This window comes from Streptomyces sp. NPDC051243, from assembly GCF_044455405.1.
Taxonomy (GTDB): Bacteria; Actinomycetota; Actinomycetes; order Streptomycetales; family Streptomycetaceae; genus Streptomyces.
In genome coordinates this window covers 114069-170849 of the sequence record NZ_JBITES010000001.1, presented here as the reverse complement: position 1 = coordinate 170849, position 56781 = coordinate 114069, and the positions used below count along the sequence as shown (strand labels likewise).

The 56781-nt window shown below is 71.3% G+C and carries 51 protein-coding genes and 2 pseudogenes; 30 read left to right on the top strand and 23 right to left on the bottom strand.

All coding sequences use genetic code 11. From position 1 onward, the window contains the following. Positions 1–22: 22 nt before the first annotated feature. The 4 genes from ACIBAG_RS00765 to ACIBAG_RS00750 all read left to right on the top strand — a co-directional run bounded on the left by ACIBAG_RS00765 (position 23) and on the right by ACIBAG_RS00750 (position 4731). On the top strand, positions 23–976 hold the full coding sequence (locus tag ACIBAG_RS00765; RefSeq protein WP_399099401.1) for a metal ABC transporter solute-binding protein, Zn/Mn family: 954 nt from the start codon (positions 23–25) through the stop codon (positions 974–976). Then, positions 973–1800 (top strand): metal ABC transporter ATP-binding protein, encoded by an 828-nt coding sequence (locus ACIBAG_RS00760; RefSeq protein WP_399099399.1) that lies wholly within the window; start codon positions 973–975, stop codon positions 1798–1800. Before ACIBAG_RS00765 ends, ACIBAG_RS00760 begins: the two co-directional genes overlap by 4 nt. Next, the gene (locus tag ACIBAG_RS00755; RefSeq protein WP_399099397.1) at positions 1797–2669 is read left to right on the top strand and encodes a metal ABC transporter permease; all 873 of its coding nucleotides are present in this window, start codon (positions 1797–1799) and stop codon (positions 2667–2669) included. Before ACIBAG_RS00760 ends, ACIBAG_RS00755 begins: the two co-directional genes overlap by 4 nt. Positions 2670–2745: 76 nt before the next feature. Beyond that, entirely contained in the window at positions 2746–4731 is a 1986-nt protein-coding gene (locus ACIBAG_RS00750; protein WP_399099395.1) for a heavy metal translocating P-type ATPase, read from the top strand. Between the two features lie 83 nt (positions 4732–4814). Here ACIBAG_RS00750 and ACIBAG_RS00745 read toward each other — a convergent pair whose 3' ends face one another. The 5 genes from ACIBAG_RS00745 to ACIBAG_RS00725 form a co-directional block, all read right to left on the bottom strand. Further along, positions 4815–5129, bottom strand: a complete 315-nt coding sequence (locus ACIBAG_RS00745) for a hypothetical protein (protein WP_399099393.1) — start codon at positions 5127–5129, stop codon at positions 4815–4817. Between the two features lie 133 nt (positions 5130–5262). Beyond that, positions 5263–5868, bottom strand: a complete 606-nt coding sequence (locus tag ACIBAG_RS00740) for a M4 family metallopeptidase (protein WP_399099391.1) — start codon at positions 5866–5868, stop codon at positions 5263–5265. A gap of 143 nt (positions 5869–6011) precedes the next feature. Then, positions 6012–7079, bottom strand: coding sequence for a LacI family DNA-binding transcriptional regulator (locus ACIBAG_RS00735; protein WP_399099389.1), 1068 nt, complete (start codon positions 7077–7079; stop codon positions 6012–6014). A 318-nt stretch (positions 7080–7397) separates the two neighbouring features. Continuing rightward, positions 7398–9164: a glycoside hydrolase family 35 protein gene (locus ACIBAG_RS00730; protein ID WP_399099387.1), complete on the bottom strand. Its 1767-nt coding sequence runs from the start codon at positions 9162–9164 to the stop codon at positions 7398–7400. 40 nt (positions 9165–9204) lie between these two features. Further along, positions 9205–10377, bottom strand: a complete 1173-nt coding sequence (locus ACIBAG_RS00725; RefSeq protein WP_399099385.1) for an MFS transporter — start codon at positions 10375–10377, stop codon at positions 9205–9207. 228 nt (positions 10378–10605) lie between these two features. Between ACIBAG_RS00725 and ACIBAG_RS00720 the strand changes: the two genes are divergently transcribed. From ACIBAG_RS00720 to ACIBAG_RS00710, 3 genes are all read left to right on the top strand, one after another. Then, the gene (locus ACIBAG_RS00720; RefSeq protein WP_399099383.1) at positions 10606–11367 is read left to right on the top strand and encodes a transcriptional regulator; all 762 of its coding nucleotides are present in this window, start codon (positions 10606–10608) and stop codon (positions 11365–11367) included. 50 nt (positions 11368–11417) lie between these two features. After that, complete coding sequence (locus ACIBAG_RS00715; protein ID WP_399099381.1) at positions 11418–12395, top strand: pyridoxal-phosphate dependent enzyme; 978 nt, start codon at positions 11418–11420, stop codon at positions 12393–12395. Positions 12396–12535: 140 nt separating this feature from the next. Next, positions 12536–12898, top strand: coding sequence for a cupin domain-containing protein (locus tag ACIBAG_RS00710; RefSeq protein ID WP_399099378.1), 363 nt, complete (start codon positions 12536–12538; stop codon positions 12896–12898). Between the two features lie 24 nt (positions 12899–12922). On the opposite strand, the gene ACIBAG_RS00705 is transcribed toward ACIBAG_RS00710, so the two are convergent. After that, a complete protein-coding gene (locus tag ACIBAG_RS00705; RefSeq protein WP_399099376.1) occupies positions 12923–13900 on the bottom strand; it encodes an NAD(P)-dependent alcohol dehydrogenase in 978 nt (325 codons plus the stop codon). Positions 13901–13969: 69 nt separating this feature from the next. Between ACIBAG_RS00705 and ACIBAG_RS00700 the strand changes: the two are divergent. Further along, positions 13970–14234: pseudogene (locus ACIBAG_RS00700) on the top strand (short-chain dehydrogenase); the annotation flags it as partial. Positions 14235–14286: 52 nt separating this feature from the next. Here the strand turns inward: ACIBAG_RS00700 and ACIBAG_RS00695 are convergent. Further along, complete coding sequence (locus ACIBAG_RS00695; protein WP_399099374.1) at positions 14287–15639, bottom strand: VWA domain-containing protein; 1353 nt, start codon at positions 15637–15639, stop codon at positions 14287–14289. 2 nt (positions 15640–15641) lie between these two features. Continuing rightward, positions 15642–16499 (bottom strand): MoxR family ATPase, encoded by an 858-nt coding sequence (locus ACIBAG_RS00690; protein WP_031485483.1) that lies wholly within the window; start codon positions 16497–16499, stop codon positions 15642–15644. A gap of 142 nt (positions 16500–16641) precedes the next feature. On the opposite strand from ACIBAG_RS00690, the gene ACIBAG_RS00685 reads away from it, so the two are divergent. Continuing rightward, the gene (locus ACIBAG_RS00685; RefSeq protein WP_399099372.1) at positions 16642–16848 is read left to right on the top strand and encodes a hypothetical protein; all 207 of its coding nucleotides are present in this window, start codon (positions 16642–16644) and stop codon (positions 16846–16848) included. Between the two features lie 75 nt (positions 16849–16923). Here the strand turns inward: ACIBAG_RS00685 and ACIBAG_RS00680 are convergent, their stop codons facing one another. Next, complete coding sequence (locus ACIBAG_RS00680; RefSeq protein WP_399099370.1) at positions 16924–18234, bottom strand: FtsX-like permease family protein; 1311 nt, start codon at positions 18232–18234, stop codon at positions 16924–16926. A gap of 3 nt (positions 18235–18237) precedes the next feature. Beyond that, positions 18238–19029: an ABC transporter ATP-binding protein gene (locus tag ACIBAG_RS00675; protein ID WP_399099368.1), complete on the bottom strand. Its 792-nt coding sequence runs from the start codon at positions 19027–19029 to the stop codon at positions 18238–18240. 170 nt (positions 19030–19199) lie between these two features. Between ACIBAG_RS00675 and ACIBAG_RS00670 the strand changes: the two genes are divergently transcribed. From ACIBAG_RS00670 to ACIBAG_RS00660, 3 genes are all read left to right on the top strand, one after another. Next, positions 19200–19790 carry a hypothetical protein gene (locus ACIBAG_RS00670; protein ID WP_399099365.1) on the top strand — a complete coding sequence of 197 codons (591 nt, stop codon included), beginning with the start codon at positions 19200–19202 and terminating at the stop codon, positions 19788–19790. A gap of 95 nt (positions 19791–19885) precedes the next feature. Continuing rightward, complete coding sequence (locus ACIBAG_RS00665) at positions 19886–20815, top strand: hypothetical protein (RefSeq protein WP_399099363.1); 930 nt, start codon at positions 19886–19888, stop codon at positions 20813–20815. 169 nt (positions 20816–20984) lie between these two features. Beyond that, positions 20985–24110 (top strand): family 78 glycoside hydrolase catalytic domain, encoded by a 3126-nt coding sequence (locus ACIBAG_RS00660; protein WP_399099361.1) that lies wholly within the window; start codon positions 20985–20987, stop codon positions 24108–24110. Here ACIBAG_RS00660 and ACIBAG_RS00655 read toward each other — a convergent pair. The 6 genes from ACIBAG_RS00655 to rhaI all read right to left on the bottom strand — a co-directional run bounded on the left by ACIBAG_RS00655 (position 24083) and on the right by rhaI (position 31892). Beyond that, the gene (locus ACIBAG_RS00655; RefSeq protein WP_399099359.1) at positions 24083–24760 is read right to left on the bottom strand and encodes a lactate utilization protein C; all 678 of its coding nucleotides are present in this window, start codon (positions 24758–24760) and stop codon (positions 24083–24085) included. The two genes, ACIBAG_RS00660 and ACIBAG_RS00655, sit on opposite strands and share 28 nt — an antisense overlap. After that, complete coding sequence (locus ACIBAG_RS00650) at positions 24757–26235, bottom strand: LutB/LldF family L-lactate oxidation iron-sulfur protein (protein WP_399099357.1); 1479 nt, start codon at positions 26233–26235, stop codon at positions 24757–24759. The genes ACIBAG_RS00655 and ACIBAG_RS00650 overlap by 4 nt, the downstream gene beginning before the upstream one ends. After that, positions 26232–26987, bottom strand: a complete 756-nt coding sequence (locus tag ACIBAG_RS00645; RefSeq protein ID WP_399099355.1) for a (Fe-S)-binding protein — start codon at positions 26985–26987, stop codon at positions 26232–26234. The genes ACIBAG_RS00650 and ACIBAG_RS00645 overlap by 4 nt, the downstream gene beginning before the upstream one ends. A gap of 128 nt (positions 26988–27115) precedes the next feature. Continuing rightward, positions 27116–28546, bottom strand: a complete 1431-nt coding sequence (locus ACIBAG_RS00640) for a rhamnulokinase family protein (protein WP_399100529.1) — start codon at positions 28544–28546, stop codon at positions 27116–27118. Positions 28547–28554: 8 nt separating this feature from the next. Continuing rightward, on the bottom strand, positions 28555–30594 hold the full coding sequence (locus ACIBAG_RS00635; protein ID WP_399099353.1) for a bifunctional aldolase/short-chain dehydrogenase: 2040 nt from the start codon (positions 30592–30594) through the stop codon (positions 28555–28557). A 137-nt stretch (positions 30595–30731) separates the two neighbouring features. Then, complete coding sequence (gene rhaI, locus ACIBAG_RS00630; RefSeq protein WP_399099351.1) at positions 30732–31892, bottom strand: L-rhamnose isomerase; 1161 nt, start codon at positions 31890–31892, stop codon at positions 30732–30734. A 293-nt stretch (positions 31893–32185) separates the two neighbouring features. Between rhaI and ACIBAG_RS00625 the strand changes: the two genes are divergently transcribed. The 10 genes from ACIBAG_RS00625 to sigJ all read left to right on the top strand — a co-directional run bounded on the left by ACIBAG_RS00625 (position 32186) and on the right by sigJ (position 43026). Further along, the gene (locus ACIBAG_RS00625; RefSeq protein ID WP_399099349.1) at positions 32186–33703 is read left to right on the top strand and encodes a sugar ABC transporter ATP-binding protein; all 1518 of its coding nucleotides are present in this window, start codon (positions 32186–32188) and stop codon (positions 33701–33703) included. After that, complete coding sequence (locus ACIBAG_RS00620; protein ID WP_399099347.1) at positions 33700–34740, top strand: ABC transporter permease; 1041 nt, start codon at positions 33700–33702, stop codon at positions 34738–34740. Before ACIBAG_RS00625 ends, ACIBAG_RS00620 begins: the two co-directional genes overlap by 4 nt. Then, positions 34733–35728: an ABC transporter permease gene (locus tag ACIBAG_RS00615; protein WP_399099345.1), complete on the top strand. Its 996-nt coding sequence runs from the start codon at positions 34733–34735 to the stop codon at positions 35726–35728. Before ACIBAG_RS00620 ends, ACIBAG_RS00615 begins: the two co-directional genes overlap by 8 nt. Positions 35729–35849: 121 nt before the next feature. Further along, positions 35850–36929, top strand: a complete 1080-nt coding sequence (gene rhaS, locus ACIBAG_RS00610; RefSeq protein ID WP_399099343.1) for a rhamnose ABC transporter substrate-binding protein — start codon at positions 35850–35852, stop codon at positions 36927–36929. A gap of 31 nt (positions 36930–36960) precedes the next feature. Then, the gene (locus ACIBAG_RS00605) at positions 36961–37281 is read left to right on the top strand and encodes an L-rhamnose mutarotase (RefSeq protein WP_399099341.1); all 321 of its coding nucleotides are present in this window, start codon (positions 36961–36963) and stop codon (positions 37279–37281) included. 53 nt (positions 37282–37334) lie between these two features. Further along, positions 37335–38765 (top strand): BNR repeat-containing protein, encoded by a 1431-nt coding sequence (locus ACIBAG_RS00600; RefSeq protein ID WP_399099339.1) that lies wholly within the window; start codon positions 37335–37337, stop codon positions 38763–38765. An 86-nt stretch (positions 38766–38851) separates the two neighbouring features. Beyond that, positions 38852–39880: a LacI family DNA-binding transcriptional regulator gene (locus ACIBAG_RS00595; protein ID WP_399099337.1), complete on the top strand. Its 1029-nt coding sequence runs from the start codon at positions 38852–38854 to the stop codon at positions 39878–39880. 133 nt (positions 39881–40013) lie between these two features. Next, on the top strand, positions 40014–41315 hold the full coding sequence (locus ACIBAG_RS00590; RefSeq protein ID WP_399099335.1) for an alpha/beta fold hydrolase: 1302 nt from the start codon (positions 40014–40016) through the stop codon (positions 41313–41315). 28 nt (positions 41316–41343) lie between these two features. Further along, positions 41344–42087 carry a PIG-L deacetylase family protein gene (locus ACIBAG_RS00585; RefSeq protein WP_399099333.1) on the top strand — a complete coding sequence of 248 codons (744 nt, stop codon included), beginning with the start codon at positions 41344–41346 and terminating at the stop codon, positions 42085–42087. Positions 42088–42132: 45 nt separating this feature from the next. Then, on the top strand, positions 42133–43026 hold the full coding sequence (sigJ, locus tag ACIBAG_RS00580) for an RNA polymerase sigma factor SigJ (protein WP_399099331.1): 894 nt from the start codon (positions 42133–42135) through the stop codon (positions 43024–43026). A gap of 7 nt (positions 43027–43033) precedes the next feature. On the opposite strand, the gene ACIBAG_RS00575 is transcribed toward sigJ, so the two are convergent. Beyond that, entirely contained in the window at positions 43034–43234 is a 201-nt protein-coding gene (locus ACIBAG_RS00575) for a DUF5999 family protein (RefSeq protein ID WP_399099329.1), read from the bottom strand. Between the two features lie 160 nt (positions 43235–43394). On the opposite strand from ACIBAG_RS00575, the gene ACIBAG_RS00570 reads away from it, so the two are divergent. Further along, complete coding sequence (locus tag ACIBAG_RS00570) at positions 43395–44225, top strand: pentapeptide repeat-containing protein (protein WP_399099326.1); 831 nt, start codon at positions 43395–43397, stop codon at positions 44223–44225. On the opposite strand, the gene ACIBAG_RS00565 is transcribed toward ACIBAG_RS00570, so the two are convergent. Beyond that, positions 44187–45707, bottom strand: coding sequence for a cytochrome P450 (locus ACIBAG_RS00565; RefSeq protein WP_399099324.1), 1521 nt, complete (start codon positions 45705–45707; stop codon positions 44187–44189). The two genes, ACIBAG_RS00570 and ACIBAG_RS00565, sit on opposite strands and share 39 nt — an antisense overlap. 107 nt (positions 45708–45814) lie before the next feature. On the opposite strand from ACIBAG_RS00565, the gene ACIBAG_RS00560 reads away from it, so the two are divergent. Both ACIBAG_RS00560 and ACIBAG_RS00555 read left to right on the top strand, forming a co-directional pair. Continuing rightward, positions 45815–46423: a TetR/AcrR family transcriptional regulator gene (locus ACIBAG_RS00560; protein ID WP_399099322.1), complete on the top strand. Its 609-nt coding sequence runs from the start codon at positions 45815–45817 to the stop codon at positions 46421–46423. A gap of 104 nt (positions 46424–46527) precedes the next feature. Further along, on the top strand, positions 46528–47253 hold the full coding sequence (locus tag ACIBAG_RS00555) for a DUF2470 domain-containing protein (RefSeq protein ID WP_399099320.1): 726 nt from the start codon (positions 46528–46530) through the stop codon (positions 47251–47253). Here the strand turns inward: ACIBAG_RS00555 and ACIBAG_RS00550 are convergent. From ACIBAG_RS00550 to ACIBAG_RS00540, 3 genes are all read right to left on the bottom strand, one after another. Then, the gene (locus tag ACIBAG_RS00550) at positions 47221–48444 is read right to left on the bottom strand and encodes a beta-propeller fold lactonase family protein (RefSeq protein ID WP_399099318.1); all 1224 of its coding nucleotides are present in this window, start codon (positions 48442–48444) and stop codon (positions 47221–47223) included. The two genes, ACIBAG_RS00555 and ACIBAG_RS00550, sit on opposite strands and share 33 nt — an antisense overlap. Positions 48445–48570: 126 nt before the next feature. Then, entirely contained in the window at positions 48571–49629 is a 1059-nt protein-coding gene (locus ACIBAG_RS00545; RefSeq protein ID WP_399099316.1) for a hypothetical protein, read from the bottom strand. A 45-nt stretch (positions 49630–49674) separates the two neighbouring features. Beyond that, entirely contained in the window at positions 49675–50928 is a 1254-nt protein-coding gene (locus tag ACIBAG_RS00540; RefSeq protein WP_399099314.1) for an aromatic acid exporter family protein, read from the bottom strand. 302 nt (positions 50929–51230) lie between these two features. On the opposite strand from ACIBAG_RS00540, the gene ACIBAG_RS00535 reads away from it, so the two are divergent. Further along, positions 51231–52568, top strand: a complete 1338-nt coding sequence (locus ACIBAG_RS00535) for an erythromycin esterase family protein (RefSeq protein ID WP_399099312.1) — start codon at positions 51231–51233, stop codon at positions 52566–52568. 46 nt (positions 52569–52614) lie between these two features. On the opposite strand, the gene ACIBAG_RS00530 is transcribed toward ACIBAG_RS00535, so the two are convergent. Beyond that, positions 52615–53109, bottom strand: a complete 495-nt coding sequence (locus ACIBAG_RS00530; RefSeq protein ID WP_399099310.1) for an FBP domain-containing protein — start codon at positions 53107–53109, stop codon at positions 52615–52617. Positions 53110–53201: 92 nt separating this feature from the next. On the opposite strand from ACIBAG_RS00530, the gene ACIBAG_RS00525 reads away from it, so the two are divergent. Beyond that, positions 53202–54134: a DUF3626 domain-containing protein gene (locus ACIBAG_RS00525; protein WP_399099308.1), complete on the top strand. Its 933-nt coding sequence runs from the start codon at positions 53202–53204 to the stop codon at positions 54132–54134. On the opposite strand, the pseudogene ACIBAG_RS00520 reads toward ACIBAG_RS00525, so the two are convergent. Beyond that, positions 54086–54196, bottom strand: a pseudogene (locus ACIBAG_RS00520) (diguanylate cyclase); the annotation flags it as partial. The gene ACIBAG_RS00525 and the pseudogene ACIBAG_RS00520 overlap by 49 nt on opposite strands. A gap of 46 nt (positions 54197–54242) precedes the next feature. On the opposite strand from ACIBAG_RS00520, the gene ACIBAG_RS00515 reads away from it, so the two are divergent. The 3 genes from ACIBAG_RS00515 to ACIBAG_RS00505 are packed head-to-tail and all read left to right on the top strand — an operon-like array spanning position 54243 to position 56720. Then, on the top strand, positions 54243–54371 hold the full coding sequence (locus ACIBAG_RS00515; protein ID WP_399100579.1) for a hypothetical protein: 129 nt from the start codon (positions 54243–54245) through the stop codon (positions 54369–54371). A 22-nt stretch (positions 54372–54393) separates the two neighbouring features. After that, a complete protein-coding gene (locus tag ACIBAG_RS00510; protein WP_399099306.1) occupies positions 54394–55374 on the top strand; it encodes a phosphotransferase family protein in 981 nt (326 codons plus the stop codon). Between the two features lie 56 nt (positions 55375–55430). Further along, positions 55431–56720 (top strand): ROK family protein, encoded by a 1290-nt coding sequence (locus ACIBAG_RS00505; RefSeq protein WP_399099304.1) that lies wholly within the window; start codon positions 55431–55433, stop codon positions 56718–56720. Positions 56721–56781 lie beyond the last annotated feature (61 nt).

Here is a 56781-nt window from a genome sequence, read left to right as displayed (position 1 = left end):
CTGCCCGGGAGCATCCATGCCCATGCCTGTCTCCATATCCATGTCCATGTCCCGGCGTCTCGCGCCCCGGCTGATGTCCGGCGCCTGCCTCATCTTCCTTGCCGGATGCGGTAGTTCGTCGGACACCGGAAACGGCAGCGCCGCCTCGCAGAGCCCCGCCGCGGCCTCCCGCATCCCGGTCGTGGCCTCGACCGACGTCTACGGGGACCTGGCGGAGCAGATCGGCGGCGGAAAGGTGACGGTCACCTCGATCATCAGCGACCCCGACCAGGACCCGCACTCCTACGAGGCCAACACGCAGAACCGACTGGCGCTGTCCAAGGCGAAGGTCGTCATCGAGAACGGCGGCGGTTACGACGACTTCATCGACCGCATGCTCAAGAGCGGCGGCTCGTCGCCCGAGGTGATCAACGCGGTCAAGGTCTCCGGCAGGACCGCACCGGCCGGCGGGGAGCTCAACGAGCACGTCTGGTACGACTTCCCGACGGTCGCCAAGCTCGCCGACCGTATCGCCGCCGCCCTGGCCGAGGCCGACCCGGACGACGCCGCCACCTTCACCGGGAAGGCCAAGGCATTCAAGGGCAAGCTGACGCCGCTGGAGCAGAAGGAAGCCGCCATCAAGGCCGATCACGGCGGCGAGGCGGTGGCCGTCACCGAACCCGTGCCGCTGTACATGCTCCAGGCCAGTGGGCTCAGGAACGCGACCCCCGAGGCGTTCAGCGAAGCCGTCGAGGAAGGCGACGACGTCTCCCCGAGGACCCTGCGCGACACGCTCGCGCTGTTCACCGGCAAGAAGGTCAAGGCGCTGGTCTACAACGAGCAGACCTCCGGCCCGCAGACCGAGAGGGCGGAGCAGGCGGCGAAGACCGCCGGCATCCCGGTGGTCCCGGTGACCGAAACCCTTCCCCGGGGCGAGGACTACATCGGCTGGATGACCGCCAACGTCGACGCGCTCGCGAGCGCGCTGGCCAAGTGAGGCCGGCCACCGGGGCCGTGATCAGCCTGCGTGGCGCCGCGCTGTGCTACGGCGAGCGCGTGCTGTGGCAGGACCTCGATCTCGATGTGCGGCCCGGCGAGTTCCTGGCCGTGCTCGGCCCCAACGGTTCGGGCAAGACCAGCTTCGTACGCGCCCTGCTCGGACAACGGCAGCTGTCCGCCGGCACGCTGACCGTGCTGGGCCGCCCGCCCGGACGCGGCGGCCAGGACATCGGCTACGTCCCCCAGCAGGGGACCCTGTCCGCGCACGCCATGCTGCGCGCCCGGGACCTGGTCCGCTTCGGCATCGACGGCCACCGCTTCGGACACCGGCCGAGCGCCGGTGCCGTACGCCGCCGCGTGGACGAAGTCCTCGAAGCCGTCGGGGCCGCCGCCTGCGCGGACGTACCCGTCGGCCTGCTCTCCGGCGGCGAACGGCAGCGGGTGCGCATCGGGCAGGCGCTCGCGACCGACCCGAGGATCCTGCTCTGCGACGAACCGCTGCTCTCCCTCGACCTGCGCCACCAGCGCGCCGTGACGGAACTGGTCGACGCCCGGCGCCGTTCCCACGGCACGGCCGTCGTGTTCGTGACCCACGAGATCAACCCCGTGCTGGGACTGGTGGACCGTGTGCTGTACCTCGCCCGCGGCGGCTTCCGGATCGGCACACCCGACGAGGTGCTGACCTCCGAGTCGCTCTCGCGGCTCTACGGCACGCGGGTCGACGTCATCCGCGTCCGGGACCGCATCACGGTGGTGGGCGTGCCCGACGAGGTGGCGCAGCCGCCGCACCGTCACCGACTGCCGCACGGAGTACGGCCATGACCCTCGCCGAGGGGGTCTGGCAGCAGATCTTCAACTTCGACAACTACGGCGAACTGCTCGCCCTGGTCCGCAACTCCCTCATCGCCGGGGCGGCGCTCGGCCTGGTCGGCGGCCTGGTCGGGGTCTTCGTCGTCATGCGGGACCTGCCGTTCGCGGTGCACGGGATCAGTGAGTTGTCGTTCGCCGGTGCCTCGGCCGCGCTGCTGCTGGGTGTGAACATCGTGGCCGGCTCGATCGTCGGCTCGCTCGTGGCGGCGGGGGCGATCGGGGTGCTCGGGGCGCGTGCCCGGGACCGCAACTCGGTGATCGGCGTGATCATGCCGTTCGGACTCGGGCTCGGCGTCCTGTTCCTCGCGCTGTACAAGGGGCGCGCGGCGAACAAGTTCGGCCTGCTGACCGGGCAGATCGTCGCCGTCGACACCCCGCAGACGTCCTGGCTGCTCGGCACGTCGGCCGTGGTGCTGGTCGCGCTCGCGGTCATGTGGCGACCACTCCTCTTCGCCAGCGCCGACCCGGAGGTGGCCGAGGCGCGGGGCGTGCCGGTACGCGGGCTGTCGTTCGCTTTCATGATCGTGCTGGGCCTCGCGGTCGCGCTGTCCGTGCAGATCGTCGGCGCGCTGCTGGTCCTCACCCTCGTCGTCACGCCGGCGGCCGCCGCTGCCCGGCTCACGGCCTCGCCGGTGCTGCTGCCCGCGCTGAGCGTGCTCTTCGCGGTGGCCTCCATCGAGGGCGGGATCCTGCTGGCGCTGGGCAGCAGCATCCCCATCAGTCCGTACGTCACCACCATCTCGTTCGCGATCTACGTTGCCTGCCGATTGGCGGACCGCTATCGGATCCGGCGGTGGGGAGGCGTGCGAGCCGGCACCTGACGTGAAGACCCGCGCGGCGAGGTCCACGGCATGAAGACATGAACGGGTATTCATCTGTTCCTGTATTGTGCCGTGCATGACTTCCACGCTCACCCAGCCGTCGGCCGACCGAGCCGCGTCCGCGCGGGCCGGCTCCGTGCCCCGGCGGCGCACCCGGCTCCTCGCGCTGCCGGAGGTCCGCTGGGCCGTCGCGGCCACCGCGCTGTTCCTGCTCGCGCTGCCACTGCAACTCGCCGGGGCACCCGTCTGGACCTGGGGCCCGCTGTACGCGCTGGCGTACGCCACCGGTGGCTGGGAGCCGGGCTGGGAGGGGCTCAAGGCGCTCAAGGACCGGACGCTCGACGTCGATCTGCTGATGGTGGTCGCCGCACTCGGCGCCGCCTCGATCGGGCAGGTGATGGACGGCGCCCTGCTGATCGTCATCTTCGCGACCTCGGGCGCCCTCGAAGCCCTCGCCACCGCCCGCACCGCCGACTCGGTGCGAGGCCTGCTCGACCTGGCCCCCGCCACCGCCACCCGCATCGCCCCCGACGGCACCGAACAGGCCGTCGCCGTCGAGGAGTTGACGGTCGGCGACACCGTCCTCGTGCGGCCCGGCGAGCGCGTCGGAGCCGACGGCCGGGTGCTGGCCGGAACCAGCGAGGTCGACCAGGCGAGCATCACCGGCGAACCGCTCCCCGCCCCGAAGGAGCCCGGCGACGAGGTCTTCGCGGGCACCCTCAACGGCACCGGCGCACTGCGCGTGCGCGTCGAACGCGACGCCTCCGACTCGGTGATCGCCCGGATCGTACGCATGGTGGAGGAGGCGTCCGAGACCAAGGCGCCCACGCAGCTCTTCATCGAGAAGGTCGAACAGCGCTACTCGCTGGGCATGGTGGCCGCGACGCTCGCCGTGTTCGGGGTCCCGCTCGCGTTCGGCGAGGCGTTCTCCGAGGCGCTGCTGCGCGCCATGACCTTCATGATCGTGGCCTCGCCGTGCGCGGTGGTCCTGGCCACCATGCCGCCCCTGCTGTCGGCCATCGCCAACGCCGGCCGGCACGGTGTGCTGGTGAAGTCGGCGGTGGTGATGGAACGCCTCGGCCAGGTCGACGCCGTCGCCCTGGACAAGACCGGCACCCTCACCGAGGGAACGCCGCGTGTCGTCGACGTACGGCCACTTCCCGCATCCGGCCTGGACGAGGACGAACTCCTGACGCTCGCCGCGGCCGCCGAGCACCCGAGTGAACACCCGCTGGCCCGGGCGGTGGTGGACGCCGGGCGGGAGCGCCGTCTCGAACTGCCCAGCGCGCACGACTTCACATCGGCGCCCGGGGTCGGCGTGAAGGCCGTCGTCAAAGGCCGCACCGTCGAGGTCGGCGCTCCGGCCCGACTGCTCGCCGACTCCGACCCCGACGGCACGGTCGGCGAACTGGCCGAGGAACTCGAGGAGTCCGGCCGTACCGCCGTCCTCGTGGTCGTCGACGGCACCCCCGCCGGAGTGCTCGGCATCGCGGACCGGCTGCGCCCCGACGCCGCCGGTACCGTCGCCTCCCTCACCAGGCTCACCGGCACCACCCCGGTCCTGCTCACGGGCGACAACCCTCGCGCCGCCGCCCGCCTGGCGGCGGAGGCCGGCATCGAGGACGTGCGAGCCGGGCTGCTGCCGCAGGACAAGACGGTCGCGGTGAAGGAACTGGAGGGCGCGGGCCGCAAGGTGATGGTCGTCGGCGACGGCGTCAACGACGCGCCCGCCCTGGCCGCCGCCCACATCGGCGTCGCCATGGGCCGGGCGGGCTCCGACCTGGCCCTGGAGACCGCCGACGCGGTGATCGTCCGCGACGAACTCGCCACCGTCCCCGCCACCGTCGCCCTCTCCCGCCGGGCTCGGAAACTGGTCGTGCAGAACCTCGTCATCGCCGGGGTGTTCATCGCGGGCCTGGTCACCTGGGACCTGCTCGGCACCCTGCCGCTGCCGCTCGGCGTAGCGGGCCACGAGGGCTCCACGGTCCTCGTCGGCCTCAACGGGCTGCGGCTGCTGCGGAACGCGGCCTGGCAGCGGGCGGCGGCCGACGGGACCGGCTGACGGATGCCGGCTCCGTGAGCAGGGTCGTTGACCGCCGATCACACACCCGGCGGCCAACGGCCCCTGTTCTTGCGCTCCTGAGGTCAGTCGCAGCGGCCCGCCGACCGAGCCCGGGTCACCACATCGGTGCTGCCGGTCGTCGAGTCCAGCCACACCACCTGGCCGCCCGCCACCACGGCCGCCGACGACTGCTCGCCCCGGTTGCAGGAGACCCGGCCCAGGCGGGTCGCCGGGTCGTCGGGCGCGCCGGCCGACACGAACCGGTGGAGCTTTGGCGCCGATTCATTGCTGATCGGGGCGTCGGCCGGATAGCTGCCGACCGTGACGCGGTCCTCGCAGACCGTCACGTCGTAAGCGTTCAGCGCGTACGGCCCGGTCTCCGGACTGAGGTCCGCCACACGTGAACCGTCGAGCGCGGCTCGGCCCGTTGGATCTGTCTGTTCTCGCCGGTCGCGACATCGATGACGCGAGTACTGACCGCGTACTCGGCGCGCACTCGCCTCCGCTCCTGGTAGGCGACCCTGCCCTGGCTCACCGACGGCGCCCAGGCCCGGTAGTAGGTGCCACCGAGCTGCCGGGGTTCCGGCCGTGCCAGAGCCTCTTCACGGGGCCGCCCGCGAGCGGTCGGGCCAGGACGTCGACGCCGTCGGCGCCGTAGGCCTGCCACACCACCGTCCTGCCGTCCGTTGCCGGATTGACGTGGTGGCGGCCGTCGTTGGGGCTCATCAGCTCGACCTGGCCCTCGCCGTCGGCGCGCCCGGCCCACACGGAGTACGGCTCCGAGCCGTCCTCGTCGGACTTGGCCGCCGCCCACCAGCCGCCGCCCCCGCCGAGGTGGCTCCGGGTGGTGTTGATCCGGTCGAGGAGGACGTCGGAGTCCACGCCGAGGGCGGACTCCCGGCCGGGAACTATGCCGTGGGCGCTGAACGCGCGCCGCAGTGCCTTCTGCCCGGCCGCAGGGACGTTGAGGTCCGCCGCGGCGGCGAGCACGGTGGCCCGCGCCTCGGTGAAGCCGTCGATCGGCGTGAGGTACTCGGTCAGCGCCTTGTAGACGACCTTGTCCATCACCTCGGCGCCCAGATCCTCACGGGCGTCCCACAGCGCACCGCCGACGATGGTCGAGTTGGGGTGACGCACGCTCTCCGAACCCCCCTCGGTCTCGGAGCCGGGGGCGGAGTGGCGCCCGGCCAGGGGGCATCGGAGCGGCGATGTGCGGTTCCAGCAACAGGGCGGGTGTGCCCACGGACGACTTCCGGCCGATGCCGGGCGGGAGAGGGCTGTCAGCGCGTCGGCGCCGGGCCGCTGCTGCCGCGGACCACGAGATCGACAGGAACCAGTGAGTCGACGGCGGGCGGTTCGGCGGTGCCGTCGAGCCGGTTCAGCAGCAGGCGCAGCGAACGCGTGCCGATCTCGGCGAAGTCCGTGCGCACGGTGGTCAGCGGAGGCAGGAAGTGCGCGGCCTCGGGGATGTCGTCGTACCCCACGACGCTGACGTCGCCGGGGACGGAGCGGCCGGCCTCGTGCAGGGCGTGCAGCAGTCCGAGGGCCATCTGGTCGTTGGACACGAACACGGCCGTGACGTCCGGGCGCCGGGCCAGCTGCCGCCCCAGCTCGTAGCCGGAGTCGGCGCTCCAGTCGCCGATCAGGGGGGCCGGGACCTCGACGCCGGCCGCCTCCAGGCAGGCCTGCCAGCTGCCCAGCCGGTGATCGGCCGAGCTCCAGCCGGTCGGGCCCGCGATGTGCCACACGGTGCGGTGGCCCAGGCCCAGCAGATACTCGACGGCCTTGCGGGCCCCGGTCCGGGAGTCGCCGGTGACCTGCTGGATGTCGGCGTCGACGCCGTCCTCCAGGACGACGAGCGGGGTGTCGAGGCGGGTGTCCGCCAGGGCCTTGCCCACCCACAGCTGCGGGGCGATGGCGATCACTCCGTCCGCGCCCTCGGCGGACAGCCGGTTCACCGCCTCGACCACTGTCTCGGGCTCGGCCGTGTCCAGTGCGATCGAGCTGAGCAGGTAACCGGCCTCCTGGGCCGCGGTGTTGATCGCGGTCAGGATGCTGGCGGGCCCGTAACGGGCGGCGTCGAACGAGATCACCCCGACCATCCGGGTCCGCCCGCTGGCCAGCGACCTGGCGCTGCGGCTCGGCCGGTAGCCCAGCGTCCGCATGGCGGTCAAGACCAGCTCGCGGGTCTCCGCCCGCACCGACGGATGGTCGTTGAGCACGCGCGAGACGGTCTGCTTGGAGACCCCGGCCAGCCGCGCCACGTCGTCCATCACGGGCCGCGCGCCCGCGAAGTTCCGTCTGCTGCGCCCTCTCGGAGCGGAGCCGTCGGCGGAGCTTCGGGTCATGATGGCTGCTTCCTCGACATCGGCACGGCGGTGGCATCCGCCCCGGCAGGTCCCCAGCATAGGCAGGCCGACGGGGCTGGATCCGGCACGGTCGACGCGTCACCCGGAGCGGACCGACCATGTCCGGCTGACGACCCGCTCGGCTGCGTCACGGCAGCCGCCACCCCGCCCACCACGGGCGCCCGCTCCGGCGCGGCCAACACGGTGAACGGGTGCGCACGGGCTCCGGAGACGCCGGATCGCCGGCGCCGGGGAGGGGCGGCGAAGGAGGGGTGACCCGTCAGGGGGTGGCGGGTGTGGGGACGCGCGGTACGTGCGTCACCAGGTGTTCTCCGGTCCGAGGTCGGGGGTGTCGGTCAGCAGGGCGCGTGCCGCGGCGGTGCCGTGCAGTTCCAGCAGGACCAGTTCGTTGGCGCCGGGACGCAGTGCGGGGGCCGGGACGTAGAGGGTGTGCTGCGGGCCGCGGTTCCAGTAGCGGCCCAGGTGGAAGCCGTTGACCCAGGCCTGGCCCTTGGTCCAGCCGGGCAGGGCGAGGAAGGTGTCGGCCGGGGTGTCCACGTCGAACGTGCCGTGGTGGAAGGCGGGTTCGGCGGCGAGGGGCGTGTCGGCGGGAGTGAACGGTACCGTGCTCAGGTCGTCGAGCGGCAGGGGGTGGCAGTCCCAGTCGAGCAGGGGAGTGGTGTCGAAGCTGACGGGGCCGAGCAGGCCTTTGGGGGCGCCGATGCGGGGGCCGTAGTTGACGCCGCCCATGTTCTCGACGAGGACCTCCAGCGTGGCGCCGGGGTGCGGGACGCGGACGGGCAGGGTCTCGTCGTGGCGTTCGCGTTCCAGTACGCCGACGGGGGCGCCGTCGACGAAGACCTGGGCGCGGTCACCGACACCGCCGGCGAAACGCAGCAGGCCGTCGCCCGCGGTGGCCACGGTCGTGCGGTAGAGCGCGTAACCGGTCTGCAGACCCAGGTCGTTCATCGTCGCCGGGTGCTCGGTGCGGACGGGTTCGGCGAGGGCCTTCGCGTGCCGCAGCAGCGACGCACGACGGGTCAACTCAACTGTCACAGGCGGGAGTTTGGGCGACGGAGCCGGGGCGGGCTCCTCGGGGACGGGTAGGTGGCGGGAGATGACCTCGCGGAAGGCGTGGTACTTGGGGCCGGGGTCGCCGCACTCGGTGAGGACCGCGTCGTAGTCGTACGACGTGACGGTCGGCGCGTAGGCGTGCTTGTGGTTCGCGCCGTTGGTGAAGCCGAAGTTGGTGCCGCCGTGGAACATGTAGATGTTGACCGAGGCACCCGCGGACAACAGCCGGTCCAGGTCGGCGGCTGTGTCCGCGGCGTCCCGCACGTGGTGAGGGCCGCCCCAGTGGTCGAACCAGCCGATCCAGAACTCCGCGCACATCAGCGGGCCTTCGGGCCGGTGCCTGCGCAGCTCGGCCAGGTTCTGGTCGACCCGGCTGCCGAAGGTGGCGGTCGCCAGGACGCCGGGGAGGGTTCCGGCGGCCAGGTGCTCGGGATTGGCCTGGTCGCAGGTGAAGAGCAGCTCCTCGACGCCCCGGGCCCGGAAGGCCTGTTCGAGGTGCTTCATATAGGCGGTGTCGTCGCCGTAGGCGCCGTACTCGTTCTCCACCTGGACCGCGATCACCGGGCCGCCCGCCGCGGCCAGGTACGGCAGCAGCGGGGGCAGCAGCAGGTCGAGGTAGCGGTCGAACGCTCCGGTGAACCGCGGGTCGCTCGAGCGCAGCCGGATGTCGGAATCCGCGATCAGCCAGGACGGCAGGCCGCCGTCGTCCCACTCGGCGCAGATGAACGGACCCGGGCGCAGCAGGACGTGCAGGCCCTCGTCGCGGGCGAGGCTGAGATAGCGGGGCAGGTCGAGGAAGCCGTCGAGGACGAGGGGCCCGTCGGGATCGGGTTGGTGAGCGTTCCACGGCACGTACGTCTCCACCGTGTTGAGGCCCATCAGCCGTGCCTTGCGCAGCCGGTCGGCCCACTGGTCGGGGTGGATCCGGAAGTAGTGCATGGCGCCGGAGACGATCCGGAACGGCTCGCCGTGCAGCAGGAAACCGTCGGACGACGCAGTCAGAGCGGACACGCGGAGACTTCCCTTCGATTCGGACGGGTGGCGAGGTGGGTCAGCGGGGGCGGGTGGTGCGGATCAGCCACAGGGTCGCCGCCAGGCACAGCGCCGAGACGGCCCCGAGGATGAGCGGGACGCTGCGGACGCCGGACCACTCGATGGCCTTGCCGAGCGCCGGGCCCGCCACCACACCGCCGACCATGGAGGCGGCGATGACGAGGGCGCCGGCCCGCCGGGCCCGAGGGGCGGCCCGGTGGAGCCAGGGCAGTCCGGTCGGGAAGATCGGCGCGATGAACAGACCGACACCGGCGTAGGCGTACGGGGCCAGCCCCGGAACCGCCGCGAGCAGCAGGCATACCGTCATGCCCGCGCAGGAGACGGTGATGATGGCCTGCGCCGAGAAGCGCAGCGCGATCGGGGCGACCAGGAAGCGGCCCACGGTCATCATCAGCCAGTACACGGACGTCGCGGTGGCGGCGAATCCGGCGCCGTAGCCGACGGTCTCCAGATGGGTCGGCTCCCAGCCGCCCACACCGGCCTCGACGCCGACGTGCAGCACATACAGGGCGACGAACACGGCGAGTACGGAGCCGAGACTGCGCGCGAGGACCTGGCCGCCGGACGTCTCGGAGTGCGCCTCGGACGGCTGCGGGGTCCGGTCGCGCACGCCGCGCAGGCACAGCAGCAGGGGCAGGTTGGCCAGCGCGAAGCCGAGGAACACGGCGGGGTAGTGCGCGGAGCCGACCGCGCCGATCAGGGCCGGGCTGAGGATCGCGCCGATGCCGAAATGGGCGTGGAGGATGTTCAGCATGGCGGTCGAGCGGTGGCCGAAGCCCACGGCGAACAGCTGGTTGAGGCCGTAGTCGATACCGCCGAAGCCGAGCCCCGCGAGCAGCGCCATGGCCAGGGCCAGCGGCCAGTTCGGGGCGAGGGCGAAGCCGGCCGCGCCGACGGCCATCAGCAGATACGAGGCGCCGAGGATCCACCGGTTGCCGATCCGGCCGTAGAGCCCGTCGAAGAGCAGCACGCCGGCCACACCGCCGACGAAGTGCGCGCTCAGCCCGAGGCCGGCGGCCGACGGGGACAGGTCGAACTCCTCGCGGAAGGCGGGGATCACCGGGCCGTACAGGGCCTGCAGGACACCGATGAGCACGAAGCCGACGCAGGAGGCGACCACGGCGGCGGGGCTGAAGACGCGGGTGTGCGGGGATGCCGACGTCAAGGACATGAGTGTCGATGTTACCGGTAACATCAATGCTCGCGTCAAGGCTGCCGGGGTCCCGGGGCCAGGGTGGAAACGCCCGGCCCGCGCTCGCGGGTCCTGAAGGAAGCACTCGGAGGGACCGGGTCGTCGATCACGGCGATCTGGACTGTCCGTACAGCATCTGGACGTATAGTCTAGAGGAGCTGGCTCGGGTGAGACGTTGCCGAGTCCTGTGCGGACAAGGAGTGTGCGATGGCGGCGGAGCAGGACCTGGAACGGGACCTGGAATCGGAGCGGGACGCGATCGTCGCCGCGCTGACGCCGGTCGTCGACGGGCTCGTGGCGACGTTCGGGCCGATGTGCGAAGCGGTCCTGCACGACTACCGGCGGCCGGGGGAGTCCGTGGTCGCCGTGGCCGGTTCGGTGACCGGGCGGGCCGTGGGCGGAGCGATGAGCGAGATCGGGATGCGGATCCTCGCGCGCGGGGACGAGGCGGGCGACGAGCTGAACTACGTCACCCGGACCCGGAACGGCAAGCTGATCAAGGCGTCCACCATGGTGCTGCGGGATTCCACGGGAACCGTGTTCGGCGCCCTGTGCGTCAACCTGGACGTCACCGCCGTGGGCGACGCGCATGCCTTGCTCGGCGCCCTCGCAGGTCTCGGCGGCGCCACGGCCGAAGCTCCGGTGACCGCGTTCGGCAACGACATCGACTCCGTCGTCGACGCCATCCTCGACGCTCACCGGCTCCGGCGGAACGGCAGCTGGGCCGCCCTCGACCGCGCCCAGCGCCTGGAGCTGTTCCGTGGCCTGGACGAGCGGGGCGTCTTCGCCGTGCGGCGCGCGATCGAGCAGGTCGCGGCACGGCTCGGCATCTCCCGTGCCTCCGCCTACAGCTATCTGTCACAGGCGCGCGCCGAGGCGCGGGCGGCGACGGATCGAGCACCGGATCGGTTGACGGGCCCGGGGACGGATCGAGCACCGGATCGATTGACGGACCCGGCGACGGACTGAGCACCGGCCGCCGTGAAGCGCGACCGACAAGACACCCCCGGAGGACACGCGTGACGACCACCACCCCGCCGATCACCCTCGACGACGTCCGCGACGCCGCCACGCGGCTCAAGGGCGTCGCCCACCGAACCCCCGTGCTGCGCTCGCGGACCCTCGACGAACTCGTCGGTGCCGAGGTCTTCCTCAAGTGCGAGAACTTCCAGCGCGTCGGCGCCTTCAAGTTCCGCGGCGCCTACAACGCGGCGTCCCGGCTCAGCCCCGGGCAACTCGCCCGGGGTGTCGCCGCCTACTCCTCCGGCAACCACGCCCAGGCCGTCGCCCTCGCGGCCCGGGAGCTGGGGACCAGCGCTGTGATCGTCATGCCCGAGGACGCTCCGCCGTCGAAGCGGGCGGCCACCGTCGGATACGGCGCCGAGATCGTCACGTACGACCGCTACACCGGCGACCGCGTCGCGATCGGGGAGGCCCTCGCCGCCGAGCGCGGCCTCGCCCTCATCCCGCCCTACGAGCATCCGCACGTCATCGCCGGGCAGGGCACTGCTGCTCTCGAACTCCTCGAAGATGCAGGAGAGTTGGGGGCGTTGCTGACCCCGGTCGGCGGTGGCGGACTCATGGCCGGCAGCGCCACGGTGGCCAAGGGCCTGTACCCGGGCATCCGGATGATCGGCGTCGAACCGGAGGCCGGCGACGACACCAAGCGCTCCCTGGAGGCGGGGCGGCGCATCAGCATCCCGGTGCCCCGCACCATCGCCGACGGCCAGGCTCTGCACACACCCGGCGAACTCACCTTCTCCGTCAACCGGCGGCTCGTCGACGCGATCGCGCTGGTCAGCGACGACGAGATCCGGGACGCCATGCGGTTCGCCTTCGAGCGCCTGAAGATCGTGGTCGAGCCGAGCGGCGCCACGCCGCTGGCCGCCCTGCTCACCGGCCGGGCGGGAGCGCTTCCGCGCCGGGTCGGCGTGATCATCTCCGGCGGCAACGTGGACGCCGAACGGTTCGCCGAGCTCTGCGGGAAGCAGGACTGAGCGGGCGTCTGCCGAATGGCAGCCCCGGGTGGCCGGGCGGACGATGGAGTGGTAGGGGGTCGGCCGCCCGACGGCGGTGCCCAGGCCGCCGGGGAGACCGGCCCCGGTCGCGGTGAACCGCGGCCGGAAGGGAGCGCGTGATGTTGGAAGTGAAGACGCTCGACAAGCCGGACGAGCGACGTGATTTCCCCCACGGCCACATGGAAGCCGTCCACATGTCGGATCTCGACTTCGCCGTGGCAACCTTCGAACCCGGCTGGCGCTGGACCCAGGACGTGGCCCCGATCGCGGGCACGGACACCTGTCAGATGCACCACAACGGCTACGTCCTGCGCGGCCGCATGCGCATCCACATGGACGACGGCGGTGAGAGCGAAGTCGGACCCGGCGACGTCTTCGTCGTCTCGCCCGGACACGACGCCTGGGTCGTGGGCGACGAGCCGGTCGTGGTCTGCGACTTCCAGGGGCAGACGGCGAGGGAGTTCGCGAAGAAGAAGGAGTAGCGCAGGCCGGACCGCGCCGGCACGTCACACGGTGACGACGACCTTCGCGCGCGCGTGCTCCACCTCCAGGTACCGGATGGCCTCGGCCGCCTCGTTCAGCGGATACGTCCGCTCCACGACCGGAGTGATCTTCCCGGCCTCGGCCAGCTCCCGCAGCGCCGCGAGGTTCGCCTTGCTCTGCAGCGCAGATATCTCGAGCAACCGCTGGTGGCGCGAGAAGGGCGCCACCAGTCGCCGCTTGAGGAACAGGCCCATCGGCCCGACCAAGCTGCCGCCCTCGTACACCCCGCCGCCGGAGAGCACCAGCGTCCCGGTGGGCGTCAGCACCCGCCGGAACGCGCCGAGCGAGTGGTTGCCGACCAGGTCCAGCACCACGTCGTAGCGCTTCCCGCCCCGGGTGAAGTCCTCCTGCGTGTAGTCGATCACCCGGTCCGCGCCGAGCGACCGGACCAGCTCCACGTTCCGGGTGCTGCACACCGCCGTCACCTCGGCGCCGTACGCCTTGCCGAGCTGCACGGCGAACGTGCCGACACCGCCCGACGCCCCGTTCACCAGGACCGTCTGACCAGGCCGCACCCGCGCGACGTCGCGCAGACCGATGAGGGCGGTGTTCGCCGCCAGTGGTATCGCCGCCGCCTGCTCGAAGGTGAGGTTGGCCGGCTTCGGGCCCACCTCGCCGTCTCGCGCGCACACGTACTCCGCGAACGCGCCGTCGGCCTCCCCGTACACCTCGTCGCCGGGCTCCATCCCCGTGACCCCGGCGCCCACCGCCTCCACCCGGCCGGCGAAGTCGCGGCCCCGCACGCGTGCCCTGGGCCTGCGCAGCCCCATCATGCCGCGACCCAGCAACGGGTCACCGCGCATGAAGTGCCAGTCGTACGCGTTGACCGAGGCCGCGTGCACCCGCACCAGCACCTCGCCGGCGGCCGGCGCCGGCCGGTCGACGTCCATGAACTCCAGCGTGTCCGCCGAGCCGTACCGGTCCTGAACCACTGCCTTCATGAGATCCCCCCTCCACTCTCGTCGAGCGTAGGAAATCCGCATGGGCAGGACCATCAGGGGCGAACCCTGATTTTCACCGGGGTCGCCTCCGGGGCCCAACCCGAAGGTTCCGTCGCCCTGGTCACCGGCGGCAGTCGCGGCATCGGCCGCGGCCTGGTCGCCGCGCTCCACGAGCCGGGGGCGAAGAAGGTGTACGCGACCGCTCGCGACCCGCGTACCGTCACGCATCCCGATCAACAACGCGGGTGCCTCGGTGAACGCGAGCTTCCTGGACTCGCACGTCGACGACGTCCGCCGCGAGTTCAGGACCAAGTTCTACGGGCCGCTGCTGGTCAGAGCTGGCGGCCGATCCGGTCGCTCCATGCCCGCAGCTCGCCGCCGTCTGATCACACCGGCAGCAGTCTCGCCACCAGCGCGCTGAGCTGCCGGGCCGTACGGCACTCGTGCATCTCGACCAGCTCGGCGTAGGCGGGCGCGGCGGAGTCGCCCGTGCCCCAGCGGGAGCGCTCCTCCGGGTTCAACCAGTAGACGCGGCGCGCCCGTTCGGCGATCTGCCGTACCGCCGCCAGATTCGGGTCGCTCATGTTCGTGCGGGCGTCCCCGAGGACGAACACGGTCGTGCGCGGGCCGACCGCGTCGCCGTACCGCTCGGCGAACTCGCCCAGCGCCATGCCGTAGTCGCTGCTGCCGTGATACCCGGTGAGCGTGGCCTCCGCCTCGATGCGGGCGCCGAGCCCTTCCGGATCCGCGGTGCCGTGCTGGAGCAGTCCGGTCACCTCGTCGATCCGGTTGACGAAGGCGAACACACGGACCTTGCTGAACTGGTCGTGCAGCGCCTGCACCAGCAGCATCGTGAAGTCCGAGAAGCCGGACACCGAGCCCGACACATCGCACAGCAGCACCAGTTCGGGGCGCACGGGACGCCGTCTGCGCAGCACCGGCTTCATCGGCACCCCGCCCGTCGACAGCGACCCGCGCAGGGTTCGCCGCAGATCGATGGCGCCCCGGGAGGCGCGGCGGCGGCGTGCCGCGAGCCGGGTCGCGAGCTTGCGGGCGAGCGGCTGAACAGCCCTGCGCAGCTCGGCCAGTTGGGCCTTCCCGGCGAACAGGAAGTCGACCCGGTCGGCGGTCGGCGTCACCGCCCGCCGGGCGATCTCGTCCCGGCCGCGCCGCTCGGCGACCCGGCGCCGCGCCTCCGCGGCCACCAGCGCCCGGAACGCCTCGATACGCTGTCGGATCTCGTCCTCCAGCAGCCGGTCCGTGAACCCAGAACTGCCGCCCCGCGCGCGGACGTCGTCGCGGACGCGGGCGAGCAGGGTCTGCGGACGCAGCCGTTCGAGCGTCTGGTACGACGACCAGCCGTCCGACTGCGGCGAGGAACCGTAACCGCCGAAGCCGTCGACGGCCTCGACCGCCAACCGGCCCATCATCACCTGGTCGTTGGCGGCCAGCGCCGCGGCGAGCCGGTCCCGCAGGGCCTCACGCCCCGCCGCCTCCCCCTCCGGCGCGCCGACACCACGGGGGAAGTACAGATCGAAGACCGGGTCGAACACCGGCCGCCCGCCGGTGCCGTTCAACAGCGTCGCCGCCAACCCCTCGCGCAGCAGCTCCCGGTCGGCGAGGCCGAGCACCTCGATGGCCCGTGCCGCGTCCACCGTCTCGCTCGTGCCGACCCGGATGCCGTGCGCGCGCAGCGCCCCGACCAGGGACGTCAGCCGCTCCGCGACACCCGTGGACATGGTCACAGGGCGTCCAGGTCGAGCTTGGCACTCGCCTTCAGGACGTCGTCCTGATGTTTGAGCAGAGCGCCGAGCGTGTCCCGTACGACCGTCTCGTCCAGCGTGTCGGCGCCGAGCGCGAGCAGGGTGCGCGCCCAGTCGATCGTCTCGGCGACCGACGGCACCTTGCGCAGGTCCATCGCCCGCAGCGCGCCCACGACCCGGACGACCGAGCGGGCCAGCGCCTCGTCGAGCCCCGGCACCTTCAGCCGGACGATCCGGCGCTCCAACTCCTCGTCCGGGAAGCCGATGTGCAGGAACAGACAGCGGCGGCGCAGCGCCTCGGACAGCTCGCGGCTCGCGTTGGAGGTGAGGACGACGAAGGGGCGGCGCGTCGCGGTGATGGTGCCCAGTTCGGGAACCGTGACCTGGAAGTCGCTGAGCACCTCAAGCAGCAGGCCCTCCACCTCGACGTCCGCCTTGTCGGTCTCGTCGATGAGGAGCACCTTCGGGTCGTCGCCGCGGATGGCCGTCAGGAGCGGCCGCGTGAGCAGGAACTCCTCGCTGAAGATGTCCGTGCGCGTCTCGTCCCAGGTCTCGTCGCGGCCCGCGCTGATCCGCAGGAGCTGCTTGGCGTGGTTCCACTCGTACAGCGCGCGGGACTCGTCGACCCCCTCGTAGCACTGCAGACGCACGAGCCGCGCCCCGGCGACCTCGGCGACGGCTTTGGCGAGCTCCGTCTTGCCGACGCCGGCCGGGCCCTCCACCAGGAGCGGCTTGCCCAGGCGGTCGGCGAGGAAGACGGTCGTGGCGACGGCGGGCGAGGCGAGATAACCGGTCTCGGCCAGACGTGCGGAGACGTCGTCGACGGATGTGAACAACGGGGGCCTCCAGTTCGGCGACGACAGTCGGGGCGGTCGGGCAGACGGTCAAGGTGCTGTCCAAGCGCTTGTTCAGCGATGATGTCACGAGGGCTCGGTGGATCGGAAGGCGGTATACCGATCGGTTTCCTCTCGTCTTCCGGTGCTCTTCGCCGGCACGGGCGAGGCCCTCGCGGCGAACCTCGAGCGACGGCTTCCCGCGGACGAGGCCGTGCCGGCGCCAGGCGCGCAGGGCGCCGGCACGCCCCGCGAGCGGATCGTGCACGTCTTCGAACGGCTGGAGAAGGTGTCCGCCGAGCCCGCCTACCAAGGGTGCCCGTATCTCGCCGCCTGGTTGTGCCGACGGTGACCACGTTGCTGGACGCCGCCGGCCTGAACCGACGGGACGGCCGCCGAGGCAGCCGTCCCCGCGCGACCGTCGTCGTCATGACGCCACCGCGACCGCCCCGACCGCGGGGGTCCGCAGCATCCGCCGGGCCGTGACCAGGCTCGTGCCCAGCGTCACCGCCGCCGCGATGGCGACGACGGCGACCCCGATGCCGTAGACCTCTCCCGGCAGTACGGCGTCCCCGCGGACCACCGTGAACGGGACGATCCCGGCCAGCGCGGCCACCGAGCCGAACAGGACTCCGGTGACCGTCAGGATCACGGTCTCGGCGCCGACCGTCCCGAGTACCTGACCCGGGGTCGCCCCGGCCAGGCGCTGTTGCCCGAACTCCCGGCCCCGGTAACTCGTCGCCGCGTACAGCGAGTTGACCAGCATCACGCCGACGAACACCACGATGATGCCGACGACCGTGAAGTTGAGTGTCTCGAGGTTCTTGGCGTCGACCGACTTCGTCAGCCCCGAGGCCTCGACGGCGTCGCTCTCCACCGCCTGTATGGTCAGCGTGGCCGTGGCCACGGCTGTGAACAGGATCAGCGACATCAGGATCCCGGCCAGATGACCAGCCCGTTCCCGCAGATTCCGCACGGCCAGCCAGCCGCTCGCCCCGCCTGCCGGCAGCCGGTCCAGTACGCCCTCCAGGAGCCGCGGCGCCATCAGCGCGAACCCCACCGACAGCAGGATCGCCCCGTAGGCCGGCGGCGCCATCAGGGCCGCGTCCGTCGCCGAGAACACGAAGGTGGAGGAGGCCGACACCGCACCGGTGAGCAGCGCGGCGTACGCGAGGAACTTCCGCGCCCCGCCGCGCTTCTCGTGCCCGCGGGTCGCGCGCCGTACGGCGAGGAAGGCGGCGCCCACCGACGCGAGCAGTGTGATGCCGATGCCCGTCAGGAGCGCGATCGGACCGAAGGAGTGGTCCACGGACGCAGCGACCTGACCGCTGTCCTGGAACACCTCCAGCAGCGCCCGGCCGGCCGGCATCGCCGGACCGATCGCCAGCGCCGCGCCCACCAGGCCCACCGCCACGGCCTCGCCCACGACCATCCGCTTCAGCTGCCCGGGAGTCGCCCCCGAGCAGCGCAGCAGCGTCAACTCGGCGGCGCGCTGCCGGACGTTGACGGTCAGGGCCGAGGCGACCGCGAAGAAGACCAGCAGGGTGCCGTAGCCGCCGACGACACCCGCGGCCGTCGACAGCGTCTCCGCGCTGGTCGGGTCGACGCCCTCCCGCGCGGCCGTGTCGTGCATCGAGTTGAACGTCATGATGATCGCCGCGCCCAGGAACGCGCACAGCAACGTGGCGAGGAACCGCCCGGGGCGGTGCCGTATCGACCGCATGGCCAGCATGAACATGGTTCAGACCTCCGTCGCCACGTTGTCGCCGAGGTGCGCGAGCCGTTCGGCCACCGCGTCCGGGGCCGGCGCGTCCATCCGGCCCGCCAGCCGGCCGTCCGCCAGGAACAGCACCGAGTCGGCGTACGAGGCGGCGACCGGGTCGTGGGTCACCATGACCACGGTCCGGCCGTGCACGCGCACCGCCTGCTGGAGCAACCGCAGCACGTCGCGTGCGCTGCGCGTGTCCAGGGCGCCGGTCGGCTCGTCCGCGAAGATCACGCGCGGTTCGGTCACCAGGGCGCGCGCGATGGCGACACGCTGCCGCTGACCGCCTGACAGCTGGTCGGGGCGGTGCCCGAGGCGGTCACCGAGGCCGACGGAGGTCAGGATCTCCACCACCCGCATGCGGTCGACGCGCCGGCCGGCGAGTTTGAGCGGCAGCACCGTGTTCTGGGCGACGGTGAGCGTCTCCAGCAGGTTGTACTGCTGGAACACGAACCCGATCCGGCCGCGCCGGAACCGCGTCAGCTCCGCCTCGCCGCCCCCGGTCAGCTCGGTGCCGTCCACGCGCACGATGCCGCTGTCGGGCCGGTCGAGACCGGCCGCGCAGTGCAGCAGCGTGGTCTTGCCGGACCCCGAGGGGCCCATCACCGCGGTGAAGGTGCCCCGCCCGAGGCCGAGCGTGACCCCGTCCAGAGCGGTCACCGCGCTGTCGTGCGAACCGTAGGTCTTGGTGACCTTGACCAACCGGAGCGCCTCGGGGGCGGGTCCCTTGTCGCCCGTTCGTCGCGAGCCTGCGCGAAACATCGTCATCACTCTCCGTCCGGCACTCCCTGTGCCCTGCCGACGAAGCTACGGAGCAGGCGACTTGACCACATTGGGCGCAGAACCCGTATCGCCGGGTGTACTCAGCGACACCTTCGACCGGGGATCGGCAGCCGGTGACCGAAGGCGTTGTCAGTGGTGGGCGGTACGTTGCGGGCATGGGGATCTATCTGGTGAGCGTCGGCGCGCAGGAGTGGTTCGGCGAGGAGGAGGACGGCCGTGGGGACGTCGCCGCCGGGCTGAACGAGGAGTTGGCGCGGCGTGGGCTGCCGCCGTACACGAGCGTTCCCGAAGAGGCGGCGTTCGCTCCGGGTTCGGGGACGGCCTTCGAGGAGAAACTCGTCCCGCCCATGGACGGCTTCACCGCGCTGTGCCGGGCGCACCTTTCGGGAGCGGAACAGGAACTGCTCCTGGGCTGGACGGTGCTCGTACCGGTGTCTCTCGACGAGGAGATCGAGTTGCCGGTCGAGTCGGCGTACGACCTGACGACGACCGTCGCCGGTGCCCCGCAGATCCTCGCCCTCGCGGAGCGGCTGGCGGAGGCCGTCGAGCTGCCGTCCGACGAGATACCGGCGACGTCGGACAACCTCGAGCTGACCTCGTGGTTTCTGGACGGAGAGGCGAAGCGGACCGCGGCGATCCGGCCGGGACGGTGGAGTGACGACCTCGACGCGGCCTTCTATGTGGCGTTGTATCTGCGCGCCGCCCAGCACTCGACACGGCGGGGATGCCCGATCGTCTACTCCTGACGGCACACGGTGGTCGCGGCTCCGTGAAGTCGGTGACAGGACTGGTGCCTTGGGAGACTTCCCCGCAAGGGCCCGATGCCGGTACAGATTTGGCCATGACGGAAGACGGGGGACGCCGCCGGACCTGGTGGCGGGCAATGCGGGAGTCGGTCCAGGGGGCGGACACCGAGCTGTGGCCCGAAGGGCTGATGGAGGTCGTGCCGGGCGGCTTCGACCGTGCCTATGTGCAGTTCGGAGATCTGTATCCGGAACAGCAGCTGCAGTTACAGCTCCTCTACGGCGCCTCGCAGCGCGCCTTCGAACGCAGGACACGGGTCTCGGCGCGGGTCACCGTGGTCCGGGTGCTCGGCAACGCGCTGAGTGATCCACGGCTGGGCGACGCCAAGCCGAACGAGCATCTGACCGAGTATCTCGACCAGGAGATCGCCGACCTGCGGGGCCGGCTGGCGCAGGACAGTGCGACCGCCGTGAGCCGGGGTCTCAACATCGGTCTGGCACTGGGCTCGGCCGCCGGTCTGGCTCTGCTCGCCGTGCCGCTGCTCTGGGGCGTCGACCTGCTCGGCGCGCTGGGCGTGGCGCTGAACTGCACCGACCGCTGGAGCCTGCTGGGCGCGTTCGTGTGCGGCGGCGTCGGCGCGTTCGGGGCCGTGCTCAGCGTGCTGGTACGGCTTCGTGGCAGCGCCGACCAGCTGGCGCGCCGGCAGACCAACGGGCGGGAGGGCATCGTCGTCCCGGGGCAGATGGCCCGCAGCATGCGCCACGAAGGCGTGTACCGGGTGTTCGTCGGGTGGATCCTGGCCCTCGCCGTCTACTTCCTGCTCAGCGGTGGCATCGTGACCGTCTTCGAGCCGCCCGCGACCACGACCGAGATCTGCCCGGCGGCGGGGAGCTCGGGATCGGCCGCCGCGGGCACGGAGTTCTGGGGCTTCTGGTGCGCCATCGGCTTCGTGGCGGGCTTCAACGAGCGCTGGGCCTTCGGCATCCTGAGCCGCGACTCGACGAGGCGGCCGGGCAAGAACACCTGACTCCGTTTTTGAACTGTTTCAACTCCCCCTATGAGACTGGGGAGTTCTGTTTGATTCTGCAAGGTATTCGTCCTGATCGAGCCATGGACACCTTTCACTTCTGCCACTAGCTTCAACCGTCGTTCGAGCTGAATCGTTCCAACTCCGAGCAGCCGAAAGGGACTACGGCATGAACGACGGAGTCGACAGCACGAAGCGCGACGGGGTACGCCGAAGGACGGTGCTCACCACGGCACTGGGCGTCGCCCCACTGGCCATGGCGGGCGGGATCACCGCGGGCGGGCCCGCGGCGGCGGCACCCGCCTCGCACCGCACCGCCGTCGAAGGTCTGACGGTCGAGCACAGAACGAATCCCCTCGGCATGGACGCGCCCCACCCGAGGTTCGGCTGGCGCATGACCTCCCCGGCGCGAGGCCGCCGCCAGTCGGCGTACCGCATCCTGGTGGCGACGCGTCCCGACCGCCTGACCCCCGCCAAGGCGGACATCTGGAACAGCGGCCGCGTCACGTCACCGGCCTCGATCGCCGTGCGCTACAGCGGACCCGCCCTCTCCGCCTCCACCCGCTACCACTGGACGGTGACGGTCTGGGACGAGACCGGCCGCGCCGTACCCGCCGCCCCGACCGCCCACTTCGAGACCGGCCTCCTCGGCACCGACGGCGTCGCCGGCTGGGGCGGCGCCCAGTGGATCGCCATGGCGGGCAAGCAGCCCAACACCCCCGGCGCCCCACTGCTGCGTCGAGAGGCACCGCTGACAGGCCGTCAAGTACTGGCGGCCCGGCTCTACATCACCGCCCTGGGCGTGTACGAGGCGTACGTCAACGGCCACAGGGTCACGGTCCCGCACGGTGACGGAACCACCCCCGAACTGCTGACACCGGGCTGGACCAACTACGACAGCACCATCAACTACTTCACCTACGACGTCACGGACCTGGTCGCCGGGCAGCGGAACCAAGGGCACGTCACCTTGGCGGCCGTACTTGGCAACGGCTGGTACAACGGCCGTATCTCCGACAACAGCACCTACTACTCCGCCGCCGGCAACCGCCTGGCCCTCAAGGCCAAGCTGCTCGTCCGCTACGCCGACGGATCCGAGCAGACCATCGTCACCACACCCGGCGACGACTGGCAGGCCACCGACACCGGCCCGTACCGTGCCGACGACATCTACGACGGCCAGACCTACGACGCCCGCAAGGAACTCCCGGGCTGGGCGGAGAACGGCTTCGACGCCTCCGGCTGGGCAGACGTGACCGAGCACGACCACGCCACCCGGTTTCCCGAGGCGAGGCTGGTCGCCTATCCCGGCGAGAGCGCCCGCCTGGTGCCGGAGTGGGACCGCAGGCCGCGCTCCATCACCGTCCACACCGGCGTGACCGGCCAGGACGGCAGTCCCAACGGCAAGGGCCGCATCGTCGTCGACGCCGCCCGCACCGTCACCGACCCGGCCTCCGCCGCCACCGCCGCCGTCACCCTGCGCCCCGGCGACACGGCCGTGATCGACCTCGGCCAGAACATGGTCGGCGTCCCCCGCTACACCCTGCGCGGCCCGGCAGGCGCCCAAGTCTCCCTCAGGCCCGGCGAGATGCTGAACGACGACAGCGCGGGCGCAGACGGCCCCGTCGGCTCGGTCTACCGCGCCAACCTCCGGGCCGCCAAGGCCACCAGCACATACATCCTCAAGGGCGACCCCGACGGCGAGACCCACCAGGACTCGCTGACCTTCTACGGCTTCCGCTATGTCTCCGTCACCGCGACGGACACCGTCACCCTCGCCCGCTTCACCGGCCGCGTCGCGACCTCCGCCCTCCGTGACGTCGGCACGGTCGAGACCGACGACGCCGACGTCAACCAGCTGATCAGCAACGTCCGTTGGGGCCAGCGCGGCAACTACCTATGGGTCCCCACCGACTGCCCCCAGCGCGACGAACGCTGCGGCTGGACCGGCGACACCCAGCTCTTCGCCAACACCGGCCTCTACAACGCCGACGCGGTGAACTTCCTCAGCCACTTCCAGGACACCCTGACCGACTCGCAGCGCACCTACGGCGCCGACGGCGCCCAGTTCACCTGGATCGCCCCCGGCGCCCGCTACAACCAGCCGATCCCGGCGAGCGGTTGGGCGGACTGCGGCGTGGTCGTGCCGTGGACGGTGTGGCAGATGTCCGGCGACACCACCGTCATCGACCGCAGCTGGCCCGCGATGAAGAAGTACCTGGACTGGATCCGGCAGCGCACCGGCGACACCTACGCCGGGCAGGGTGCGATCTTCGGCGACTGGCTGGCCTTCCAGGACACCAGCACCCAGCTCATCAGCGACGTCTACTACGGCTACAGCGCCCGCCTCATGGCGGACATGGCCCGCGCCACGGGCCGCGACGACGAATCCCGCACCTACGAGGAACTCTTCTCCCGCATCAAGCGGGCCTTCGTCGCCAAGTACCTCGTCACCGATCCCAGCACGGGCGAGGTCACGGTCCGCTCCAGCCTGGGCGAGGCACCACCGTGGATCGGCGGCACACCGGAGGACAACAGCCAGACCGCCCTGCTCTGGGTCCTCAAGCTCGGCCTCTACGACACCGAGGCCCAGCGCCGCCACCTGGTGGGGTCACTCGCCGAGAACATCGGCAACGACGAGGCCTACAAGCGGGCCCACCCCGACAGCACCCGCGTGAAGTACGCCGAGAACACCCTCTCCGTCGGCTTCCTCGGTGTGAACGTCCTCGCCCCGGTGCTCACCGACGAGGGCCGCGTCGACCTCGCGTACAAGCTGCTCCACCAGGACGCCATGCCCTCCTGGCTGTACTCGGTGCGCAACGGTGCCACCACCATCTGGGAGCGCTGGAACTCGTACTCGAAGGAGGACGGCTTCGGCCCGGTCGACATGAACTCGTTCAACCACTACTCCTATGGCGCGATCATGGAGTGGATGTACGAGAGCATGGCCGGCATCGCCAAGGACCCGGAACACCCCGGTTTCCGGCACTTCTTTCTCAGGCCGCACCTCGACCCGACCGGCAAGGTCAGGCGGGTGGCCGGGTCGTATGTCTCGCCGTACGGCGAGATCGTCAGCCAGTGGCAGGCGCACGACCGGAAGCTGACCTACCGGGCCGCGGTGCCGGCGAACTCGACCGCGACCCTCCGCCTTCCGACCACGGACCCGTCGACGGTCCGCGAGGGCCGCACGCCCCTGTCCCGGGTCGAGGGCGTGGAGTACCTGGGCTTCGCCGACGGCACCGCCGCCTACCGACTCCCGTCCGGCCGCTACGAGGTGACGTCCGCGCTGGCCTGACCGCCCACCAGCACCACCTCCAGGGTGCGCGGACCGTGCACCCCCTCGACCCGGTCCAGCTCGATGTCGCTGGTCGCCGACGGACCGGAGATCCACGTCAACGGACGGGCCGGGTCGAGGCGTTCGAGGGCCTGCGGGACGGACGAAACGACCTGATCGGGGACGCGTACGACACAGATGTGGTGATCGGGGACGAGCGTGATGCGGCGGCGGCCCTGGTCGGGGGAGCCGTCGAGGACGATGGTGCCGGTCTCGGCGACGGCCACCGCACTCGCGGTGACCACGCTGTCCACCCGGTCCAGCTCGTGCGGGGTGCTCTCCACCCGGTCCGGGATCCGCTCGGCGTCGGTCGCCGCGAGCCACCCGGGATCCAGACCCGGCGGCACGAGCACCGTCTTCGCGCCCCGCGCCGCGAGCATCCCGGCGATCGTCCCCGCGAGATCGGCGGGCGTGCAGCGGTGCACGATCGCCCGGTAGTCCGCGAGGTTCTCGGCCAGCAGATCGACCGTCTCCGCGACGCTCCGCCGCCCGTGCTCCCGCAGGTAGTCGCGCGCAACCGCCTGCTCGTACGGCGTGTCGTCCTGCCGTGGGTCCTGTGCGTCTGCCAGCGCGCGCCGCACCCGCCCCAGGATCCGTTCCCTGCTGCTCACTTCGCGCCGTCCTTCCCGCCGTTCGTCCGCTGCCACCAGTCCCGGAACGGCTCCTTGGGCACCGTCGGCAGATCCCGCGTCCCGCTCCACGCCTTGCCCGGACCGGGCAGCGACCGCGGATGCAGGCGACGCGTGCGCGAGGCGAGCCGCTGCCCGGCGCGCAGGGCGCCCGGCCGGCTGAGCGCCCACCGTGCCGCCCGCATCGCGGCCCGCTCGGCGGCATGCCCCTTCGCGGGCTTGAGCACCACCTTGTTGCCCCGCTCCGTCACCGCGCCGCCCTCCACGACCCGTTCCCGCAGATGCACCAGCACCTCGGGGATGTCGATGGCCACCGGGCACACCTCGTAGCAGGCACCGCACAGCGACGATGCGTACGGCAGTGAGGCGTCGATCTCGCTTGTGACGCCCCTCAGTTGGGGGCTGAGGATGGCCCCGATCGGTCCCGGGTAGACCGAGCCGTACGCGTGCCCGCCCGCCCGCTCGTACACCGGGCACACATTGAGACACGCCGAGCAGCGGATGCAGCGCAGGGCCTGGCGGCCGACCTCGTCGGCGAGCGTGTCGGTGCGGCCGTTGTCGAGCAGGACCAGGTGGAAGTTCTCCGGCCCGTCCCCGTCCGTCGTACCGGTCCACATGGTCGTGTACGGGTTCATGCGCTCGGCGGTGGAGGAGCGGGGGAGTGTCTGCAGGAACACCTCCAGGTCCCGCCAGGTGGGCAGGATCTTCTCGATGCCGACGACCGAGATCAGCGTCTCGGGCAGGGTCAGACACATGCGACCGTTGCCCTCGGACTCCACGACCACCAGGGTGCCGGTCTCGGCGACCATGAAGTTGGCGCCGGAGACACCGACCTTGGCGCGCAGGAACTTCTCCCGGAGGTGCAGCCGCGCGGCCTCCGCGAGTTCCGCGGGCGTGTCCGTGAGGCCCTCGGGGGCCGGGCGGCCCCACTCGCCCATCTCGCCGCGGAAGATGTCCCGGATCTCGCCCCGGTTGCGATGGATCGCGGGGACGAGGATGTGCGAGGGCCGGTCCTTGCCCAACTGCACGATCAGCTCGGCGAGATCGGTCTCGTAGGCGCGGATGCCCTCCGCCTCCAGCGCTTCGTTGAGCCCGATCTCCTGCGTGGCCATGGACTTGACCTTGACCACCTCGGACTCACCCGTCGCCTTGACGAGGTCGGCCACGATCCGGTTGGCCTCGTCGGCGTCGGCGGCCCAGTGGACCGTACCGCCCGCCGCCGTGACCGACTCCTCCAACTGCACGAGGTACCGGTCGAGATGACGCAGCGTATGGTCCTTGATCCGCTTGCCCGCCTCGCGCAGCTCCGCCCAGTCGGACACCTCCGCGACGGCCTTCGCCCGCTTGGCGCGGATGGTGTGCGTGGCGTGCCGCAGATTGCCGCGCAGGGTCTGGTCGTGCACGGCCTCGTGCGCGGCCTTGGGAAAGGCCGGCATCCCGACGAACGTCCCGCTCATACCGCCGGTTCCTCCTCCGTGCTCGCCAGGATCTCCGCGATGTGCACCGGCCGCATACCCGTACTGAGCCGTGCCATGGTGCCGCCGATGTGCATCAGACAGGAGTTGTCGGCCGCGCACAGCACCTCGGCGCCCGTCGATTCGGCGTTGCGCACCTTGTCCGCGCCCATCGCCGCCGAGACGTCGGAGTTCTTCAGCGCGAAGGTGCCGCCGAACCCGCAGCACTCCTCGGCACCGGGCAGCTCGACCAACTCCAGCCCCTTGACGGCCTGGAGCAGCCGCCGGGGCCGCTCGCCCAGCCCCAGCCCGCGCAGTCCGTGGCAGGTCGGGTGGTAGGTCACCTTGTGCGGATAGTAGGCCCCGACGTCCGTCACCCCCAGCACGTCCACCAGGAACTCCGTCAGCTCGTACGTCTTCGGCACCACCGGCGCCAGGGTCGCCGCGAGCGTGTCCCCGCGCCCCTCGGCCCGGGCCCGCTCACCCATCCGCGGATACAGCTCCCGCACCATCGCCCCGCACGACCCCGACGGGGTGACGATCGCCTCGTACTCGCCGAAGACATCGGAGAAATGCCGGGCCAGCGGCTCGGCCTCGTGCCGGTATCCGGTGTTGTAGTGCGCCTGCCCGCAGCAGGTCTGCGCCAGCGGGAAGTCGACCTCGGCGCCCAGCCTGGTCAGCAGTTTCACCACGGCACGGCCGGTGTCCGGATAGAGCGTGTCGTTGACACAGGTCAGGAACAGGGCGACACGCATCGCGGCTCCTTGTGATCGATCATCGGATGAGTGAAGGGTAGTGCGGGCGCGCGGCCCAGGGGAGACCCCGCTCACCATCGGGTGAGTTTCACCATCGGGTGAGGGGCACCGTCGGGTGAGGGTCACCGTCAGGTGAGCCGGGCCTCCGCCTCGCTCCAGCGTGCCGTGTCCCCCTGCGGCTCGTAGCGGGTCAACGGCTGCGTACGGGTGAGCAGTCGCCGCCCGTCCGCGAGGTCCCCGACCAGCCCGTGGGCCCGGGCCTGGACGAGGACGTTCCCGAGGGCGGCGGCCTCGGTCGGGCCCGCGACCACCGGCAGCCCGCAGGCGTCGGCGGTCAGCTGGCACAGCAGGGCGTTGCGGGTGCCGCCGCCGACGACATGGACGACGTCCACGGAATGCCCGGCCAGCCGCTGGGCGTCCGCGACGGCCCTGCGGTGGGCGAGCGCGAGCGAGTCGAGGATGCAGCGCGTGATCTCGGCGGGCGACTCGGGCACCGGCTGCCCCGAGTCCCGGCACGCCTCGGCGATCCGCTCCGGCATCCGCCCCGGCGCCAGGAATACCGAGTCCCCCGCGTCCACGACCGACCGCAGCGCCGGCACCTCGGACGCCTCCAGCAGCAGCCCGCCCAGGTCGGGGTTGCCCCAGGCCCGTACGCACTCCTGGAGCAGCCACAGTCCCATGATGTTCCGCAGATACCGGACCGTGCCGTCCAACCCCAGCTCGTTGGTGAAGTTGGCGGCCCGGCTCTCCTCGGTCAGCACGGGAGAGGCCAGCTCCAGCCCCGCCAGCGACCAGGTGCCGGTGCAGATGTAGGCGAACCGCTCGTCCTCGGCCGGCACGGCGGCCACGGCGGATGCGGTGTCGTGCGAACCGACAGCGGTCACCGGCACCGGCCCGCCGAGCCCGGTCTCCTCCAGCACCTCCGGCCGCAGGACGCCCGCCGGATCACCGGGCTGTCGCAGCGGCGCGAACAGCGACAGGTCGATACCGAGCCGCGAGGCGATCTCGTACGACCAGTCGCGGGTGCGCGGGTCGATGAGCTGGGTGGTGGAGGCGTTGGTGAGTTCGGTGCCCTGCTCGCCGGTGAGCCAGTACGTCAGCAGGTCGGGGATGAGCAAAAGCCGCTCGGCATACGGCAGTTGCGCCGAGGACCGGGCCGCCGTCAGCTGGTACAGGGTGTTGAAGGGCGCGTACTGCAGTCCGGTGGCGGCGTACAACTCCGCCGCCGGAACGGTCGCCCACACCTTCTCCGCGATGCCCTCCGTCCGGGAGTCCCGGTAGTGCACGGGGTTGCCGAGCAGCGCCCCGTGGGCGTCCAGCAGCCCGTAGTCCACGGCCCAGCTGTCGATGCCGACGGAGTCGACCTGACCGGCCGCCCGCAGTCCGTCCAGCACCCCCGCGTACAGCGCGAGGATGTCCCATCGCAGCCCTTCCGGCACCCGGACCGGCCGATTCACAAACCGGTGCGCCTCGGCCAGCTCCAGGCTGTCGGGCCCGACACGGCCGACCATGACACGCCCGCTGGACGCGCCGAGGTCGACCGCGGCGTACGACTTCAGATCCGCGCTCACCGCAGGAAGGCGGCCGCGACGCCGGCGTCGACCGGGATGTGCAGCCCGGTGGTGTGGGTCAGGTCCCCGCCGGTGAGGGCGAAGACGGCGTTCGCGACGTGGTCCGGCAGCACCTCCCGCTTGAGGATGGTTCGCTGGGCGTAGAACTCACCCAGCTTCTCCTCCTCGACCCCGTACACCGCGGCCCGCTTGGCTCCCCAGCCACCGGCGAAGATGCCGGACCCGCGCACCACACCGTCCGGGTTGATCCCGTTGACACGGATGCCGTGTTCGCCGAGCTCGGCTGCCAGCAGCCGCACCTGGTGGGCCTGGTCGGCCTTGGTGGCGGAGTAGGCGATGTTGTTGGGCCCGGCGAAGACCGCGTTCTTGGAGGCGATGTAGACGATGTCACCGCCGATCCCCTGCGCGATCATCACACGCGCCGCCTCCCTCGACACGAGGAAGGAACCGCGCGCCATGATGTCGTGCTGGAGGTCCCAGTCCTTGGCCGAGGTCTCCAGCAGCGGCTTGGAGATGGAGATACCGGCGTTGTTGACCACGAGGTCGACACCGCCGAAGGCGAGCACGGCCGCCTTGAAGGCGTCGGCGATCTGCTCCTCCGAGGTGACGTCGACGCTCACGGCGACGGCCTTGTCGGACCCGCCGAGTTCCCGGGCGACGGCCTCGGCGTTCTCGGCGTTGAGGTCCGCGACGACCGCACACGCCCCCTCGGCGACGAGCCGGTGCGCGATGGCCTTCCCGATCCCGCTGCCGGCGCCGGTCACCAGGGCGACCCGGGTCGCCAGCGGCTTGGGCTTCGGCATCCGCTGAAGCTTGGCCTCCTCGAGGGCCCAGTACTCGATCCGGAACTTCTCGGACTCCTCGATGGGCGCGTAGGCGGAGACGGCCTCGGCCCCGCGCATCACATTGATGGCGTTGACATAGAACTCACCGGCCACCCGCGCGGTCTGCTTGTCCTTGCCGAAGCTGAACATGCCCACACCCGGCACCAGCACGATCGCCGGGTCGGCCCCGCGCATGGCGGGGGAGTCGGGCAGGGCGTGCCGCTGGTAGTAGGCGGCGTACTCCTCGCGGTACTCGGCGTGCAGCTCCCTCAGCCGGGCGATCGCCTCGTCGAGCGGTGCGGTCGGCGGCAGGTCCAGCACCAGCGGCCGCACCTTGGTGCGCAGGAAGTGGTCCGGGCAGGACGTCCCGAGCGCGGCGAGCCGCGGGTGCTCGGCACGGGCCAGGAACTCCAGCACCGGCTCGGAGTCGTTGAAGTGCCCGACCTGCGGCTTGTCCTGGGAGGCGAGCGCACGGACGTACGGCGCGAGGGCGGCGGCCCGCTCCCTCCGCTCGGCCTCGGGCAGGGCGCCGTAGCCCTCGATCACGGGCCCGAAGGGCTCGGCCTTGCCGCGCTCCTCGAGGAACTTCTCCGCGGTCCGGATGATGTGCAGCGAGTTCCGCTCGCACTCCTCGGCGGTGTCACCCCAGGCGGTGATGCCGTGCCCGCCGAGGATCACGCCGATCGCCTGTGGGTTGGCCGCCTTGATGGCGGCGATGTCCAGCCCCAGCTGGAACCCGGGCCGCCGCCAGGGCACCCACGCGACCGTGTCGCCGAAGCACTCGGCGGTCAGGTTCTCCCCGTCGGCGGCGCACGCGAGCGCGATCCCGGAGTCCGGGTGGAGGTGATCGACGTGCGCGGCTTCGACGAGCCCGTGCATGGCGGTGTCGATGGAGGGAGCGGCCCCGCCCTTGCCATGCAGGCAGTAGTCGAAGGCGGCGACCATCTCGTCCTCGCGCTCGACACCCGGGTAGACATCGACGAGCGCCCGCATACGGTCCAGCCGCAGCACGGCCAGCCCGCCCTCGGTGAGCGTGCCGAGGTCCCCACCGGACCCCTTCACCCACATCAGCTCGACGTCACCACCGGTGACGGGGTCGGTGTCTGTGCCCTTGGCGGACGCGTTGCCGCCGGCGTAGTTGGTGTTGCGGGGGTCGGAGCCGAGCCGATGGGAACGGGCGAGGAGGGCGGCGGCTTCGGGATGGGTTGCCATGAACTTCAGTCCTTGTCAGAGAGGGGGAGTGCACTTACCCAGGGGCGCGGGGCTGTATCGATTTGCGGCTCCGCCGGGTGGGGGCGACCAGCCACAACGGACCTGCGGTCCGCGACGAAACAGATCCCGGCAGACGCTTACGCCCCCCACCCGGCCTGCTCCCCACCAACCCGCTCCGCCACGATCCTCTCGGCCCACCCGGACCGGCGGTACGCGGCAATCGGGTCGCCATCGAGACCCATTTCCTCCCGCACCTCACGCAGCAGCGGCCGCACATCCGTGTTGTACGCGTCCATCAGCACGGCATTGGCCTCGAGCACGTCGCCGGCCGCCTGCGCCTCGGCCAGAGCGACGCGGTCGACCAGCAGCGCCTTCGCCGTAGCCTCCTGAACGTTCATCACGGACCGGATGATCGCCGGGATCTTGGCCTCGATGTTGTGGCACTGGTCGAGCATGAACGCCACGTCAGGAGTGAACCCACCCCCACGCACGACCTCGTACATGATCCGGAACAACTGGAACGGATCCGCGGCCCCCACCATCAGGTCGTCGTCGGCGTAGAACCGCGAGTTGAAGTCGAACCCACCGAGCTTCCCCTCCCGCAGCAGCGTGGCGACGATGAACTCGATGTTGGTACCGGGCGCGTGATGCCCGGTGTCGACCACGACCTGAGCCTTCTCACCGAGCTTCAGGCAGTGCGCGTACGCCGTCCCCCAGTCCGGCACGTCCGTGGTGTAGAAGGCCGGCTCGAAGAACTTGTACTCCAGCAGCATCCGCTGCCCGTCGCCGAGCCGCTCGTACACCTCGGCCAGTCCCTCGGCCAGGCGGTCCTGACGCGCTCGGATGTCGTCCTGCCCGGGATAGTTCGTACCGTCGGCGAACCACAGCTTCAGATCCGTGGACCCCGTCGCGTCCATGATGTCGACGCACTCCAGCAGATGATCGACGGCCTTCCTGCGCACCGCCGCATCCGGATGACAGATGCTGCCGAGCTTGTAGTCGTCGTCCTGGAAGGTATTGGAGTTGATCGCGCCCAGCTTCACGCCGCGCTCCTCGGCGAACTTGGCCAGCGCGCCGTAGTCCTCGACCTTGTCCCAAGGGATGTGCAGGGCGACGGTCGGGGCCACGCCGGTGAACGCGTGCACCTGAGCCGCGTCCTCCATCTTCTCCTGGGGCGTCCGTGGAACGCCCCGCTGGGCGAACACCTTGAACCGCGTCCCCGAGTTCCCGTACGCCCACGACGGCGTTTCGACGGCCTGGGTCTTGAGTGCGGCCTTCACCGCGGCGAGCTCGGTCACTGAGGGCTCCTGTGACGTCGGGACGGAAGTCGGACGGTGGACAGACGGCGGGCGTCTGAAGCGCGTCGCTGTGAAACGATTCAAGACGGGAACGTATGAGTCGTCCGGAGGGGTGTCAAGCCCCGCGGCCAAGGCTCTTTCCCGTATCCCGACCGCGACCTTCGTTCATCGAAATTTTTTCGACACGGACCCATTGACGTGACATGCCGTCCGTGCCTAACGTCCCGGCAACCAAGTTGAAACCTTTCACGACGCCGAGAGGGCAGTCCCGCCGGCGTCGTCGAGGAGCCCCCATGACCCACCCGTCCACCACGGGTCCGGCCCCGGTTCTGGCGCTCAGGGACATCTCGAAGTCCTTCGGCGCGGTCCGCGCCCTGAGGGATGTCTCCCTGGAGCTGTTCGCCGGGGAGGTGCACGCCCTCGCCGGCGAGAACGGCGCGGGCAAGTCCACCCTCATCAAGACGCTCGCCGGCGTACACCGGCCCGACGCGGGCAAGGTGCTGCTCGACGGTGAGCCGGTCGTCTTCCACGGTCCCGGTGACGCCCGCGACGCCGGCATCGCCGTGATCTACCAGGAGCCGACCCTCTTCCCGGACCTGTCGATCGCCGAGAACATCTTCATGGGCCGCCAGCCGCGCCGCGCCCTCGGCCGCATCGACCACAAGGCCACGCACTCCGCGACCCTGGCCCTGATGCAGCGCCTCGGCGTCGAGCTCGACCCCGACCGCCCCGCGCGCGGCCTGTCGATCGCGGACCAGCAGATCGTCGAGATCGCCAAGGCACTCTCCTTCGACGCCCGCGTCCTGATCATGGACGAGCCGACCGCCGCCCTCACCGGCAGCGAGGTCGCCCGCCTCTTCGGCGTCGTGCGCACCCTGCGCGAACAGGGCGCCGCCGTCCTCTTCATCTCCCACCGGCTGGAGGAGATCTTCCAGATCTGCCGGCGGGTGACCACCCTGCGCGACGGTGCCTGGATCGCCAGCGAGCCGCTGGACGGCATGACCGAGGACGACCTGGTCCGCCGCATGGTCGGCCGCGACCTCGACGAGCTGTACCCCAAGCAGGACGTGAAGCCGGGCGAGGTCGCCCTGAGCGTACGCCGGCTGACCCGCGAGGGCGTCTTCACCGACGTCTCCTTCGAGGTGCGGTGCGGTGAGATCGTCGGCCTGGCCGGGCTCGTCGGCGCGGGCCGCACCGAAGTCGCGCGGGCCGTGTTCGGCATCGACCGCTGGGACGCCGGCGAGGTCTCCGTCGGCGGCAAGGCCCTGACCAACGGCGCCCCGTCCACCGCCATGGCCTCCGGACTCGCCCTCGTCCCCGAGGACCGGCGTGCCCAGGGCCTGGTGATGGACATGTCCATCGAGCGCAACATCGGCCTCACCGGACTCCGTACGACCGTCAGGGCCGGCCTGATGGACCGCGGCGCCGAACGCAGCCGCTCCCTCGACTGGGCCGTCAAGCTCCAGGTCAAGTACGCCCGGATCGCCGACGCCGTCTCCACCCTGTCCGGCGGCAACCAGCAGAAGGTCGTCCTGGCCAAGTGGCTCGCCACCGGCCCCAAGGTGCTGATCGTCGACGAACCCACCCGAGGCATCGACGTCGGTACGAAGGCCGAGGTGCACCGGCTGCTCGGCGAGCTGGCCGCCGACGGGGTGGCCGTGCTGATGATCTCCTCCGACCTGCCCGAGATCCTCGGCATGGCCGACCGCGTGCTCGTGATGCACGAGGGCCGCCTCACCGCCGAGATCCCACGCTCCGAAGCCACCGAGGAAACCGTGATGGCCGCAGCCACCGGGAGGGCCGCCGCATGACGGTGACCACTCCCCAAGAGGCTCCCGTGACCGAGGTGCCCAAGTCCAGCGGCACCCGCCTCGTCGACCGCGTCTTCAAGATGCGCGAACTCGCCATCCTGGTCGTCTTCGTGGTGATGATCGTCGTCACCCAGCTGGGCAACAGCGAGTTCCTCACCGAGCAGGGCATCAAGGACCTGCTGCTGAACGCGACGATCCTCGTCCTGGTCGCCACGGGCCAGTCCCTGGTGGTGATCACCAGGAACGTCGACCTGTCGGTCGGCTCCACGCTCGGCATCAGCGCCTTCGCCGCCGGTACGTTCCTCCAGGGCGGCGGGAACCCGGTCGTGGCCGTGCTGCTGGCGATCCTGATGGGCATCGGCTTCGGCCTGCTGAACGGCCTCCTCGTCAGCCTCGGCCAGGTGCCCGCCCTCGTCGTCACCCTCGGCACGCTGTACATCATCCGCGGCATCGACTCCATCTGGGTCGGGTCCCGGCAGATCACCGCGGCCGACCTCCCGGACGGATTCGTCGACTTCGGCTCCGGCGGCATCTCCGCCCTGCCGTGGCTGGCCCTGATCGCCGTCGCCGTGCTGGTGGCCACCGCCTACTACCTCAAGCACTTCGGCAGCGGCCGCGAACTGTACGCCCTCGGCTCCAACCCGGAGGCCGCCCGCCTCGCCGGCATCCCGGTGCGCAAGCGGATCCTCGCCGCGTACACCTTCTGCGGTGCGCTGGCCGGACTCGCGGGCGCCCTGTACCTGGCCCGGTTCGGCAACGTCGACTCCGGGACCGGCAACGGCTACGAACTCACCGTCGTCAGTGCGGTCGTCGTCGGCGGCGTCGTCTTCACCGGCGGCTCCGGCAGCGTCTACGGCGCCGCGCTCGGCGCGCTGCTGCTGACCTCCATCAACAGCGTGCTGCCCGCCCTCGGCGTCAGCTCCGTCTGGGTGCTCGCCATCAACGGCATCCTGCTCCTCCTCGCCATCGCGGTCGACCGGATCGTCGCACTGCGCGTGGCCTCCGCCCTGAAGAAGAGGAACGCCCGCCATGGCTGACTTCTCCCTGAGCCGAGCCAGCCGCTGGTCCGCCCTGAAAAGGTGGGATTCAGCCGTCGGCGCGCTGCTGATCGTCGTGCTCCTGCTGTCCTTCTCGACGGTCGACGGATTCGGGAACGCCCTCAACCTGTCGTTCCTGATCGGCAACACCCTTCCGATCGCCCTGATCGCCCTTCCGATGACGCTCCTGGTCGTCTCGGGCGAGATCGATCTCTCGGTCGCCTCCACCGCCGGCCTGTCCGGTGCCGTGATGGGCGCCCTGTGGAACCAGGGCATGGCGATCGAGACGATCATTCCGATCTGCCTGCTGCTCGGTGTGGTCTGCGGCCTGATCAACGGCCTGCTCGTCACCCGGCTCGGACTGCCCTCCCTCGCCGTCACCATCGGCACCCTCGCCGCCTACCGGGGCATCGCACAGATCGTGCTCGGCTCGGACGCGGTGACCGACTTCCCGACCCAGTACCTGGACTTCGCGGCCGGACGCATCGGCGACACCTTCGTCCCGTACGCCTTCCTGCCCTTCCTGGTCCTGCTCGCCATCGCCGTGGTCGCGCTCCACGCCACGCCGTTCGGGCGGTCGCTGTTCGCGATCGGCGCGAGCGAGGAGGCCGCCCGGTTCGCCGGGATCCGGGTCAAGCGGCAGAAGCTGATCCTGTTCACGGTGACGGGCCTGATGGCCTCCCTCACCGGGATCTTCTGGGCGCTGCACTACGCCAGCGCCCGCTATGACAACGCCACCGGTCTCGAACTCTCCGTCGTCGCCGCCGTGTTGCTCGGCGGTATCGACTTCGACGGCGGCAAGGGCACGCTCGGCGGCGCGATCGCGGGAGTCTTCCTGCTCGGCGCGCTGCAGAACGTGATGAGCCTCCAGGACGTCTCCGCCCAGTCGCAGATCGTCGTCACCGGCGTTCTGCTCGTCCTGTCCGTGCTCGGCCCCCGGGTCGCACGGCAGATCTCCGTAGCGAGGGCGGCACGCTCCGCTGGATAGGCCGTTCGAAAGATGCCGGTCCGTCGTGGCTGGTCGCGCCCACGCGGCGGAGCCGCACATCGATACAGACCCGCGCCCTGTTCGGGGCGCTCCAGCTCACCTTCGTCAAAAGGATTCCGCCATGCGCAAGTCATCCCTCCGCCGTGCCTCCGCCGGCCTCGCCGCCGTCACCTCCCTCGCCCTGGCCCTCACGGCCTGCGGCGGGACCACCAAGGAGGACGTCAAGAACGAGGGCGCCTCCGCGGCCTCCGCGGGCAAGGCCGACCCGAACGCCGAGCTGAAGAAGGGCCTGACCGTCGGCTTCCTGCCCAAGCAGGTCAACAACCCCTACTTCACCTCCGCCGACAAGGGCGGCGAGGCGGCCCTGAAGGAGCTGGGCTCCAGCTACAAGGAGGTCGGCCCGTCCAGCGCGACCGACACCGCCGGGCAGGTGTCGTACGTCAACACGCTCACCCAGCAGCAGGTCGACGCGATGGCCGTCTCCGCGCAGGACCCGGGCGCCCTGTGCACCGCGCTCAAGCAGGCCATGAAGAACGGCATCAAGGTCGTCACCTACGACTCCGACACCACCGCCGACTGCCGCAACGCCTTCGTCTCGCAGGCCTCCGCCGAGGACCTGGGCCGCACCGAGGTGCAGCTGCTCGCCGAGCAGATCGACTACAAGGGCGAGATCGCGATCCTGTCCGCCGCGCAGACCGCGACGAACCAGAACATCTGGATCGACTTCATGAAGAAGGAGCTCGAGGACCCCAAGTACAAGGACATCAAGCTCGTCAAGGTCGCCTACGGTGACGACGACGCCCAGAAGTCCTTCCAGCAGACCCAGGGCCTGCTCCAGGAGTACCCGAACCTGAAGGGGATCATCTCCCCGACCACCGTCGGCATCAAGGCCGCCGCCCAGTACCTGTCGGGCTCCAAGTACAAGGGCAAGGTCAAGCTGACCGGCCTCGGCACCCCGAACGACATGCGCAAGTACGTCAAGAACGGCACCGTCGAGGCGTTCGAGCTGTGGGACCCGGCGAAGCTCGGCGACCTCGCCGCCCGCGCCGCCGTCGCCCTGGTCTCCGGCCGGATCACCGGCAAGGAGGGCGAGACCTTCAAGGCCGGCGACACCACGTACACCATCGGCAAGGACGGCGTGATCAGCCTCGGCAAGCCGACCGTCTTCGACGCCAAGAACATCGACCAGTACAACTTCTGATCCCCGACCCACCCTGGAGGAGCGGTACTTCATGCAGCGCGTCTGTTTTCTGCTCAAGGTCCGCGAGGACCGGATCGCCGAGTACCGCGAACGCCACGCGGCCGTGTGGCCGGAGATGCTCGAAGCGCTCTCGGCCACCGGCTGGCACAACTACTCCCTCTTCCTGCGCGACGACGGCCTGCTCGTCGGCTATCTGGAGACCGAGGACTTCGAGGCCGCCAAGGCCGGTATGGAAGCCACCGAGGTCAACGCCCGCTGGCAGGCCGAGATGGGCGAGTTGTTCGAGTCCCTCGACGGCGCCCGCCCCGACGAGGCGATGAAGCCCCTCACCGAGGTCTTCCACCTCGCCTGACCCCCGCTGTGTCACCCCTCCCCGCACCTCGCCGACAATGGAGTCCCCCCGAGATGAAGAGACGCACCCTGCTGGGCGCCGCCCTCGCCGGAGCCGTGATGACCCCCGCCCTCGCCTCGGGCACCGCCCGCGCGGCCGACCCCGGCCCGTCCCTCACCCTGACCGGGACCACCACCCTCGACACGCAGGCCATCTTCTTCGTGTCGTACGACGGCCTGGTCAACAACAACGCCTTCCAGAAGAACGGCCTGCTGACCTACAAGGGCTACCAGTACGCCGTCTGGTACACCGCCGACCGCAACGCCGTCGTCGGCCGCCGCGTCCTCGGCTCCAGCACCTGGTCCACGGTCAAGGTCGGCCACACCCTGCGCTACAACGATTCCCACAACGTCATCTCCATGGGTGTCTCCAAGATCGACGGCCGGCTCCACCTCAACATGGACTCGCACAGCGACGGCTTCACCTACGTCAAGTCGGTCGCGGGGCTGATGGACAACCCGGCCGGCCTGAGCTGGACCGCGAGCCGCTTCGGCGCACCCCAGTCCACCCTGGACGGCCTCGCCCTCACCTCGCAGTTCACCTACCCGCAGTTCATCTCCACCCCCGAGGGCAGGCTGCAGCTCAGCTACCGCGTCGCCGTCTCCGGCAACGGCCGCAACGCCCTCGCCGAGTACGACGGCACCAACTGGACCAACCTCGGCGAGTGGAGCAGCTCCACCGGCACGTACACCAGCGAGCACGGCTCCTCCACGGCCCGCAACATGTATCTGCACGGCATCGACTACGACAAGAACGGCCGCCTGCACTCCTTCTTCACCTGGCGTGAGCAGAACGGCGCGGTGATGTGCTCCAGCGGCGGCATCACCAACCACGACACCGGCTACGTGTACTCCGACGACCGCGGCCGCACCTGGCGCAACAACGCGGGCACCGTCGTCGGCGCGACCGGCGGCTCCGACAAGGTCGCCGTCACCGACAGCGGACTCGTCATCGACGCGCTCAACCCGGACCACTCCCTGATGAACCAGGAGAGCCAGTTCACCGACTCCGCCGGCCTGCCGCACGCGATCATCAGCTACGTCCCCGGCCGTTTCGGGCAGTGCACCACGAACTACGTCGCCGACCGCACCGCGGGCGGCCGCGCCTTCCACGTCCGCAAGAACGCCTCGGGCGCCTGGCAGAAGACCGAGATCCCGGTCCCGCTGAACTCCAGCCAGCGCACCAAGCTGATCCTGGACAAGTACGACAACGCGTACGCGATCTTCCCGTTCTGCCGGATAGCCGGAGCCTCCAAGGCCTCCGGGTACACGGACTGGTCGGTCCTGTACGACGGCGTCACGGCAGGGCTGAACGCCTTCGGCGAGGTCGTCATCGACGAGACGCGGGTCCCACAGGACAACTCCCTGTCGATCATGTACCAGGAGAAGTCCAGCGGTACGACGCCCTCGGCGCTGCGTAGCCTCGACTTCCGCCTGCCTGCCTGATCGCAGCCGTTGTGGGCGGCTTGACGGTAATGTGCCTTCCCGCCGCCCCACAATGTTCTGCACGTCTCCCTGGAGGTCCCTGACCGATGACCCAGTCGGTGGGTATCAAGGACGTCGCCCGCGCCGCCGGAGTCTCCGTCGGCACGGTCTCGAACGTCATCAACCGTCCCGACACGGTCGCGACGGAGACCCGCGCGCGCGTGCAGTCCGCGATAGACCGGCTGGGCTACGTCCGCAGCGAGTCCGCGCGCCAGCTGCGCGCGGGCCGCAGCCGGATCATGGGGTTGCTCGTGCTGGACATGGGCAACCCCTTCTTCGTGGACGTGGCGCGCGGTGCCGAACGGGCCGCGCGTGACGCCGGGCTCGGCGTGATGGTCTGCAACAGCGCCCAGAGCGCGAGCGAGGAGGCCGACTACCTGTCGCTCTTCGCCGAGCAGCGGGTGCGGGGCGTCCTGCTGACCCCCGCAGACGCCACCGGCCGCAACATCGAGACGTTCCGGCGGCACAACATCCCCTTCGTCCTCGTCGACCGGGTCGCCGAGGGCACCACCGAATGCTCGGTCTCCGTCGACGACGTCGCGGGCGGTGCGCTCGCCGTACGCCATCTCGTGGACGCCGGGCACCGCTCCATCGCGTACGTCAGCGGCCCGCCCGGCCTCAACCAGGTCCGCGACCGCCGCACCGGCGCCCTGAACGCGCTCGAGGAGGCCGGCCTCGGCCCCGAGCACCTGCGCGAGCTGCCCACCGAGCGGCTCGACGTCGCCGCGGGCCGGGACGCCGGCGCCCGCCTGCTCGGCCTCGGCGGCGACCGCCCCACCGCCGTCTTCTGCGCCAACGACCTGCTCGCCCTCGGCGTCCTGCAGGCCATGTACGCCGCGGGCGTCGGGGTCCCCGACGACCTCGCGATCGTCGGCTACGACGACATCGAGTTCGCCGCCGCCGCAGCCGTTCCCCTCACCTCGGTACGGCAGCCCGCGGTCACCATGGGCACCCTCGCGGCGGAGATGCTCCTGGAGGAGACGGAGGAGGAGACCGGCGGGAGGAAGCACGAGCACCGGCGGGTCGTCCTCCAGCCCGAGCTGGTGGTACGCCGGTCCAGCCTGTCGGCCCGCTGATCCGGGGGAGGGCCGGCCTTCCGGCCCACTGATCCGCCATTCAGTACGATTTCATGATCCCGGGGCTCGGTCGGCGGACGAACATGTGCTGAACTGGGACGCGGCCCGAAAACCCTCCGTCCCGGGAGCCCTGTTGACCGTCAGCTACCGCCAGCCCGGCGTCGTCCTCACCGACCGCCACTTCACCGTGCCCCTCGACCACGACGCCCCGACGGGGGAGACGATCGAGCTCTACGCCCGTGAGGTCGTCGCGAGCGACAAGGCGCACCAGGACCTGCCGTGGCTGGTCTACCTCCAGGGCGGCCCCGGCTTCGGCGCGAACCGCTTCGTCGGCAAGGGCGCCTGGCTCGGCCGCGCGCTGAAGGAGTACCGCGTCCTGCTCCTCGACCAGCGCGGCACCGGCCACTCCACGCCCGCCAACCGCCAGACGCTCCCGCTGCGCGGCGGCCCTGCCCAACAGGCCGACTACCTCACGCACTTCCGCTCCGACTCGATCGTCCGCGACTGCGAGGCGATCCGCCGCGACGTCACGGGCGGCGCCCCCTGGACCGTCCTCGGCCAGAGCTTCGGCGGCTTCTGCACGGTCAACTACCTCTCCACCGCCCCCGAGGGACTGACCGCCGCCGTCATCACCGGCGGCCTGCCCTCCCTGGACGCCCACGCCGACGATGTCTACCGCGCGGCCTACCCGCGCATCGAGCGCAAGGTCGCCGCGCACTACGCCCGCTACCCGCAGGACGTCGAGCGCGCCCGCCGTATCGCCGACCACCTCCTCGGCGGCGACGTGGTCCTGCCGAACGGCTACCGCCTCACCGCCGAGGCCTTCCAGTCCCTCGGCATCGTCCTCGGCGGCAGCGAGGGCAGCCACCGTCTGCACTACCTCCTGGAGGACGCCTTCGTCCGCACCCCGCAGGGCCCCGCCCTCTCGGACGCCTTCCTGGAGGAGGTCCAGGGCCTGCTGTCGTACGCGAGCCACCCGCTGTACGCCCTCGTCCACGAGGCGATCTACGGCCAGGACGCCCGCCCCACCGCCTGGTCCGCCGAGCGCGTACGCGCCGAGTTCCCGCAGTTCGACGCGGCCAAGACCCTCGCGGGCGACGGACCGCTGCTGTTCACCGGCGAGACCATCCACCCCTGGATGTTCGACTGCGACCCGGCCCTGCGCCCGCTGCGCGAGACCGCCGAACTCCTCGCCGCCCGCACCGACTGGACGCCGCTGTACGACTCCGCGCGCCTCGCCGCCAACGAGGTCCCGGTCGCGGCGGCCGTCTACCACGACGACATGTACGTCGACACCGCCCACTCCCTAGCCACCGCCCGTACGATCCGGGGCCTGCGCACCTGGGTCACCGACGAGTTCGAGCACGACGGCGTACGGGCCGGCGGCCCCCGTGTCCTGGACCGGCTGCTCGCACTCACCCGTGACGAGGCGTGATGTCAGTGTCACGGGCTAGGGTGCGGGCATGACCGAGCCGACGATCACTCAACTCCAGCCCATGCCCGACGACTGGCAGCGCGCGCTCGCCGTCGTCGCGCACCCGGACGACCTCGAGTACGGCTGCTCGGCGGCGATCGCCGCCTGGACGGACGCGGGCCGAGAGGTGACGTATGTCCTGGCCACCCGTGGCGAGGCCGGCATCGACACCCTCGAACCCGCGAAGTGCGGCCCGCTGCGCGAGCGCGAGCAGCGGGCCAGCGCCGCGGTCGTCGGCGTGTCGGCGGTGGAGTTCCTCGACCACCAGGACGGCGTGATCGAGTACGGCCTCGCCCTGCGCCGCGACATCGCCGCCGCGATCCGCCGCCACCGGCCCGAGCTGGTGATAACTCTCAACCACCGGGACACCTGGGGCGGCGTCGCCTGGAACACGCCGGACCACGTGGCCGTCGGCCGGGCCACGCTGGACGCGGCCGGTGACGCGGGCAACCGCTGGATCTTCCCCGACCTCACCGAGCAGGGCCTCGAGCCGTGGAACGGCGTCCGCTGGGTCGCCGTCGCCGGTTCCAGCACACCCACCCACGCGGTGGACGCGACACCGGGGCTGGAGCGCGCGGTGCGCTCGCTGCTCGAACACCGCGCGTACATCGAGGCGTTGACGGACGAGGATCCCGAGACGTACGTCCGTGGCTTCCTCACCCAGCACGCGGATGCCATGGGGGAGCGGTTCGGAGGAAAACCCGCGGTGGCCTTCGAGCTTTTTGGCAGATGACCTTCGAGCTGTCCGCCAGATGATTCGACAGACGAGGGGGAGCAGATGACGGGCACGCCGGCCCTGGTCGACCGGTTCGAGGAGCATCGCGGCCATCTGAAGGCCGTCGCCTACCGCATGCTGGGCTCACTGTCCGAGGCGGACGACGCCGTCCAGGAGGCGTGGATCAAGCTCAGCCGCACGGACCCGGGCGAGATCCAGAACCTCGGCGGCTGGCTGACCACGGTCACCGGCCGGGTCTGCCTGGACATGCTGCGCTCACGCACGAGACGCCATGAGGAACCGTTGGACGACACCTTCGTCCCGGACCCCGTGATCCGTCCGTTGTCACAGATCGACCCGGAACAGGAAGTGCTCCACGCCGACTCGGTGGGCCTGGCCCTGCTGGTGGTGCTGGAGACGCTGGAGCCGGCCGAGCGGATCGCGTTCGTGCTGCACGACATGTTCGCGGTGCCCTTCGACGAGATCGCGCCGATCGTGGACCGGACATCGGCCGCCACCCGTCAGCTGGCCAGCCGCGCCCGGCGCCGGGTGCGGGGCGCCACGCCCTCGGCCGAGCCCGATCTCGGCAGGCAGCGGCAGGTGCTCGACGCCTTCGTCGCCGCCTCTCGCGCCGGGGACTTCGAGGCGCTGCTCGCGGTGCTGGACCCCGATGTCGTGCTGCGGGCCGACTCCGGGCCGCTGGTCGGGGGTGCGGCCGCGTCCAAGGTGGTGCGCGGTGCGAAGCCGGTGGCCGAGCAGGCGATGCTGTTCGCCCACCTCGCGCAGTACGCGCGGCTCGTGCTGGTCAACGGGACCGTCGGCGCCGTCAACCTGCCCGAGGGGAAGCCGCAGTCGGTCATGGGCGTCACCATCGCCGACGGCCGCATCACGCGGATGTACATCCTGGCGGACCCCGAGCGGCTGGGACGCCTCGACCTGACGGGCCTCGCCGGCTGACGCCGCCTCAGGCGGCCACGGCCAGCACGCCGACCGTACGGTGCGGGCTCACCACCCGCCCGTCCGGCAGGAGTTCACCGGTGTCGTCGAAGACGATGGTGCCGTTGCACAGCAGGCTCCAGCCCTGCTCGGGGTGGGCCGACACGATCACGGCGGCGTGGTGGTCGGGGCTGTCGGCGGTGGGGCACGGGGGCTGGTGGCTGCACATGACGGCTCTCCTCGGGTTCGTTCGCGGGGCGCTGCTCCTGCTTCCGTCGGCTCCTGTCTCTGTGTTAGCCGACTTTGTTTTCCGTTGTATGAGAGGACCCCCACAGCGCCGGAAACTCATCGGTGAGGTTTCGTGTCGCGACGGACATTAGGCTGATGTCATGCAAGATCACCCCGGCGACCTCATCGACCTGCGCGGAGACTGCGCGAACTGCTTCGGGCTGTGCTGTGTCGCGCTGCCCTTCGCCGCCTCCGCGGACTTCGCGCTCGACAAGGACGCCGGGACGCCCTGCCGGAACCTCCAGGACGACCACCGCTGCGGCATCCACGCCCGGCTCCGGCAGAGCGGCTTCACCGGCTGCACGGTCTACGACTGCTTCGGCGCCGGGCAGAAGGTCTCGCAGGTCACGTTCGCCGGCCAGGACTGGCGCACGGGCTCACGCGAGCACGCCCGGCGGATGTTCGACGTCTTCCCGGTCGTCCGGCAGCTCCACGAACTGCTCTGGTACCTGACCGAGGCCCTGACCCTGCCCGCCGCCCGTCCCGTCCACGCCGAGCTGCGCAAGCTCCGGGAGGCGACCGAGGAACTGACGCGCGGGACCCCTGGGGAACTCGGCGCACTGGACGTGGGCGCCCACCGGCAGGAGGTCAACGCCCTGCTGCTGAAGACCAGTGAGCTGGCGCGTGCGGGCGCGGGCGGTCGGAAGAAGAATCGCCGGGGTGCGGACCTGATCGGTGCCCGGCTGAGGGGCGCCGACCTGCGCGGCGCCAACCTGCGCGGTGCCTACCTGATCGCCGCCGACCTGACCGGCGCCGACCTGCGCGGGGCGGACCTCATCGGCGCCGACCTGCGCGACACCGACCTCACGGACGCCGATCTGACCGGCGCCTTCTTCCTGACCCAGCCCCAGCTGAACGCGGCCCGGGGCAGCGCGGGCACCCGGCTGCCCGGGTCAGTCAGCCGCCCGACGCACTGGACAGCGCAGGTCTGAGGGCGCGTCCTCACTGGTGGCGGACGGGACAGGTGCCGTGGGCACGGGCCTGGCCCGCCGCTCCAGGCCCAGCCGCAACCCCTCCGGCATCAGCGTCAGCCGTTCGGTCACCCGCAGCCGATAGCCCGGGTCCGCCCGCAGCTCGTACCGGCGCAGCAGCAGCCCCAGCACCAGCGTGGCCTCGTGCAGCGCGAACTGGCGCCCGATGCACGCCCGCGCCCCCGTCCCGAACGGCTTGAAGGTGTGCGGCGGACGCGTGCGTACGGCGCCCGCCTCGAAGCGGTCCGGGTCGAACCGCTCGGCGTCCGCGCCCCACACCTGCGGATCGCGGTGCAGCATCGCCGTGAGCACCAGCGCCCAGGCGCCCCGCCGCATGGGATGGACCCCGCCGAGCACGGTGTCCTCGCGGGCCTCCCGGGCGAAGGCGGGCGCCGTCGGCCACAGCCGCAGCGCCTCGTCGAGTATGCGGCGCACATACCGCAGCCTTGCCACCTGGTCGTACGCGGGCGCCTTCGCGTCGCCCCAGACGCGGTCCACCTCCTCCCGGGCGCGGGCCGCGACCTCCGGATGGCGGGAGAGGTAGTGCAGGGCGAAGGAGAGCGCGCCCGAGGTCGTCTCGTGGCCGGCCACCAGGAAGGTGATCACCTGTCGGCGGACGTTCTGCGCGGACAGTCGCTCGCCCGTCTCCGGGTGGGCCGTCTCCAGCATGCGGTCCAGCAGGTCCCCGTCGCCGGGACCGTTCGCCCTGCGGGCGCGGACCAGGTCGTCGACCGTGCGGTTGAGGTAGGCGATGTCAGCCTCGTTGCGGCGCGCGGCTCGCCGTAGCAAGGAAGGCACCGGTACGGAGTTCAGGCGCTGGGCGTAGGTGAGTGTGCCGACCATCGCCGTCACGAAGGGATGCGGACGCGCGCGCTCGAAGGAGCCGAAGTCGTGCCCGAACCCGGTGCGGGCGATGGTCTCCAGGGTCAGCTTGGTCATGTCGCCGGGCACGTCCACCGACCGGCCCGCCGTGAGCTCGCGGTCCCAGTGGGCCATGAGCCGGTCGGCGACGTCCAGCATCATCGGGTGGTAGCCCGCCATGGCCTCGCGGCTGAACCCCGGGGCCAGCACGTCGTGCGCCAACTGCCAGTTCGGCTCGTGGTTGTACGCCGTGAACAGGCCGTCCCCGGCGACCGGGCGCAGATTGGCGACCCCGAGCCCGACGTGCTTGGCGAAGCGGGACTCGTCCGCCATGTCCGCCGTGAGACCGGCACCCCACACGAACACGAACTCCCTGTTGAACGCCCTGCGCCGGAAGATCGGCCCCAACTCGCGGGCGTAGCGCAGGGAGTCCTGCAGCGGCGTACGCCTGCTGGCGCCGAGCACATCGCCGAGCAGGGGGAGCCGGTGCGGGGGATGCGGTATGCGGTGCAGCTCCGGCCAGCCCTGCTCGGCGCTGCGGAACCCCTTCGGGAGTCCGTTCCCGGTCGTCGTCTCCGCCATGACGCGATCTCCCTCGATCCAGCGGCAGGTTGAGCTCGTTGTACGTCGGTTCAATAACGCGCCCAGTGTGATCCCGCTGTTGAATCCACGTCAAGTAAAGTGCGGACATGGCCGCGAACCAGGGCGAGCGCGCACGCCGCCGGCTCAGCACGGAGGAGCGCCGCGAGCAGCTCCTCGCCGTCGGGGCGAGGCTGTTCTCGGAGAGTCCGTACGACGACGTGTGGATCGAGCAGGTCGCCGAGATCGCCGGCGTCTCGCGAGGGCTGCTGTACCACTACTTCCCGACGAAGCGGGACTTCTTCGCGGCCGTCGTCGAGCGGGAGAGCGAGCGCATGCTGCGGATGACGGCCGCCGTGCCCGGGGTTCCGGTACGCGAGCAGCTCGCCGCGGGGCTCGACACGTACCTGGAGTACGTTCAGGCCCACGCCCACGGCTACCGAGCCTTCCATCGCGCCGACGCGGCCGGTGACCAGGCGGTGCGCAAGGTCTATCAACGGGCCCTGGCCGCGCAGGAGAAGCAGATCCTGGCGGCCATGGCGGCGGATCCCGAGTTCGGCCCGGTCTTCGAAAAGCGGCCCGACGTCGGGCTCGCCGTGCGGGGCTGGCTGGCGTTCACGACCGCCGTGTGCCTGGAGTGGCTGAGGGGTTCGGAGCTGTCCCGGGAGCAGGTGCGCGACCTGTGCGCCCGGGCACTGCTGGGTGTCATCGCGGCCTGAACGCCCAGGTCGCCGCCAAAGAGATCGCACAGGATCGCCGGGGCTGGTTGGCGTGCGGCCCGATCTTCGATAGGTTAGGCAAGGCTTACCTAAGGAGGTATCGGATGGCTGACAGCCAAACCTGGGCGGCCGCGCCTTCCGCGGCGGAACGCGCCCGGTCGGTGCTCGCCGCGGCGTGGTCCTGCGCGGTGACCGCGGAGGGCTGCCGCGACGAGCTGGTCGGCGCGCACACCGTGACCGACGACGGCCGCGTCCTGCTGGACGTGCCGGAGGACAGTGTGCTCGTCGCGGCGGCGATCTGCGCGCCCCGCGGAGAGCCGTCGGCCGTCCTGGAGTTCGCCGACGTCGCCCCCGTCCCGGTGCGGGGGCGGATCCGTTCCCGGCTCTGGCTGTCCGGCTGGTTCGCCCCCGAGGAGGGCAAACTCGCCTTCCGGGCGACGCGGGCGGTGCTGCGACAGCCGTCCGGTGCCGTGGTCGTCGACCTCGAGGAGTTCGCCGCCGCCGCGCCCGACCCGCTGGCCACCGCCGAGGCCGGGCTGCTCACCCACCTCGCCGACTGTCACCCGGACGCCGTCGAGCGGCTCACCCGCCTCGTCGGCTCCGACAGTCTGCACGGCGCCGTCCGCGTCCAGCCGCTCGCCGTCGACCGGCACGGACTGACCCTGCGCATCGAGCGCGCCCGCGCCCAGGCAGACGTACGGCTGCCGTTCCACCGGCCTGCCGACGACGTCGCACAGCTCACCGAGCGCATGCACATCCTGCTCGCCCAGGCCGGCGCCGCGTCCTGCCCCCGTGCCCTACAGCGGCAGCGCACAGACGGCGACGGGTGACGCGAACGGCTCGCCGGTGAGCCGCAGTTCACCGCTGTCCTCGTCGACCTGGAAGACGCTGACGGTGCTCGACCGCTGGTTCGCCGCGAACAGCAGATTGCCGTCCGGCGAGAGGGCGATCTGCCGTGGGAAGTCCCCGGACACCGGCACCGTGTCGAGCAGCCTGAGGCGGGCGCCCTTCGCCTCCACCGCGTAGCGCGCGAGGCTGTTGTGGCCCCGATTGGCGAGATAGGCGTAGCGGCCGTTCGGCGTCACCGCGATCTGCGCCGGATAGCTGGTGCCGGAGCCCGTGCCCGTGTCCTGCTCCGCGCCGATGGTCAGCCTGCCCGTCGCGGGGTCGTAACCGCAGACGGCGACGCTGTTGTCGACCTCGTTGGCCAGATACGCGTACCGTCCGCCCGGGTGGAAGGTGAGATGACGCGGGCCCGCCCCCGGCTCGGTCTGCGCCCGCGCGACCTCGGTGAGCGTGCCCGCCTTCAGGTCGAGGCGGTAGGTGTACACCGTGTCGGTGCCCAGGTCGACGGCGAGCACATGGCCGCCGTCGGGGCTGGTGACGAACTGGTGGGCGTGCGGGCCCTCCTGGCCCGGACCGGGCGCCGGACTGGAGTGTGTGACCAGGTCGGTGCGTTCGCCTAGCGCGCCCGAGGCGTCGATGGGGTGCACGGCCACGCTTCCGGTGCCGTAGTTGGCGCTCAGCAGCCAGCGTCCGCTCGGATGCACCGACAGATGGCAGGGCGCCGCCCCGCCCGTGCCGCGGCTTCCCAGGATCTCGCGATCGGCGAGGCGCACGGCGGTCACGGCACCGTCCTCGCGCTCGTTGACGGCGTACAGCGTCCGGCCGTTCGGGTGCAGCGCGAGATACGACGGGTCGCCGACGCCGGTGATCGTCCCGGTGCCGGTGACACGGCCCGTGCCCGGGTCGTACGTGGCGAGGCCGATGCCCTGGCCGCCGCCTTCCACGGAGGTGTAGGTGCCGAGGTAGAGGGGGCGCGGGCCGGACGGCGCACGGCTCTCGCTCTGGGCGCTCGGATGCGGCCCGGGCGTCGTCGCCTCGGAGGCCGCCGTGCCGGCCATGTCCGCCGGCGCGGGCGCGTCGTCGCACGCCGTGGTCGCCGGGACCGTGACGCCGGCGGCCGATCCCGCGAGGGTTCCGACGAATCGGCGCCTGCTCAGCCCACCACTGCCCACCATGTCCACACCTCAGGTCGTCGGTCGTCGTGGTCGCGACAGCAACCTTGGCGTGGATCACCCCTCAAACGCAAGAAGAGCAACGGTTATTGCAAGATGCGCAACGGCTGGGTGACTGGTGGGCGAGATCTACCAGTCCCCGTCCTCCACCGGCTTTCCCTGCGCGTCCTTGAGGGGCAGCACCTGGCCCGGCGAGGGTGACTGCCAGGGCTCGTGGTCGTCGCCGAGCCAGTCGCCGACCGGCTTCACCGCTTTCAGCGTGTCCGTGGGGGCGAGATCCTCGGCGTCCTGGTCGTAGTAGTCGAACCAGGGAAGGCCCGCGCGGGTGTAGGCGGCCCGGTCGACCGGTGACGGCGGGGGAGTCTCACCGGTGATGCGGCGCCACTCCGGAGGCGTCACCAGATGGACGAAGACCCGGCCGCCGGGGCGGTCCTCCCAGTCCGAGAGCGGGCGGTCGTCCTGGTAGACGTCCTGCCGCATCGAGCCGCCGACGCCCAGGCCCATCGCCGCCGCGGCCCGGGACCGTATGCCCGCCGGAGCGGCGGCGGGCGCCGGGACCGCGCCCTGGGGAGCCGGTGCCGCCATGGGCATCGCGGCACCGAAGCCACCGGACGGCGCGCCGGCCCACGCCGACTCCGCCCGGCGCCGCTCCTCCGCACGCCACTGGGCGAGCCGGGGCTCCTTCAGCGAAAACGACTGCAGCTGTACGCCGCCCCAGACCTCCTCGCCGGTGACCTGCCCCTCGACGGTCGCGCCGAGCCCCAGCGGCACCGCCACGAACTGTCGGACCGTGCCCTTCCCGGAGTTGATGCCGTCCAGCCAGGGCTGGCGGGGCAGTACGACGTAGTTCTGCGGTTTACGGGCCAGCCGGTCGCTCCACGGTTTCCCCGACACCGCGCACACCTTGCCCACCCCGACCTGGAGGGCCGCCGGTTCCGTGGTGCCGCCGAAGCTGAGCCACATCGCCTCGCGCAGATACACCGGCAGCATCACCCCGCCGCGCGCCCGCCAGGCCTCCGGAACCGTGTCGGGGTGGTCCGCCACCCGCCGGACCGGGAACTCGCCGAGCCCCGGAGGCAGCGGGTGCGTGCCCGACTCGGGCAGCCGCAGGGTACGGATGAACCGCACCGCCACACCGCCGGGCAGCCGCAATGTGTTCCCGTCGATCCGTACGGTCGTGTCGGCCATCGGCCCGCTCCCTCGCTGCCGGCGCCGGCCCGTACCCGGCGTCCCCTAACGAGAACGCCCGCCCATCCCGGTCCGGTTCCGCCACAGCTGCTCCTGAACGCCCATGCGCTCGCGCAGCCGGGTCAGCCGCGGCATCCGCACGCGCTGCTCCTGCGACACCCGGTCCAGCTCCTCCAGCAGCCGACGCGAGCGGTGCTCGGTGTCGAGCTCGTCGAGGATGCGGTTCACCTCGGTCAGGACGGCACCGTGCAACTGCCAGTGCCCGCTCTCGCGCTCGGCCTCCTCGCGCAGCAGCAGGGCGAGTTTGTCGCGGGTGCCCACGGCCGTGCGCAACTCCGCGGACAGCCGGGACTCGGCCGCGTCGGCATTGCTGCTGACGTGCGTGGTGACCAGCACCGAGAAGCTGACGACCGCGTCGGCGATCTCGGACAGCAACTGCTCCACGACGGCGCCCGTCTCCTTCGCGAACAGCGGCTCGGGCTCGCGTTCCTTCGCGAGGTCGGTGAGGGTGCGGGCGAGCACACGCAGGACGACCGTGCAGATCTCCAGCGTGTCCAGTCCGGTGCGCAGCACCACCCGGTGCAGCAGGCTGTCGCGCACGCGCGGATTGAGCCGCAGGCTGTCCTCGGCCTGCCTGAGCGCCGCGTCGACCTCGATGATGTCGTGGTCGAGCCGGCGTGCCTCGTGCAGCCGTGCCGCGGCCTGCTCGAACGGCTGGCGTCCGGCGGCCTCCTCACCGATGCGCAGCATCAACTGCCGCAGCCGGCGGGCCAGTCCCTCCAGCGACTCACCGGCCTCGTCCACCCACACCGGCGGCGCGAGGAGCAGATTGAAGCCGAGCCCGACCACCGCGCCGATCAGCGTCTCCAGGATCCGCGCCCACGCCGTGTCCCCGACGGTCGTGACGCCGAGGACCAGCATCGCGCTGATCGCCACCTCGGGTACGTACTCGTCGACCCGCACCAGGTGCCCGACCGCCAGCGAGGCCACGATCAGCAGTGCCAGGCTCCACCAGGTCAGGCCGACCAGGAGGCTGAAGGCGATGGCGACCAGCACACCGGCCACCACGGAGTTCACCCGGCGGATGCCGTTGGTGAGCGTGGCGTACAGGGTCACCTGGACGACCAGCAGCGCGGTCAGGGGCGCGGTGAGCGGGGCCTGCTCCGGACTCAGGCGCAGCGCGATGACGTAGGCGATCGTCGCCGCGGCCGCCGACCGCAGCGTCTGGACCACCACGGGATCCCGGCGCAGCTTCCCGAGCCGCTCCTGGAACGCCGTTTCCTCACGTGCCTCTCGCATCCTTGCGCTGTTCCCTTTCCACAGAGGCCTCCAACACACAGCTTGCGGACCAGGACGGTCCGCAAGAAACCCCAGATTGATCGCAGCGGCGGGAGTACGGCAAGGGGGCGGGGTGGTGATCGTGGACACCCGTGCGAGGTGGGGCGGTCACCGCCCCGGGCCCGAGCCTCGATCGGCCGGATTCACCGGTCCGACCGGTCCGGGACTGAGGAAAACCCCCGCCGTCACCCCGTGGTTGTCCGCATCCGGGGACGGAGGACCGCCGTATGGTTCCCGTCCGCCCGGAGCGCAAGCCTTGGATCATGAATCGGCATCGGACCGGACTACTGCTGACCCTGTTCATCATCCTCGCCGCCCTGACGACCGGCATCCCGGCAACGGCGGCATCATCCTCCACGACGGTCGTCGAGTCACTGGACCGCGCCGCGCACCCGCTGAGGACCGTCGAACCGGGCGGCGACACCGACGACCTGCGCCCTCTGGACCGGATGATCGGCGAGGCCCGGGTCGTCGGGCTGGGCGAGGCCACCCACGGCTCGCACGACTTCTTCGCCCTCAAGGACCGGGTCTTCCGTCACCTGGTCGAGGAGAAACGCTTCCGCACCTTCGCCCTGGAGGTCCCCTGGAGCACGGGTGCGCGCCTCAACGACTACGTGCTGTACGGCAAGGGCGACCCCCGGCGCGTCATGCGCGAGGAGTTCCAGCGGGACTACCTGTGGTGGAACAACACCGACTGTTCGCGGCTCATCGAGTGGATGCGGGCGTACAACGTGCGGCACCCCGATGACCCCGTCCGCTTCATGGGCGACGACATCGCCTGGACCGGGCCCGAGCTGTACGACGCCGTCGAGGCGTACGTGGCCGACGCCCGCCCCGAGCTGAGCGCCCGCCTCGCCGAGCTCTACCGCGGACTGCGGCCGACCGTGCGGACCGGGGCGTACATCGAGCAGTACCTGCGGCTGCCGTACGCCGAACGCGAGGAGCGAGCGGAGCGCACGGGTGAGGCGCTTCGGCTGCTGGCGGGGCGGGCTCCTGGTTCCGACCGCCGCCAGGCGTACGACCTGGTTCTCCAGCAGGCGAGGGTGATCGACCAGACCGCCCGGCAGTACGCCTTCGACTTCGAGGACCCCGCGCAGATCGCCGCGGCCATGCGCTACCGCGACGGGGCGATGGCCGCCAACGTGGTGTGGTGGCAGCGGCACACCGGCACCAAGGTGCTGCTGTCGGCGCACAACAACCACGTCGGCTATGTGCCGGAGGAACCCGCCGAGAACCCGAAGGTGCAGGGCGCGTTCCTGCGGGAGAGTCTCGGCGCGGGCTATGTGAGCGTCGGCCTGACCTTCGATCGCGGCTCCTTCAACGCCACCGGCACGGACGACGAGGTCATCCGCCGCTGGACGCTGGGTCCGGCGGACCCGGCCGGCAACGAGCGGACCCTCGACCGGGTGCGGTACCGCGACCACCTGCTCGACCTGCGGTCCGTCGGAGCACCGGCCGACGACTGGCTGCGCCGGGCCCGGCCGACGCGGAGCATCGGCACCGCCTACCCGGACGGCCCGCACGACATGGCGCTGGCCCGCACGTACGACGTCCTGATCCATCTCCACCGAGTGGAGGCCTCGACGCTGCGGGACCGGTGAGGCTGCGGGACCGGTGAGGGCTGCGTGACCGGTGGGGGCGCCGCGCTCAGACGTACAGCTTGTCGAGGAACGCGGTGAGATTGCCGGTCGTTCGGGCGATCTGCTCCTCCAGTGTCAGGCTCTCCTCGAAGCGGGCCCCGGAGTCCGGGACCTTCTTGCCGCGGACATAGAGGGAACAGGCGAGGTCGGTGCACATGTACACGCCGACCGAGTTGCCCTCGCGGCCCGCCGCACCCGCCTTGCGGGCGGTCATCAGGGAAACGCCGCCGCCCGAATGCGTCGTCAGGCACAGGGAGCACATGCTGCGGTGCAGAAAGCCGCGCTGTGAGGACGGGAAGCGGAGGGTGACGCCCATGAGGCGCCCCTCCCTCTCGGTCACCAGATAGCTGCGATCGGGCGCCCCCGGATCCCGCCAGCCGAGGAAGTCGAGATCGTCCCAAGGACGTTCGTCGAGATCGCGGGGCACGGACAGGCGCTTGGCTTCTCCTTTCGAGCAGTTGATAAAGGAGTTGCGGATGTCCTGCTCGGTGAGTGATCTCATGGGAGTCTCCAAGTGGTTGCCGGTCGTTGATCGATAAAACCTAGGGGTACTAGGTTATGGCCTAGATTAGGCAGCAAGTTGAGGGGGAGCCAGTGGATTTCAGCCTCACCGGGTCACCGCGGGCCGAGGCGGCACTGCGGCATGTCGCGGCCTCCGCCAAGGGGCCGGCCGTCGACCCCGACGCGCGCATCACCCTCAACTTCCACCCGGACCGGCTGGTGCGGGGCGTGCCGATCCTGCGCGCGCTGGCGGAGGACGGCGCCTACCACTCCCAGTTCGTCACCGGCACCAGCAACGGCGGCCTCACCGCCCACCCCGGAGGCGACCGCTGGCGCTGGGAGAGCCGGATCTTCGGCGGGGCGTACGACGACGCGACCGCACACGAGCGGCCCGTGTACGGCGGCCTGAACTTCCGGCGCCAAGTGGTCGGTGCCGCCCCGCGGTTCGGCTCCTCGCACTTCCGGCTGACCGGCGCGGCACTCGCCCGCGCCACCTTCTGCTACCCCGACAGCGCCGCCGAACCGACCGACTTCGCAGTCGCCGCGGCCCAGCATCTCGTCGCGCTCGCCGAGGCCGACGAGCGGGACGCCCTCAACGACTACATCGAGGCACAGATCCACGGCGGGGTCGTCCTCGCCCGGGATGTGGAGGCCGTCGTCCTGGACGTCTGTTACCGCGGCACACCCGTCGAAACGGCGGCTCGCCTGCTGCCCTGCCCCGTCGAGTGGCACCCCGGCTACCGGCTCAGCGTGCCGGAACTGCGCCGCCACGCGGACTACCGCGGCCAGGAGTACGCCGACCTGGGCGCCCGGATCGCCGAGTGCGGCCGCATCGATCCGCGCGTCATCGGGGACGCCGCGCGCACGGGCCACTACGAACTCCAGGACCTGAAGATGGTGTGGCACATCCTCGCCCGCTTCGGCGCCCCCGAGGGCGCGGGCACGGCCTGCTCCGGCGACTCCGGCTCGTCCGAGGCGGCCGGCGTCGGCGGCCACACGCCGGGCGCGAGCACGCCCAGCGCATAGGCGCGGGCGGCCGGTTCCGTACGGTTCGCCGCGCCCCACCGTGCCGACAGGCGCCGCGGATGGCAGTGGGTGTACCTCTGCGGCGACGGCTCGAAAATGGCACCCGGCGTGCGGGAAGCGTTCCGTACCCTGTTCCGGGACCGCACGCCGGACGGCGGTGAGGCGGCCGCCGGGCAGTGGCTCGACGGACTGGTGCGAGACGGGCGTTACGTGGAGGACGTGTACGCCGCGGGCTGACACGAGAGAACGGGGCGGGGCGTTGACGGACTCCTGGAACTGGGCTCGGCGCGTACTCAAGGGCGCGGACCTCGACCCCGGCCTGCTCGCCGGGGTGCGGCCCCTGAGCGGCGGCACGTACAACACCGTCGAGGAACTCCTCCTCATCGACGGCAGTCGCTACATCCTCAAGGTCCCGCCCGCGTCCACCGTCCCGGGCCTGCGCTACGAGCGCGGCCTGCTGACCTCCGAGGCGGAGTTCTACCGCGGGGCCGCCGCGGCCGGTGTCCAGGCCCCGCGCGTCGTGGCCCTCGACGACAAGCCCCCCGTACCGCATCTGCTGATGACGGCCTGCCCCGGTGAGCCCTGGAACGGCTCGCTCCCCGAAACCGAAAGGGCCCCGCTGCGTCGGGAGTTGGGGCGTCAGGTGGCCCGTCTGCACACGGTGACCGGGCCGGGCTTCGGCTACCCCTCCGGTGCCCTCGGCCCGCTCGCGCCCGACTGGCGGACCGCGTTCACGGCCATGATCGAGGCCGTGCTGGACGACGCCCGGGACTACGAAGCCCGGCTGCCCCGCTCCGCCGACCAGGTGGCCCGCATGCTCCGGCCCGCCTACCCCGCGCTCGACGAGGTCACGATCCCCGTACTGGTCCACTTCGACCTGTGGGACGGGAACATCCTGCTGGACCGCACGGCAGAGCAGGAGCCCCGCATCGGTGGGCTCATCGACGGCGAGCGGATGTTCTGGGGCGACCCCCTCGCCGACTTCGTCTCCCTGGCGCTGCTCGGCGACATCAGGAAGGACGAGGCGTTCCTCACGGGGTACCGGGAGGCGGGCGGCCGGGCAGAGTTCGACGTCCCGGCCCGCCTGCGGCTGGCCCTTTACCGTGCCTACCTCTATCTGATCATGCTCTCCGAGACGGTCCCACGAGCGGTCGACGTCGACACGGAACGCTGGGTCCAGGCGAGGGTCGCACCGGAGCTCGTCGCCGCCCTGGCCGAGGTCGAGAACCTCACGTCGTAGTCCACAATGGGGGCGTTCGAACAGGTGGGGAACACGGCTGGTCCGGAGGGAGCCGCATGGCGGGGCGCAACGGGCGCACGGTACGGGATCTCAGACGGGGCAACCGTACGGCCGTACTGCAGTGCCTCTACTTCGACGGCCCGCTCAGCCGGTTCGAACTCGGCCCGGCGACCGGGCTCAGCTCCGGTTCCGTCAGCAACGTCGTCGCCGAGCTGATCGCCGACGGACTGGTCGAGGAGGCCGGCAGCGTCGACTCCGACGGCGGCCGCCCCCGCATCCTGCTGCGCGTGGCGCCCGGCAGCGGCCACATGATCGGCGTCGACGTCGGCGAGACCCGGGTGCGGATCGGGCTGTTCGACCTCACGCTCACCGAACTCGCCCGCACCGAACGGCCCTTGGCGCGGGCCCGGTACGAGGTGGACGGCATCGTCGGCCATGTGCGCGACGGCGTCGCCGAGGTGCTCGCGGGCGCCGGCATCGGGCCCGAACGGCTCCTCGGCGTCGGCGTCGGCGTCCCCGGCATCGTCGAGCACACACCGGGGACCGGTGCCGTGGTGCACGGTCAGACGATCGGCTGGGACGCGGTGCCGCTGGAGCGGCTCCTGCGCGACGGCTCCCGACTCCCCGACGCCGTCCCGTACTTCACCGACAACGGCGCCAGGACCCTCGGCCAGGCCGAGATGTGGTTCGGCGGCGGCCGCGGCGCCCGCAGCGCGATCGTCGCGCTGTTCGGCTCCGGGGTCGGTGCCTGCCTGGTCACTCCCGAGGTGGAGCGCGGGCGGGCGGTGGAGTGGGGCCATCTGACGGTACGGGTCAGGGGGCGCCGCTGCCGGTGCGGTGCGCTCGGCTGCCTGGAGGCGTACGCGGGCGCCGAGGCGCTGCTGGAACGCTGGGGCGAATCCGGCGGGAGTGTGCCGGAGGGCGCCGACGAGGAGACCGCGCTGGCGGCGATGCTGGCCGCCGCCTATCCGCCCGAGGGCGATGCGGCCGACCCCGGGGCGCTCGCCGTACTGGAGGAGACGGCCGAGTACGTGGGCGCCGGTCTGTCCGACCTGATCAACCTCTTCCAGCCCGAGCGCATCCTGATCGGCGGCTGGGCGGGTCTCCAGCTCGGCGCGCGGTTCCTGCCCGCCGTACGCCGCCACGCGGCCGCGTACTCCCTGCGGCATCCGGCCCGGAAGGCCACCGTCGGCCTCGGCGGACTCGGCCCGGACGCGGTCACCGTCGGCGCCGCGATCCTGCCGCTGGCCGACTTCTTCGCACGCGGCGGCCGACGCGCCGAGCCGGCCCCCGAGGTTCCGTCGCCCGCATGGGGTTCCGCCCTCACCGAGCCGGTGGCGCCCTGACGTTTCGCCGGTGGACCAGGCGGTACTCGCGGGACGCTCCGACGACGCCAGGGAGGTGCAC

Coding starts and splice junctions, on each gene's coding strand:
- ACIBAG_RS00600 (WP_399099339.1), top strand. CDS start 37,335: ATGAAGAGACGCACCCTGCTGGGCGCCGCCCTCGCCGGAGCCGTGATG.
- ACIBAG_RS00535 (WP_399099312.1), top strand. CDS start 51,231: ATGAATCGGCATCGGACCGGACTACTGCTGACCCTGTTCATCATCCTC.
- ACIBAG_RS00725 (WP_399099385.1), bottom strand. CDS start 10,377: ATGTCCTTGACGTCGGCATCCCCGCACACCCGCGTCTTCAGCCCCGCC.
- ACIBAG_RS00565 (WP_399099324.1), bottom strand. CDS start 45,707: ATGGCGGAGACGACGACCGGGAACGGACTCCCGAAGGGGTTCCGCAGC.
- ACIBAG_RS00635 (WP_399099353.1), bottom strand. CDS start 30,594: ATGGCAACCCATCCCGAAGCCGCCGCCCTCCTCGCCCGTTCCCATCGG.
- ACIBAG_RS00605 (WP_399099341.1), top strand. CDS start 36,961: ATGCAGCGCGTCTGTTTTCTGCTCAAGGTCCGCGAGGACCGGATCGCC.
- ACIBAG_RS00680 (WP_399099370.1), bottom strand. CDS start 18,234: ATGTTCATGCTGGCCATGCGGTCGATACGGCACCGCCCCGGGCGGTTC.
- ACIBAG_RS00765 (WP_399099401.1), top strand. CDS start 23: ATGCCTGTCTCCATATCCATGTCCATGTCCCGGCGTCTCGCGCCCCGG.
- ACIBAG_RS00615 (WP_399099345.1), top strand. CDS start 34,733: ATGGCTGACTTCTCCCTGAGCCGAGCCAGCCGCTGGTCCGCCCTGAAA.
- ACIBAG_RS00620 (WP_399099347.1), top strand. CDS start 33,700: ATGACGGTGACCACTCCCCAAGAGGCTCCCGTGACCGAGGTGCCCAAG.
- ACIBAG_RS00675 (WP_399099368.1), bottom strand. CDS start 19,029: ATGACGATGTTTCGCGCAGGCTCGCGACGAACGGGCGACAAGGGACCC.
- ACIBAG_RS00665 (WP_399099363.1), top strand. CDS start 19,886: ATGACGGAAGACGGGGGACGCCGCCGGACCTGGTGGCGGGCAATGCGG.
- ACIBAG_RS00540 (WP_399099314.1), bottom strand. CDS start 50,928: ATGCGAGAGGCACGTGAGGAAACGGCGTTCCAGGAGCGGCTCGGGAAG.
- ACIBAG_RS00550 (WP_399099318.1), bottom strand. CDS start 48,444: ATGGTGGGCAGTGGTGGGCTGAGCAGGCGCCGATTCGTCGGAACCCTC.
- ACIBAG_RS00755 (WP_399099397.1), top strand. CDS start 1,797: ATGACCCTCGCCGAGGGGGTCTGGCAGCAGATCTTCAACTTCGACAAC.
- ACIBAG_RS00720 (WP_399099383.1), top strand. CDS start 10,606: ATGGCGGCGGAGCAGGACCTGGAACGGGACCTGGAATCGGAGCGGGAC.
- ACIBAG_RS00575 (WP_399099329.1), bottom strand. CDS start 43,234: ATGTGCAGCCACCAGCCCCCGTGCCCCACCGCCGACAGCCCCGACCAC.
- ACIBAG_RS00705 (WP_399099376.1), bottom strand. CDS start 13,900: ATGAAGGCAGTGGTTCAGGACCGGTACGGCTCGGCGGACACGCTGGAG.
- ACIBAG_RS00560 (WP_399099322.1), top strand. CDS start 45,815: ATGGCCGCGAACCAGGGCGAGCGCGCACGCCGCCGGCTCAGCACGGAG.
- ACIBAG_RS00570 (WP_399099326.1), top strand. CDS start 43,395: ATGCAAGATCACCCCGGCGACCTCATCGACCTGCGCGGAGACTGCGCG.
- ACIBAG_RS00505 (WP_399099304.1), top strand. CDS start 55,431: ATGGCGGGGCGCAACGGGCGCACGGTACGGGATCTCAGACGGGGCAAC.
- ACIBAG_RS00670 (WP_399099365.1), top strand. CDS start 19,200: ATGGGGATCTATCTGGTGAGCGTCGGCGCGCAGGAGTGGTTCGGCGAG.
- sigJ (WP_399099331.1), top strand. CDS start 42,133: ATGACGGGCACGCCGGCCCTGGTCGACCGGTTCGAGGAGCATCGCGGC.
- rhaS (WP_399099343.1), top strand. CDS start 35,850: ATGCGCAAGTCATCCCTCCGCCGTGCCTCCGCCGGCCTCGCCGCCGTC.
- ACIBAG_RS00695 (WP_399099374.1), bottom strand. CDS start 15,639: ATGTCCACGGGTGTCGCGGAGCGGCTGACGTCCCTGGTCGGGGCGCTG.
- ACIBAG_RS00660 (WP_399099361.1), top strand. CDS start 20,985: ATGAACGACGGAGTCGACAGCACGAAGCGCGACGGGGTACGCCGAAGG.
- ACIBAG_RS00645 (WP_399099355.1), bottom strand. CDS start 26,987: ATGCGTGTCGCCCTGTTCCTGACCTGTGTCAACGACACGCTCTATCCG.
- ACIBAG_RS00595 (WP_399099337.1), top strand. CDS start 38,852: ATGACCCAGTCGGTGGGTATCAAGGACGTCGCCCGCGCCGCCGGAGTC.
- ACIBAG_RS00530 (WP_399099310.1), bottom strand. CDS start 53,109: ATGAGATCACTCACCGAGCAGGACATCCGCAACTCCTTTATCAACTGC.
- ACIBAG_RS00625 (WP_399099349.1), top strand. CDS start 32,186: ATGACCCACCCGTCCACCACGGGTCCGGCCCCGGTTCTGGCGCTCAGG.
- ACIBAG_RS00545 (WP_399099316.1), bottom strand. CDS start 49,629: ATGGCCGACACGACCGTACGGATCGACGGGAACACATTGCGGCTGCCC.
- ACIBAG_RS00585 (WP_399099333.1), top strand. CDS start 41,344: ATGACCGAGCCGACGATCACTCAACTCCAGCCCATGCCCGACGACTGG.
- ACIBAG_RS00650 (WP_399099357.1), bottom strand. CDS start 26,235: ATGAGCGGGACGTTCGTCGGGATGCCGGCCTTTCCCAAGGCCGCGCAC.
- ACIBAG_RS00555 (WP_399099320.1), top strand. CDS start 46,528: ATGGCTGACAGCCAAACCTGGGCGGCCGCGCCTTCCGCGGCGGAACGC.
- ACIBAG_RS00735 (WP_399099389.1), bottom strand. CDS start 7,079: ATGACCCGAAGCTCCGCCGACGGCTCCGCTCCGAGAGGGCGCAGCAGA.
- ACIBAG_RS00750 (WP_399099395.1), top strand. CDS start 2,746: ATGACTTCCACGCTCACCCAGCCGTCGGCCGACCGAGCCGCGTCCGCG.
- ACIBAG_RS00710 (WP_399099378.1), top strand. CDS start 12,536: ATGTTGGAAGTGAAGACGCTCGACAAGCCGGACGAGCGACGTGATTTC.